This is a genomic window from Pseudomonas sp. NBRC 111143, assembly GCF_001320965.1.
Lineage (GTDB): Bacteria > Pseudomonadota > Gammaproteobacteria > Pseudomonadales > Pseudomonadaceae > Aquipseudomonas > Aquipseudomonas machongensis.
The window spans coordinates 1-57671 of the sequence record NZ_BCBT01000028.1 but is presented as its reverse complement, the minus strand read 5'-3'; the positions used below and the strand labels follow the sequence as shown (position 1 = coordinate 57671).

Annotated in this window: 45 protein-coding genes and 1 other RNA gene (1 of these 46 running past the window's edge); 26 read left to right on the top strand and 20 right to left on the bottom strand. The window is 64.5% G+C overall.

The window, feature by feature from the left end; all coding sequences use genetic code 11:
* Positions 1 to 314: the 3' portion of an outer membrane protein OmpK gene (locus APH44_RS16460; RefSeq protein ID WP_054893653.1), read on the top strand. 469 nt of this gene lie to the left of the window's left edge; the window shows 314 of its 783 coding nt (coding positions 470-783); its start codon lies off the left edge, out of view; the stop codon is at positions 312 to 314.
* Positions 315 to 368: 54 nt separating this feature from the next.
* On the opposite strand, the gene APH44_RS16455 is transcribed toward APH44_RS16460, so the two are convergent.
* On the bottom strand, positions 369 to 1283 hold the full coding sequence (locus APH44_RS16455; RefSeq protein WP_054893652.1) for a DUF808 domain-containing protein: 915 nt from the start codon (positions 1281 to 1283) through the stop codon (positions 369 to 371).
* Positions 1284 to 1556: 273 nt separating this feature from the next.
* Here APH44_RS16455 and APH44_RS16450 point away from each other — a divergent pair, with 273 nt between their 5' ends.
* Positions 1557 to 2168, top strand: a complete 612-nt coding sequence (locus APH44_RS16450) for a TetR/AcrR family transcriptional regulator (RefSeq protein WP_054893651.1) — start codon at positions 1557 to 1559, stop codon at positions 2166 to 2168.
* 66 nt (positions 2169 to 2234) lie between these two features.
* On the opposite strand, the gene APH44_RS16445 is transcribed toward APH44_RS16450, so the two are convergent.
* Positions 2235 to 2675 (bottom strand): heme-binding protein, encoded by a 441-nt coding sequence (locus APH44_RS16445; protein WP_054893650.1) that lies wholly within the window; start codon positions 2673 to 2675, stop codon positions 2235 to 2237.
* Between the two features lie 257 nt (positions 2676 to 2932).
* Here APH44_RS16445 and gcl point away from each other — a divergent pair, with 257 nt between their 5' ends.
* From gcl to APH44_RS16405, 8 genes are all read left to right on the top strand, one after another.
* Entirely contained in the window at positions 2933 to 4708 is a 1776-nt protein-coding gene (gene gcl / locus APH44_RS16440; protein ID WP_054893649.1) for a glyoxylate carboligase, read from the top strand.
* Between the two features lie 54 nt (positions 4709 to 4762).
* Positions 4763 to 5545: a hydroxypyruvate isomerase gene (hyi, locus tag APH44_RS16435; RefSeq protein WP_054893648.1), complete on the top strand. Its 783-nt coding sequence runs from the start codon at positions 4763 to 4765 to the stop codon at positions 5543 to 5545.
* Positions 5546 to 5699: 154 nt separating this feature from the next.
* A complete protein-coding gene (locus APH44_RS16430) occupies positions 5700 to 6593 on the top strand; it encodes a 2-hydroxy-3-oxopropionate reductase (RefSeq protein WP_054893647.1) in 894 nt (297 codons plus the stop codon).
* Between the two features lie 241 nt (positions 6594 to 6834).
* Positions 6835 to 8109, top strand: a complete 1275-nt coding sequence (locus APH44_RS16425; RefSeq protein ID WP_054893646.1) for a glycerate kinase — start codon at positions 6835 to 6837, stop codon at positions 8107 to 8109.
* Positions 8106 to 9521 (top strand): pyruvate kinase, encoded by a 1416-nt coding sequence (pyk, locus tag APH44_RS16420; protein WP_054893645.1) that lies wholly within the window; start codon positions 8106 to 8108, stop codon positions 9519 to 9521. Before APH44_RS16425 ends, pyk begins: the two co-directional genes overlap by 4 nt.
* Positions 9522 to 9752: 231 nt before the next feature.
* The gene (locus APH44_RS16415; protein ID WP_054893644.1) at positions 9753 to 10628 is read left to right on the top strand and encodes an urea transporter; all 876 of its coding nucleotides are present in this window, start codon (positions 9753 to 9755) and stop codon (positions 10626 to 10628) included.
* 47 nt (positions 10629 to 10675) lie between these two features.
* Positions 10676 to 11512 (top strand): ion transporter, encoded by an 837-nt coding sequence (locus tag APH44_RS16410; RefSeq protein WP_054893643.1) that lies wholly within the window; start codon positions 10676 to 10678, stop codon positions 11510 to 11512.
* A 93-nt stretch (positions 11513 to 11605) separates the two neighbouring features.
* Entirely contained in the window at positions 11606 to 12604 is a 999-nt protein-coding gene (locus APH44_RS16405) for a sulfate ABC transporter substrate-binding protein (RefSeq protein WP_054893642.1), read from the top strand.
* 29 nt (positions 12605 to 12633) lie between these two features.
* Here the strand turns inward: APH44_RS16405 and recR are convergent, their stop codons facing one another.
* From recR to dnaX, 3 genes are all read right to left on the bottom strand, one after another.
* Positions 12634 to 13236 (bottom strand): recombination mediator RecR, encoded by a 603-nt coding sequence (recR, locus tag APH44_RS16400; RefSeq protein WP_054893641.1) that lies wholly within the window; start codon positions 13234 to 13236, stop codon positions 12634 to 12636.
* An 83-nt stretch (positions 13237 to 13319) separates the two neighbouring features.
* Positions 13320 to 13655, bottom strand: a complete 336-nt coding sequence (locus APH44_RS16395; RefSeq protein WP_054893640.1) for a YbaB/EbfC family nucleoid-associated protein — start codon at positions 13653 to 13655, stop codon at positions 13320 to 13322.
* A gap of 62 nt (positions 13656 to 13717) precedes the next feature.
* A complete protein-coding gene (gene dnaX, locus APH44_RS16390) occupies positions 13718 to 15772 on the bottom strand; it encodes a DNA polymerase III subunit gamma/tau (protein WP_054893639.1) in 2055 nt (684 codons plus the stop codon).
* Positions 15773 to 15904: 132 nt separating this feature from the next.
* Here dnaX and APH44_RS16385 point away from each other — a divergent pair, with 132 nt between their 5' ends.
* Positions 15905 to 16663 carry an ABC transporter substrate-binding protein gene (locus APH44_RS16385; RefSeq protein WP_054893638.1) on the top strand — a complete coding sequence of 253 codons (759 nt, stop codon included), beginning with the start codon at positions 15905 to 15907 and terminating at the stop codon, positions 16661 to 16663.
* On the opposite strand, the gene APH44_RS16380 is transcribed toward APH44_RS16385, so the two are convergent.
* The 4 genes from APH44_RS16380 to APH44_RS16365 form a co-directional block, all read right to left on the bottom strand.
* Complete coding sequence (locus APH44_RS16380) at positions 16657 to 18597, bottom strand: hypothetical protein (protein ID WP_054893637.1); 1941 nt, start codon at positions 18595 to 18597, stop codon at positions 16657 to 16659. The two genes, APH44_RS16385 and APH44_RS16380, sit on opposite strands and share 7 nt — an antisense overlap.
* A gap of 9 nt (positions 18598 to 18606) precedes the next feature.
* Positions 18607 to 19017, bottom strand: coding sequence for a hypothetical protein (locus tag APH44_RS16375; RefSeq protein WP_054893636.1), 411 nt, complete (start codon positions 19015 to 19017; stop codon positions 18607 to 18609).
* A 106-nt stretch (positions 19018 to 19123) separates the two neighbouring features.
* Positions 19124 to 19744 (bottom strand): hypothetical protein, encoded by a 621-nt coding sequence (locus tag APH44_RS16370; RefSeq protein ID WP_256216723.1) that lies wholly within the window; start codon positions 19742 to 19744, stop codon positions 19124 to 19126.
* A 1-nt stretch (position 19745) separates the two neighbouring features.
* Positions 19746 to 20792: an N-acetylmuramidase family protein gene (locus tag APH44_RS16365; RefSeq protein ID WP_054893635.1), complete on the bottom strand. Its 1047-nt coding sequence runs from the start codon at positions 20790 to 20792 to the stop codon at positions 19746 to 19748.
* A 240-nt stretch (positions 20793 to 21032) separates the two neighbouring features.
* On the opposite strand from APH44_RS16365, the gene APH44_RS16360 reads away from it, so the two are divergent.
* The gene (locus APH44_RS16360; RefSeq protein WP_054893634.1) at positions 21033 to 21977 is read left to right on the top strand and encodes a helix-turn-helix domain-containing GNAT family N-acetyltransferase; all 945 of its coding nucleotides are present in this window, start codon (positions 21033 to 21035) and stop codon (positions 21975 to 21977) included.
* 129 nt (positions 21978 to 22106) lie between these two features.
* On the opposite strand, the gene ffs is transcribed toward APH44_RS16360, so the two are convergent.
* The 5 genes from ffs to APH44_RS16340 all read right to left on the bottom strand — a co-directional run bounded on the left by ffs (position 22107) and on the right by APH44_RS16340 (position 30258).
* Positions 22107 to 22203: signal recognition particle sRNA small type (gene ffs, locus APH44_RS29185), an RNA gene on the bottom strand.
* Positions 22204 to 22440: 237 nt separating this feature from the next.
* Positions 22441 to 24771, bottom strand: a complete 2331-nt coding sequence (gene ligA / locus APH44_RS16355; protein ID WP_054893633.1) for an NAD-dependent DNA ligase LigA — start codon at positions 24769 to 24771, stop codon at positions 22441 to 22443.
* Positions 24772 to 25017: 246 nt separating this feature from the next.
* Complete coding sequence (zipA, locus tag APH44_RS16350) at positions 25018 to 25902, bottom strand: cell division protein ZipA (RefSeq protein WP_054893632.1); 885 nt, start codon at positions 25900 to 25902, stop codon at positions 25018 to 25020.
* Positions 25903 to 26106: 204 nt separating this feature from the next.
* The gene (gene smc / locus APH44_RS16345) at positions 26107 to 29595 is read right to left on the bottom strand and encodes a chromosome segregation protein SMC (protein WP_054893631.1); all 3489 of its coding nucleotides are present in this window, start codon (positions 29593 to 29595) and stop codon (positions 26107 to 26109) included.
* Between the two features lie 3 nt (positions 29596 to 29598).
* The gene (locus APH44_RS16340) at positions 29599 to 30258 is read right to left on the bottom strand and encodes a GntR family transcriptional regulator (protein ID WP_054893630.1); all 660 of its coding nucleotides are present in this window, start codon (positions 30256 to 30258) and stop codon (positions 29599 to 29601) included.
* 269 nt (positions 30259 to 30527) lie between these two features.
* Between APH44_RS16340 and xdhA the strand changes: the two genes are divergently transcribed.
* From xdhA to guaD, 4 genes are all read left to right on the top strand, one after another.
* Positions 30528 to 31982 carry a xanthine dehydrogenase small subunit gene (gene xdhA / locus APH44_RS16335; RefSeq protein ID WP_054893629.1) on the top strand — a complete coding sequence of 485 codons (1455 nt, stop codon included), beginning with the start codon at positions 30528 to 30530 and terminating at the stop codon, positions 31980 to 31982.
* Positions 31975 to 34374 carry a xanthine dehydrogenase molybdopterin binding subunit gene (gene xdhB, locus APH44_RS16330; protein ID WP_054893628.1) on the top strand — a complete coding sequence of 800 codons (2400 nt, stop codon included), beginning with the start codon at positions 31975 to 31977 and terminating at the stop codon, positions 34372 to 34374. Before xdhA ends, xdhB begins: the two co-directional genes overlap by 8 nt.
* Before the next feature lie 117 nt (positions 34375 to 34491).
* Positions 34492 to 35337 carry a xanthine dehydrogenase accessory protein XdhC gene (xdhC, locus tag APH44_RS16325; RefSeq protein ID WP_054893627.1) on the top strand — a complete coding sequence of 282 codons (846 nt, stop codon included), beginning with the start codon at positions 34492 to 34494 and terminating at the stop codon, positions 35335 to 35337.
* 10 nt (positions 35338 to 35347) lie between these two features.
* The gene (gene guaD / locus APH44_RS16320; RefSeq protein WP_054893626.1) at positions 35348 to 36652 is read left to right on the top strand and encodes a guanine deaminase; all 1305 of its coding nucleotides are present in this window, start codon (positions 35348 to 35350) and stop codon (positions 36650 to 36652) included.
* A gap of 200 nt (positions 36653 to 36852) precedes the next feature.
* Here guaD and APH44_RS16315 read toward each other — a convergent pair whose 3' ends face one another.
* Positions 36853 to 37608 (bottom strand): GntR family transcriptional regulator, encoded by a 756-nt coding sequence (locus APH44_RS16315; RefSeq protein ID WP_054893625.1) that lies wholly within the window; start codon positions 37606 to 37608, stop codon positions 36853 to 36855.
* A gap of 467 nt (positions 37609 to 38075) precedes the next feature.
* On the opposite strand from APH44_RS16315, the gene APH44_RS16310 reads away from it, so the two are divergent.
* The 10 genes from APH44_RS16310 (at position 38076) to APH44_RS16265 (ending at position 52239) form a co-directional block, all read left to right on the top strand.
* The gene (locus APH44_RS16310) at positions 38076 to 39311 is read left to right on the top strand and encodes an NCS2 family permease (RefSeq protein WP_371105597.1); all 1236 of its coding nucleotides are present in this window, start codon (positions 38076 to 38078) and stop codon (positions 39309 to 39311) included.
* 159 nt (positions 39312 to 39470) lie between these two features.
* Complete coding sequence (locus APH44_RS16305; protein WP_054893623.1) at positions 39471 to 40430, top strand: MoxR family ATPase; 960 nt, start codon at positions 39471 to 39473, stop codon at positions 40428 to 40430.
* A gap of 4 nt (positions 40431 to 40434) precedes the next feature.
* On the top strand, positions 40435 to 41376 hold the full coding sequence (locus APH44_RS16300; protein WP_054893622.1) for a DUF58 domain-containing protein: 942 nt from the start codon (positions 40435 to 40437) through the stop codon (positions 41374 to 41376).
* Positions 41373 to 41867: a DUF4381 domain-containing protein gene (locus APH44_RS16295; protein ID WP_054893621.1), complete on the top strand. Its 495-nt coding sequence runs from the start codon at positions 41373 to 41375 to the stop codon at positions 41865 to 41867. Before APH44_RS16300 ends, APH44_RS16295 begins: the two co-directional genes overlap by 4 nt.
* Complete coding sequence (locus tag APH44_RS16290) at positions 41860 to 42936, top strand: VWA domain-containing protein (RefSeq protein ID WP_054893620.1); 1077 nt, start codon at positions 41860 to 41862, stop codon at positions 42934 to 42936. The genes APH44_RS16295 and APH44_RS16290 overlap by 8 nt, the downstream gene beginning before the upstream one ends.
* Positions 42933 to 44657 (top strand): tetratricopeptide repeat protein, encoded by a 1725-nt coding sequence (locus APH44_RS16285; protein ID WP_054893619.1) that lies wholly within the window; start codon positions 42933 to 42935, stop codon positions 44655 to 44657. Before APH44_RS16290 ends, APH44_RS16285 begins: the two co-directional genes overlap by 4 nt.
* The gene (locus tag APH44_RS16280; protein WP_054893618.1) at positions 44654 to 46279 is read left to right on the top strand and encodes a BatD family protein; all 1626 of its coding nucleotides are present in this window, start codon (positions 44654 to 44656) and stop codon (positions 46277 to 46279) included. The genes APH44_RS16285 and APH44_RS16280 overlap by 4 nt, the downstream gene beginning before the upstream one ends.
* 493 nt (positions 46280 to 46772) lie before the next feature.
* Complete coding sequence (locus APH44_RS16275; protein ID WP_054893617.1) at positions 46773 to 48008, top strand: exonuclease SbcCD subunit D C-terminal domain-containing protein; 1236 nt, start codon at positions 46773 to 46775, stop codon at positions 48006 to 48008.
* Positions 48005 to 51649 carry an AAA family ATPase gene (locus APH44_RS16270; protein WP_054893616.1) on the top strand — a complete coding sequence of 1215 codons (3645 nt, stop codon included), beginning with the start codon at positions 48005 to 48007 and terminating at the stop codon, positions 51647 to 51649. Before APH44_RS16275 ends, APH44_RS16270 begins: the two co-directional genes overlap by 4 nt.
* Entirely contained in the window at positions 51646 to 52239 is a 594-nt protein-coding gene (locus APH44_RS16265) for a glutathione S-transferase (protein ID WP_054893615.1), read from the top strand. Before APH44_RS16270 ends, APH44_RS16265 begins: the two co-directional genes overlap by 4 nt.
* Before the next feature lie 126 nt (positions 52240 to 52365).
* Here the strand turns inward: APH44_RS16265 and APH44_RS16260 are convergent, their stop codons facing one another.
* The 5 genes from APH44_RS16260 to APH44_RS16240 form a co-directional block, all read right to left on the bottom strand.
* Complete coding sequence (locus tag APH44_RS16260) at positions 52366 to 52545, bottom strand: hypothetical protein (protein ID WP_054893614.1); 180 nt, start codon at positions 52543 to 52545, stop codon at positions 52366 to 52368.
* Positions 52546 to 52666: 121 nt separating this feature from the next.
* Complete coding sequence (locus tag APH44_RS16255; protein WP_054893613.1) at positions 52667 to 53797, bottom strand: lactonase family protein; 1131 nt, start codon at positions 53795 to 53797, stop codon at positions 52667 to 52669.
* Positions 53763 to 54053, bottom strand: a complete 291-nt coding sequence (locus APH44_RS16250; RefSeq protein ID WP_054893612.1) for a DUF5629 family protein — start codon at positions 54051 to 54053, stop codon at positions 53763 to 53765. The genes APH44_RS16255 and APH44_RS16250 overlap by 35 nt, the downstream gene beginning before the upstream one ends.
* A gap of 113 nt (positions 54054 to 54166) precedes the next feature.
* Positions 54167 to 56539, bottom strand: a complete 2373-nt coding sequence (locus tag APH44_RS16245; RefSeq protein ID WP_370671066.1) for an RND family transporter — start codon at positions 56537 to 56539, stop codon at positions 54167 to 54169.
* 20 nt (positions 56540 to 56559) lie between these two features.
* Positions 56560 to 57582 carry a YCF48-related protein gene (locus APH44_RS16240; protein WP_054893610.1) on the bottom strand — a complete coding sequence of 341 codons (1023 nt, stop codon included), beginning with the start codon at positions 57580 to 57582 and terminating at the stop codon, positions 56560 to 56562.
* Between the last annotated feature and the right edge of the window lie 89 nt (positions 57583 to 57671).

Genomic DNA, 57671 nt, shown 5'->3' with positions numbered 1-57671 from the left:
CGGGTGATCATGTCTGGCAGATCACTCCAGTGTGGTCCTACACCATTCCCGTGGGCTCATCGGATGTGCTGATCGACGGCTTCATGGACTGGGTGGTGGACAACGACGAGAACAGCCGTGGCAGCTATCACGCCAACCTGCACTTCAACCCGCAGGTCAAATATGACCTGGGCAAGGCATTGCACCTGGGTGAGAAGCAGTTGTACGTCGGTATCGAGTACGACTACTGGAGCGACAAGTACGGGATCAAGGACAGCGATGCCTTCACCACTGACCAGAACACCATGAGTTTCCTGGTCAAGGTGCACTTCTGATCTGAGCGGTGGGTCTGCTTCGCGGGTAAAACCGCGAAGCAGACCCACCGATGATCACGCTGCTGGCCGCAGCATCCGCCACAACTTGCCAGCCACACTTACCACCGCCAGCACCACCGCCCCGGCTACCACTCCCAGCACGCCGTTGATCAACGCCCCGGTCAGCGCTCCGCCACGTCCGTCGGCAAAGGCCTCGATGGCATGATGCAGCGGCGCGATGCCGTGCACGAGAATGCCGCCACCGACCAGGAACATGGCCGCGGTGCCGATCACCGACAGACTCTTCATCATGTAGGGGGCCGCACGCAGGATGCCATTACCGACCGCTTGTGCCAGGCTCGAGCCCTTGCGGGTCAGCCACAGCCCCAGGTCATCGAGCTTGACGATTCCGGCCACCAGCCCGTACACACCCAATGTCATGACCACGGCAATGCCTGACAGCACGACGATCTGCTGGCTCAGCGGCGCATCGGCCACCGTACCGAGGGTGATGGCGATGATTTCGGCGGAGAGGATGAAGTCCGTGCGCACTGCGCCCTTGATCTTGTTCTTCTCGAAGGCGACCAAGTCGACATTCGCATCGGCCACGGCCTCCTTGCGCGCCGTGTGCTGCGCCTGATCCTCCTCCTTGCTGTGCAGGAACTTGTGCGCCAGCTTCTCGAAGCCCTCGAAGCACAGGTAGGCGCCCCCAAGCATCAGCAACGGCGTGACCGCCCAGGGGATGAATGCACTGATTAACAGGGCAGCCGGCACCAGGATCGCCTTGTTCAGCAGCGAGCCCTTGGCCACCGCCCAGACCACCGGGATCTCCCGCTCGGCCCGTACCCCGGTCACCTGCTGGGCGTTGAGCGCCAGGTCATCGCCCAGCACGCCTGCGGTCTTCTTCGCCGCGACCTTGGTCATCAGCGAAACATCGTCCAGCACCGTGGCGATGTCGTCGATCAACACCAGTAAGCTGCTTCCTGCCATGTCGTTGTGTTTCCAATGATTGCAAAGGTCCGATTCTAGCCCAATGCCGTCGCCTTGAGCCGCTCTCTGGGCCGGTGCTACCATGCCCGACGCTCTCAGGGTCTGTATGAAAAGCCTTGAGACGAAGGTCAGGCAAGGCGAAAACAGCCGAGGAAGCGGAGTTTACGGATTGTAAATGAGCATTCCGAGGCTGTTTTCAACGCAGCATCACCGAGTATCAAGGCTTTTCGTACAGAGCCTAGAGGCGGCCAGTCACAGGAAGATTCATAGACCATGAGCACGATTCGCGAGCGCAACAAGGAACTGATCCTGCGCGCGGCCAGCGAGGAATTCGCCGACAAAGGCTTCGCCGCCACCAAGACCAGCGATATCGCTGCCAAGGCCGGGCTGCCCAAGCCGAACGTCTACTACTACTTCAAGTCGAAAGAGAACCTCTACCGCGAGGTGCTCGAGAGCATCATCGCGCCGATCATGCAGGCGTCCACGCCGTTCAACGCCGATGGCGATCCCAAAGAAGTGCTCAGCGGCTACATCCGCTCGAAGATCCGCATCTCCCGCGACCTGCCGCATGCCTCCAAGGTGTTCGCCAGCGAGATCATGCACGGCGCCCCGCACCTCTCGCCTGGGCAGGTCGAGCAGCTCAACGAACAGGCGCGACACAACATCGAGTGCATCCAGCGCTGGATCGAACGCGGCCAGATCGCCCCGGTCGATCCACATCACCTGATGTTCAGCATCTGGGCGGCGACGCAAACCTACGCCGACTTCGATTGGCAGATTGCCGTGGTGACCGGCAAGGCCAAGCTCGCCGACAGCGATTACGACGCCGCCGCCGAAACCATCATCCGCCTGGTGCTCAAGGGGTGTGAGCCCGAGGCGGCCTGACGGTCGGCGTACACCGCTCCCATCCTTGGCCGACGGGCCCTGGCGGGAGCGCAGGCCAACGCGGTATCAGACAGCTACCCCAGCATCAGCCGTAAGCCCGAGCGCCTCGATGGCAGTGATTGCGCACTGCTCGTCGATGTCCGACGTGTCCCCGCTGATCCCCACCGCACCCAGCACTTTCCCCGCCTGATCACGGATCAGCACCCCACCTGGCGCGGGGACCACCGACCGCTCGCCCAAGCCGTTCAACGCCGCGAAAAACGCCGGTCGCTGCTGTGCATCCAGCGCCAGCAGGCGTGACCCCTTGCCCAGGGCCACAGCCCCCCAGGCCTTGCCCATCGCCACCTGCGGACGTAACAGACTGGCACCGTCCTCGCGTTGCAAGGCCAGCAGATGGCCGCCGGCATCCAGCACCGCCACCGTCAGCGGTGCGGCGTCGATCTTGCGCCCGGCGGCAAGGGCGGCGGCGACCAAGGTGTTGGCGACGTTGAGCGTCATTGCGTTCATGGAAAGGTCCTCTTCTTGTTGTGAGAAGCCCTGAGGGGCAGTTGAAAACCGATAAGCAAATAGAACACAACAGAAAGATTTTTTGTATACAATATTTTTGAACGATCGTACTCCATCAGATAGAACGCCTTTTCTGTGGGGTTTCCAGCGAAAGCCAATCGACCCGATGAAAATGCATTGACCTGAAGCTCAGAGCGTGAATACACTTTGGCGCAAAGCAAGTTGTATACAATTACAAAATCGATGAGGCACAAATCATGAGCAAAATGAGAGCAATCGATGCAGCCGTTCTGGTCATGCGCCGTGAAGGCGTAGAGACGGCATTCGGCATTCCCGGGGCTGCCATCAACCCGCTGTACTCGGCCCTGAAGAAAGTCGGCGGCATCGATCACGTCCTCGCTCGCCACGTCGAAGGTGCCTCGCACATGGCCGAGGGCTACACCCGCGCCAACCCAGGCAACATCGGTGTGTGCATCGGCACCTCCGGCCCAGCCGGCACCGACATGGTCACCGGCCTGTACAGCGCCTCGGCCGACTCCATCCCGATCCTGTGCATCACCGGCCAGGCCCCCCGCGCCCGCCTGCACAAGGAAGACTTCCAGGCCGTCGACATCACCAACATCGTCAAGCCGGTGACCAAGTGGGCCACCACCGTGCTGGAGCCGGGCCAGGTGCCCTACGCCTTCCAGAAAGCCTTCTACGAGATGCGTACCGGCCGCCCAGGCCCGGTGCTGATCGACCTGCCGTTCGACGTGCAGATGGCCGAAATCGAATTCGACATCGACGCCTACGCGCCGCTGCCGGTACACAAGCCTTCGGCCACGCGAATCCAGGCCGAGAAAGCCCTGGCCCTGCTCAATGACGCCGAACGCCCGCTGCTGGTCGCAGGTGGCGGCATCATCAATGCCGACGCCAGCGACAAGCTGGTCGAGTTCGCCGAACTGACCGGCGTGCCAGTGATCCCGACCCTGATGGGCTGGGGCACCATCCCTGACGACCACGAACTGATGGTCGGCATGGTCGGCCTGCAGACCTCGCACCGCTATGGCAACGCTACCCTGCTCAAGTCCGACCTGGTGTTCGGCATCGGCAACCGCTGGGCCAACCGCCACACCGGCTCCGTCGATGTCTACACCGAAGGCCGCAAGTTCGTGCATGTCGACATCGAACCGACCCAGATCGGCCGTGTGTTCACCCCTGACCTGGGCATCGTCTCCGACGCCGGCGCTGCGCTGGACGCCTTCCTGGAAGTGGCCCGCGAGTGGAAAGCGGCCGGCAAGCTCAAGTGCCGCAAGGCCTGGCTGGAAGATTGCCAGCAGCGCAAGTCGAGCCTGCAGCGCAAGACTCACTTCGACAACGTGCCGGTCAAGCCGCAGCGCGTGTACGAAGAAATGAACCAGGTATTCGGCAAGGACACCTGCTACGTCAGCACCATCGGCCTGTCGCAGATTGCCGGCGCGCAGTTCCTCCACGTGTACAAGCCGCGCCACTGGATCAACTGCGGCCAGGCCGGCCCGCTGGGCTGGACCATCCCCGCGGCCCTCGGCGTGGTCAAGGCCGACCCGAAACGCAAGGTGGTGGCGCTGTCGGGTGACTACGACTTCCAGTTCATGATCGAGGAGTTGGCGGTCGGTGCGCAGTTCAACCTGCCCTACGTCCATGTGCTGGTGAACAACGCCTACCTCGGCCTGATCCGCCAGGCCCAGCGTGGCTTCGACATGGATTACTGTGTACAACTGGCGTTCGAGAACATCAACTCCAGCGAAGCCGGCAGCTACGGCGTGGATCACGTCGCCGTGGTCGAGGGCCTGGGCTGCAAGGCGCTGCGCGTGTTCGAGCCGGGCGAGATCGCCCCTGCCCTGCTCAAGGCGCAGAAAATGGCCGAAGAGTTCCGCGTGCCGGTGGTGGTCGAGGTGATTCTCGAGCGCGTCACCAACATTTCCATGGGTACCGAGATCAACGCGGTCAACGAGTTCGAAGACCTCGCGCTGGTCGGCAACGACGCGCCGACTGCCATCTCGCTGCTCGACTGATTGCCGACGCCCCCGCGCAGGCTGCCGGGGGCTTTCATCTGCAAGGAGACAACCATGCCTCGCTTCGCTGCCAACCTGTCCATGCTGTTCACCGAACAGGACTTCCTCGCCCGCTTCAAAGCCGCTGCCGACGCGGGCTTCAGCGGTGTCGAATACCTCTTCCCGTACGACTTCAGCGCCAGCGAGATCAAGCAGCAGCTCGACGCCCACGGCCTGACCCAGGTGCTGTTCAATCTGCCTGCAGGCGACTGGGCCAAAGGTGAACGCGGCATCACCTGCCACCCTGATCGCATCGAAGAGTTCCGCGCCGGCGTCGACAAGGCCATCGAATACGCCAAGGTGCTGGGCAACAAGCAGGTCAACGCCCTGGCCGGTATCCGCCCACAAGGCCTGCAGTGCGCCGAGGTGCGCAAGCCCTTCGTCGACAACCTCAAGTACGCCGCCGACAAGCTCGAAGCCGCCGGGATCCGCCTGGTCATGGAGATGATCAACACCCGCGACATCCCAGGCTTCTACCTGAACACCACCGCCCAGGCCCTGGAGATCCAGGCCGAGGTGGGCAGCGCCAACCTGTTCCTGCAGTACGACATCTACCACATGCAGATCATGGAGGGTGACCTGGCGCGGACCCTGGAAACCCACCTCAAGCAGATCAACCACATCCAGCTCGCCGACAACCCCGGCCGTCACGAGCCGGGCACTGGCGAGATCAACTACCGCTTCCTGTTCGAGCACCTGGACCGCATCGGTTACCAGGGCTGGGTGGGTGCGGAGTACAAGCCCAAGACCACCACCGAGGCCGGGCTCGCCTGGCTGAAAACCCATAACGCGATCTAACGAACACAGTCGCTCCCTGTAGGAGCGGGCTTGTCCCGCGATGGCGCCCGCAAGGACACCTTCGTCGCCTGACCTGCCGCATTCGCGGGCAAGCCCGCTCCCACAAGGCGCTCAGTTCGCTTGAGATATCACAAATACAACGAGGCACATTCTCATGGCTAAAATCGGTTTCATCGGCACCGGCATCATGGGCAAGCCCATGGCCCAGAACCTGCAGAAAGCAGGTCACAGCCTGTTCGTCTCCACCCACCACGACGCCGCTCCTGCCGACCTGGTCGCCGCAGGTGCCCTGGCCCTGGCCAACCCTAAAGAGGTGGCGCAGGAAGCCGAATTCATCATCGTGATGGTGCCCGACACCCCGCAGGTCGAGAGCGTGCTGTTCGGTGAGAATGGCGTCGGTGAAGGCGTCGGCCCGAACAAGGTGGTGATCGACATGAGCTCGATCTCCCCCACCGCGACCAAGGCCTTCGCCGAGAAAATCAAGGCAACTGGCGCCACCTACCTGGACGCCCCGGTATCCGGCGGTGAAGTCGGCGCCAAGGCCGCAACCCTGAGCATCATGGTCGGCGGCTGCCCGAAAGCCTTCGAGCGCGCCCTGCCGCTGTTCGAAGCCATGGGCAAGAACATCACGCGCGTCGGTGGCAATGGCGATGGCCAGACCGCCAAGGTGGCCAACCAGATCATCGTCGCCCTGAACATCCAGGCCGTCAGCGAAGCGCTGCTGTTCGCCGCCAAGAACGGCGCCGACCCGGCCAAGGTGCGCGAAGCGCTGATGGGCGGTTTCGCCTCCTCGAAGATCCTCGAAGTCCATGCCGAGCGCATGATCAAGGGCACCTTCGACCCGGGCTTCCGTATCAGCCTGCACCAGAAAGACCTCAACCTGGCCCTGCAGGGTGCCAAGGAGCTGGGCATCAACCTGCCCAACACTTCCAATGCCCAGCAGGTGTTCAACACCTGCGCAGCACTGGGTGGCAGCAACTGGGACCACTCGGCACTGATCAAGGGGCTGGAACACATGGCCAACTTCTCGATTCGTGACGACCAGTAATTTGTAAGCCTTACCGGCCGCTTCGCGGGCAAGCCCACTCCTACGAGGGATCCACAGTCCCCGAGGACTGCGTTGACCCTGTAGGAGCGGGCTTGCCCGCGAAGCAGCCAACACCGCTGAACCTGCGACCACAGGCTCAGGGGTGACACCGAGCAACACCCGCCCCTGGTTCGGCCTGCACGGAGGCAGTTCCAGGGGCGTTTTCGATTCTGCAGAACAACAAGAACTTTGGGAGCCTGCCATGTCGGTCGATCCACAGAAACTCCTGCGCGAGCTGTTCGACACAGCCATCGCCGCCGCCCATCCCCGTCAGGTCCTCGAACCTCACCTGCCTGCCGACCGCAGCGGCCGGGTCATCGTCATCGGCGCTGGCAAGGCTGCCGCCGCCATGGCCGAAGTGGTCGAGAAGAGCTGGCAGGGCGAAGTCTCGGGCCTGGTCGTGACCCGCTATGGCCATGGCGCCAATTGCCAGAAGATCGAGGTGGTCGAAGCCGCCCACCCGGTCCCCGACGCCGCCGGCCTTGCGGTCGCCAAGCGCGTGCTGCAACTGGTCAGCAACCTCGATGAAGACGACCGCGTCATCTTCCTGCTCTCCGGCGGCGGCTCGGCCCTGCTGGCACTACCCGCCGACGGCCTCACGCTGGCCGACAAGCAGCAGATCAACAAGGCGCTGCTCAAGTCCGGCGCCACCATCGGCGAGATGAACTGCGTGCGCAAGCACCTCTCGGCGATCAAGGGAGGGCGCCTGGCCAAGGCCTGCTGGCCCGCCACCGTCTATACCTATGCCATTTCCGATGTGCCGGGCGATCTGGCCACCGTCATCGCCTCCGGCCCCACCGTGGCCGACCCGAGCACCTCGGCCGATGCCCTGGCGATCCTCAAGCGCTACGACATCGAGGCGCCCAAAGCGGTCATCGACTGGCTGAACAACCCGGCATCGGAAACCGTCAAGGCCGATGACCCGGCCCTGGCGCGCAGCCACTTCACACTGATCGCCAAACCCCAGCAATCGCTCGAAGCTGCCGCGGTAAAAGCCCGTCAGGCCGGTTTCAGCCCACTGATCCTGGGAGATCTGGAAGGTGAATCGCGCGAAGTGGCCAAGGTGCATGCCGGCATCACCCGGCAGATCGTCCTGCATGGCCAGCCGCTGAAGGCCCCCTGCGTGATCCTGTCCGGCGGCGAGACCACCGTCACCGTGCGCGGCAATGGCCGTGGCGGGCGCAACGCCGAGTTCCTGCTCAGCCTCACCGAAAGCCTCAAGGGCCTGCCTGGCGTGTACGCACTGGCCGGCGACACCGACGGCATCGACGGCTCCGAAGAAAACGCCGGTGCCCTGATGACCCCGGACAGCTTCAGCCGCGCACAGGCCCTGGGCCTGTCGGCCAGTGACGAGCTGGACAACAACAACGGCTATGGCTACTTCGCCGCGCTCGACGCCTTGATCGTCACCGAGCCGACCCGCACCAACGTCAACGACTTCCGCGCCATCCTGATCCTCGAGACCTCGCAATCATGACGCCCGATAAAAAAGTGAAAATCCTCGCCACCCTGGGGCCGGCGATCAACGGCATCGATGACATCCGCCAACTGGTCGAAGCCGGAGTGAATATCTTCCGTCTCAACTTCAGCCACGGCGAACACGCCGATCACGCCCTGCGCTACCAGTGGATCCGTGAGGTCGAGCAGCAACTGAACTACCCACTGGGCATCCTCATGGACCTGCAGGGGCCGAAACTGCGTGTCGGCCGTTTCGCTGAAGGCAAGGTGCAGTTGCAGCGTGGCCAGGCCCTGCGCCTGGACCTGGACAAGGCCCCCGGCGACAGCCGCCGGGTCAACCTGCCGCACCCGGAAATCATCGCCGCGCTGGAGCCCGGCATGGACCTGCTGCTCGATGATGGCAAGCTGCGCCTGCGGGTCACCGCCAAGCATGCCGACGCCATCGACACCGAAGTGCTGGCCGGCGGCGAGCTGTCCGACCGCAAGGGCGTCAACGTACCCCAGGCGGTGCTGGACCTCTCCCCGCTCACCGAGAAAGACCGCCGCGACTTGGCCTTCGGCCTGGAACTGGGCGTGGACTGGGTGGCGCTGTCGTTCGTCCAGCGCCCCGAGGATATCGTCGAGGCGCGCCAGTTGATCGGCGAACGTGCCTACCTGATGGCCAAGATCGAGAAGCCCTCGGCGGTCGAGCAACTGCAGGCCATCGCCGAGCTGTCCGATGCGATCATGGTCGCCCGTGGCGACCTGGGCGTGGAAGTGCCGGCTGAAAGCGTGCCGCAGATCCAGAAGCGCATCATCAGTACCTGCCGCCAACTGGGCAAGCCGGTGGTGGTGGCGACGCAGATGCTCGAATCGATGCGCTTCTCGCCCGCTCCGACCCGCGCCGAGGTCACCGACGTGGCCAATGCCGTGGCCGAAGGCGCCGACGCGGTGATGCTGTCGGCCGAGACCGCCTCCGGCGACTACCCACTGGAGGCGGTGCAGATGATGAGCAAGATCATCCGCCAGGTGGAAAACGGCCCGGACTACCAGGCCCAGCTCGACGTTGGCCGCCCCAAGGCCGAAGCCACGGTTTCGGATGCCATCAGCTGCGCGATTCGGCGCATCAGCGGCATCCTGCCGGTGGCGGTGCTGGTCAACTACAGCGAGTCAGGGGCCTCGACCTTGCGCGCCGCCCGCGAGCGGCCACGGGCCCCCATCCTCAACCTGACGCCGAACCTCAAGACCGCGCGCCGACTCAGCGTCACCTGGGGTGTGCATTCGGTGGTCAACGACCGCCTGCGCCAGGTCGATGAGATCTGCTCGACTGCGCTGGAGATCGCCCAGGCACAAGGCATGGCCAGCCGTGGCGACACCCTGCTGATCACCGCGGGGGTGCCGTTCGGCCAGCCAGGGAGCACCAATACCTTGCGGATCGAGACCTTGATCTGAAGACCGGCCCTGCAATTTTGTAGAAGCAACTGTCTTGTTCGAAATCTAAAGGCCAGCCCAATCCCTGTGGGAGCGGGCTTGTCCCGCGAACACGGGCGTAGCCCGTGCCAGGCAGCGCGGTGTCTTTTTCGCGGGCAAGCCCGCTCCTACAGAGCGCGCAGAGCCAATCCAATGGCGCACAACCGAGGCCCGAAGAGGCCCAGCGCCTTTCACTCACCTTGCCGACTGCCCATGTACACCAAGAATTTCATCAACCCGTGCCCCGACTGGGCCACGGCGCTGCTCAACGGCTTCAGCCAGGTGCTGCTGCTGCGCGATCCCCTGTGCGGCCTGTGCTGCCTGCTGGCCATCCTCCTCACCGCCCCGGACCTGGTCGGCGGCGCGCTGCTAGGCGCCCTCGCCGGCCTGCTCACGGCGCAGCGCCGCGGCTATGCCCGCGCTGATCGCCAGGCCGGCCTTTACAGCTACAACGGTGTGCTGATCGGCCTGCTGATCAGTGCGCTGGTGCCTTGGTCGGCGATCGTGCCTGCGCTGATCCTTGCTGCCGGCGGCCTGTCGAGCATCATCACCCACCAGTGGCGCAAGCGCGGCGGCCCTCTGCTGTTGGCCTACACTGCGCCTTTCGTGCTACTGGGCTGGATCATGCTGCTGATCATCGAGCCCGGCGTCAGCGGCCAGGTCGAAGCCAGCCACGTGCACGGGGTGCTGCGTGGGGTCGGCCAGGTGTTTCTGCTCGATGCACCGCTGGCGGGCCTGCTGATCGTCGCCGGCATGTTCTTCGCCCATCCTCGTGCTGCGTGCTGGGCCCTGATCGGCTCAGCCATCGGTGGCGGTGCGGCCTTGCTCGCTGACCAGGCAGCTGCGGCCTGGATGGGCTTGTATGGTTTCAACACCACACTGGCCGCACTGGCCTTCAGCCGCCAGGGCGAACGCCCCTGGGTCCCGCTGCTGGCCATCGCCCTGGCCCTGCTGCTGCAGGCGCTGTCCAGTCTGTGGCCGCTGCCGGCGCTCACCGCGCCCTTCGTCCTCGCTTGCTGGTTGATGCATCTGGGCGGCCACCTCGTCCAGCAAGCCCGACAGCGCAGCGCGCAGCGCTTGCACGGCTGAGAGCCAGCCCCTAGGCTCTCACCGGCAACGTATAACGGAACGAGCCCATGGACACCCCTTCGAGCCTGCGCGAGCGGCTCTATGTGATCGTCTTCCAGACCGACACCGTCGCTGGAAGACGCTTTGACAAGATCCTTCTGCTGATCATCCTGGCCAGCCTGGTCACCGTCATCCTCGACAGCATCGACGATGTGCACCGCAATTATTCCGGCTTGCTGGCCGGCATCGAGTGGGCCTTCACGGCGATCTTCCTCGCCGAGTACCTCACCCGGCTGTACTGCTCGCCAAAGCCGCTGCGCTACGCGTTCAGCTTCTACGGCCTGGTCGACCTGCTGGCCATCGTGCCGGGGATCATCGCCCTGTACTACAGCGACGCCCAGTACCTGCTGATCATTCGGGTGATCCGTATGCTGCGGATCTTCCGCGTGCTCAAGCTCAGCCCCTACCTCAAGCAGGCGCACTATCTGCTCGAGGCGTTGCGCGGCAGCAAACAGAAGATCATCGTGTTCCTGGTCAGCGTTTCGACCCTGGTCACCGTGTTCGGTACGCTGATGTACGTGATCGAAGGGCCCGAGCACGGCTTTACCAGCATTCCCAAGGGCATCTACTGGGCCATCGTCACCCTGACCACGGTCGGCTTCGGCGACATCGTGCCCAAGACGCCGTTGGGCCAGGTACTGTCATCGCTGGTGATGATCATCGGCTACTCGATCATCGCCGTGCCCACCGGGATCTTCACTGCCGAGCTGGCCAACGCCATGCGCGGCGAACAGTTGCGCCACGATTGCCCGACCTGCGCCAAGAAAACCCATGAGCCGACGGCAGCATTCTGTTCGCGCTGTGGCAATGCGCTGTTTCCCAAGGGAGCGACCAAGCAGGCATAAGCAAAGTCTGTTTTGATCTTTAATGGCTCAAGAACCAAAGGTTATAGTTACTGGCACATTGCCAAACTTTCACTCACAACAAGGAACGCCCCTGTGAAAAAACTCTTCAGCGCCTCGCTGCTCGCCGCAGGCCTGGCCCTCGGCAACCTGGCCCAGGCCGCGCCGACCCTGCTGAACGTCTCGTATGACGTGATGCGCGACTTCTACAAGGACTACAACCCGGCGTTCCAGAAGCATTGGGAAGAAGAGCACAAGGAAAAGGTCAATGTGCAGATGTCCTTCGGCGGCTCAAGCAAGCAGGCGCGTGCCGTGATCGATGGCCTGCCGGCCGATGTCATCACCATGAACATGGCCACCGACATCAATGCCCTGGTCGACAACGGCAAGCTGGTGCCGGACAACTGGGTTACCCGCCTGCCGAACAACAGCGCGCCGTTCACCTCGGCCACCGTGTTCATCGTTCGCAAGGGCAACCCGAAGGCGCTGAAAGACTGGCCGGATCTGCTCAAGGATGGCGTGCAGGTGATCGTGCCCAACCCCAAGACCTCGGGTAATGGCCGCTACACCTACCTCTCGGCCTGGGGCTATGTACTCAAGCAAGGCGGCGACGAAGCCAAGGCCCGTGATTTCGTCGGCAAGCTGTTCAAGCAGGCACCGGTGCTCGACACTGGCGGTCGCGCTGCCACCACGACCTTCATGACCAACCAGATCGGCGACGTGCTGGTCACCTTCGAGAACGAAGCCGAGATGATCGCCCGCGAGTTCGGTCGTGATCAGTTCGAGGTGGTCTATCCGAGCGTGTCGGCAGAAGCCGAGCCACCGGTGAGCGTGGTCGACAAGGTGGTCGAGAAGAAGCAGACCCGCGCCGTGGCCGAGGAATACCTCAAGTACCTGTGGTCGCCGGCGGCCCAGGAAATCGCTGCGCAGAACTACCTGCGCCCGCGTGATGCCACCGTCCTGGCCAAGTACACCGACCGTTTCCCGAAAGTCGACTTCCTCTCGGTGGAGAAGACCTTCGGTGACTGGCGCACCGTGCAGAAGACCCACTTCAACGACGGCGGCGTGTTCGACCAGATCTACACCAACAAGTAACTGGCTTGGGGCGCGCTGCGCCCCAACGCTTACAGCGAGATAGGACGGCGCCCGGCAAAGGCATGCGCAAGCGTGCCACCGTCCACCAGCTCCAACTCCCCACCCAGCGGCACGCCATGGGCGATACGCGAGGCAGTCAGGCCCTTCTCGGCCAGCAACTGGGCGATGTAATGCGCCGTCGCCTCACCTTCCACCGTGGGGTTGGTCGCCAGGATCACCTCGCTGAAGGTGCCCTGCTCCTCGATCCGCGCCATCAGTTGTGGAATACCGATCGCCTCGGGGCCCAGGCCGTCGAGCGGCGACAGGTGCCCCTTGAGCACGAAGTAACGGCCACGGTAGCCGGTCTGCTCTACCGCATACACATCCATCGGCCCTTCCACCACGCACAGTTGCGTGTCGTCGCGGCGTGGATCGGCACACTGCGGGCACAGCTCCTGCTCGGTCAGGGTGCGGCACTGGCGGCAATGGCCAACACCTTCCATGGCCTGGCTCAGGGCCTGGGCCAGGCGCGTGCCTCCGCTGCGGTCGCGCTCGAGCAACTGCAGGGCCATGCGCTGGGCGGTTTTCTGGCCGACACCCGGGAGCACACGCAGGGCATCGATCAGTTGGCGGATCAGGGGGCTGAAGCTCATGTAGGCAGGCCTGTCAGTGGTACAGAATGAAGAAGGGAGCAGCGATCAGTCGATCGTGCTCCCCATGTGCTGCAAACCGTCGATCAGAACGGCATCTTGAAACCAGGCGGCAGCTGCATGCCGGCAGTCATGCTGCCCATCTTGTCCTGGCTGTTCTGCTCGACCTTGCGCACGGCGTCGTTGAGTGCCGCGGCGATCAAGTCCTCGAGCACTTCCTTGTCGTCCGGATCGGTCGACATCAGGCTGGCGTCGATGTTGACGCGCTTGACGTCATGACGACCGGTCATCACCACGCTGACCAGACCTGCACCGGACTGGCCGGTGACTTCTGCATTGGCCAGCTCTTCCTGCATCTTGGCCATTTTTTCCTGCATCTGCTGAGCCTGCTTCATCAGGCCGGCCATGCCACCTTTCATCATGGGAGAATCCTCGATTGGGTCATGTATGCGGCCGGCACGAGGCCGGGCGCAAGGGGTTCGCTTCACTGCCCCGGGGTTGCCAGGGCCGCGTCTACAGGTTCGATTGTATCGTGCCGCACCCGGGCGCCGAACTGCTTGATCATCTGCTGGATGAGCGGGTCCTGCTCGATCGACAGCTCCGCGTCGTGCTGGCGCTCGGCGCGCTTGCGCGCGGCGGCCTGCGCAGGGGTTTCCTGCTCGGGGCGGATCAGCTCGATCTGCAGGCGTAGCGTACGCCCCAGATGCTGGTTGAGCGCCTCGTTGAGTCGACGTTGCTGGGTGCTGTTGAACAACGCACCCTGGCCTGGGTCCAGGTGCAGCAGCCAGTCATCGCCATCGGCGCTGATCAGCGTACAGTTCGCGGCGATGTTGCCTGTCATACCGGAGACAGGCAACTGTGGGAATAATTCCAGCCATTGCAGGGCCAGGCCCGTGGCCGGCTGCGCCGCAGGCAGAGGCTCGGGCGCCGCCGCAGGCGCGTCCTCCTGGATATGCTCGGCGAGCTCGTCCAGGTAGCTGAAACCTATCGGATCGGCTTGCGGCACGTAGTAATCGTCATCCGCACCGTCGTCGTCGCGCTCCATGCCGACCGACGCATACGCCGACGGATCGAAGGGCGGTTCGTCGTAGTCCGGCTGATCGTCAGGCGGCTGCGCGACGACGGCCGGGATGACCGGCGCCGAGGGCGCGACCGTTGGGGAAGGCTCTTCCCACGGCAGATCGACGACTGTCTCTGGCCCCGCAACGGCGTGCACGGGCTCGGGCTCGATCGCAGGCACCGCTTCCGGAGCCACGGCGGACGCAGCAGCAGCGACCGGCTCGGCGGCGGGTGCTTGATCGACCACAGGTGCGGGCGGCGCAACAGGCTCAGGCGCAGCGGCAACCACGGAGGGCTCGGCAACCACGGTCGCAGTTGCCACCGGTCTGGCTGGATCAGCTGTGGCCTGGCTGATCCCCACCGACTTTAGCGCAGGTTTCGGCGCGTCATCCGTGTCGGCCGGGCGGAAGGCGAGCATGCGCAGCAGGACCATCTCGAAGCCGCCCCGCGGATCCGGCGCCAGCGGCAGGTCGCGCCGACCGATCAGGCCCATCTGGTAGTAGAACTGCACATCCTCGGCCGGCAACGCAGCCGCCAGCGCGAGCACCTTGTCGCGATCGCCCTGGCCGTTGTCCACCGCCTCCGGCAAGGCCTGGGCGATGGCGACCCGGTGCAGCACATTGAGCATTTCGGACAATACGCCATTCCAGTCAGGCCCCTGTTCGGCCAGGGCGCGCACCGCCTCGAGCAGCGCCCGGGCGTCACCTTCGAGCAAGGCCTGCAGCACACCGTACACCTGGCCATGATCGAGCGTGCCAAGCATCGCCCGCACATCGGCGGCCAGTACCTTGCCCTCGCCGAAGGCGATGGCCTGGTCGGTCAGGCTCATGGCATCGCGCATCGAGCCGTCGGCGGCGCGGCCCAGCAGCCACAGGGCATCTTCCTCGAATGGCACGTTTTCGGCGCCGAGCACGTGGGTAAGGTGCTCGACCACCCGCTCCGGGCTCATGTTCTTCAGCGAGAACTGCAGGCAGCGCGAGAGAATGGTTGCTGGCAACTTCTGCGGATCGGTGGTGGCGAGGATGAATTTGACGTAGGGTGGCGGCTCTTCCAGCGTCTTGAGCAAGGCGTTGAAGGAGTGGGTGGACAGCATGTGCACTTCGTCGATCAGGTAGACCTTGAAGCGTCCGCGGCTGGGCGCGTACTGCACGTTGTCGAGCAGTTCGCGGGTGTCTTCGACCTTGGTGCGGCTGGCGGCGTCGATCTCGATCAGGTCGACGAAGCGGCCTTCATCGATTTCCCGGCATACCGAACAGGTGCCGCAAGGTGTGGAGGTGATACCGGTTTCGCAGTTCAGGCACTTGGCGATGATCCGCGCGATGGTGGTCTTGCCGACCCCTCGGGTGCCGGTGAACAGGTAGGCGTGATGCAGCCGCTGGTTGTCCAGGGCGTTGATCAATGCCTTGAGCACATGGGTCTGGCCTACCATCTCGCGGAACGAGCGCGGGCGCCATTTACGTGCAAGAACCTGATAACTCATCAAAAAACCATCGCAGCCTGATCGAGCGGAAGATCGCTAATGCTAGCGGAGCGGGGGCAAAATTGCACCCTGCCCGGCTCGTCTAGACTATGGGCGCTGCCGGTGAACATGGAAAGTCCAAGGAGGATAGACGTGCGGCGACTTCTCGCCATCCTGTTGCTATGGAGCTCAAGCGGCCTTGCCGAGCAGCCGGTGCTGCGCTTTTCCGTCGCGGAGAGCTGGAGCATGCCGTTGATGCGCACCGAGGGCGACGTGCCGGTCGACGGCATTCTCTTCGACCTGATCCAGGCCCTGGCCCGCGAAGCCGGGGTACGCCCGCAGTACCACGTGATGGCGCGCCTGCGCCTGGAGCAGGCCATGACCGCTGGCGACATCGACGTGCGCTGCTACGTGGCCAGCAACTGGCTCAACGAACGGCCCGGTGAATTCATCTGGAGCGTGCCGCTGATCCACCAACGCGACCTGCTGGTCGGGCGTGCTGGCGATGGACTGCCCGGCGGCCTGGCGCAGCTGCCCGCACAACCCATCGGTACAGTACTGGGCTACACCTACCCGACCCTGGACCCGATGTTCGCGCAGCGTCTGCTGACGCGGGAAGACAGCCGCAACCAGGACCTGGCCCTGCAGAAACTGCAAGCCAGCCGTTATCGTTATGCGGTGAGCAACCAATTGTCGCTGCAATGGTTCAACCGCCAGCAACCCCGGGAGCAGCGCCTGCGCCCGCTGGCCCTGCTGGAAGAGCAGGACCTGGGCTGCATGGTGCGCAACGACCCGGCCATTCCCGCTCAGCAGGTGCTGCGGGCCTTGGTGCGCCTGAAGCAGTCCGGCGAGATCGATCGGATCATCGAGCGCTACACCCAGGTGCAAGGGACGCTGTCGGCCGATCAGTAGCCGTGTGACTCGCGGAATTTCTGGCCCTTGTGGTACGCCACCCACTCGTCCACATCGTAGGGCAGATACAGATGGCGCCGGGCACGTGACAGCGCGATATAGACCGCGCAGACCCGGTTGTCGAAGGCGTAGGCATCCTTGAACGGATTCAGCGCCATCAGCTCCTGGGTCAACAGCACGTGATCGAACTCCTGCCCCCCGGCCTCCTGCGCCGGCATCAGCAACAGGCTGTCCGGCTCATTGGAGAAGCGTGCCGGCAAGGCGTTGAGCTCGGCAATCCGAAAACCGTCCTGCAGCCGCGCCTCGACCCACAGGAATGACTCGTCGAAGCGATTGTCCTCATGCACTTGTCGCCAGTTCAGCGCATGGGCGAAATAGGCATGCGTGTCCTGGCCATCGCTGCCCGCGCCATAGAGGTCGGCACGGAACAACTGCACGGCGCTGGACATGAAACGCTGCATCCCGACGTTATCGGAGAAGCCCACCCGGCACTGGTTGTCGGCCAGTTGCATGGCCCACTTCATCGAATCCCAGGGCGACGCGGTGAGCACCACACAGCCTTGCGGTGGCACGAAATCGAGGGGGTAGTGCTCGATGCCGACATCCACGCTGCCGGCACCTTCGAAGGCGAGCTTGGACTTTTGCGAATGCACACCGATCAGCGGGTTGATCAGCCGCTCCACTTTCGGCCCGCAGCGCACCGAGAAGGCGATGTCGCGCTGGCGCACCTGACGCGCGCGGCGCAATCCGGGCCCGTCGGCTCGTTGGTATTCGTCGCCCAGCGTGATCAACACCTGGCGGCCACGCTCGATGATCTGCAACAACGGGCCAGGCATGTCCTGGCTCTCGTCGACGATCACATGGCTGTAGCGGCTCGGCACACTGTGGCCAGCGAGGCTGGCGCGCTTGAGCAGCAGCAACGTGGGGAAGCCGGTCTGGCGATCCCAGGCAGGGTTGTCCTGCAGATAGGTCCACAGGCGGCTGGCGTATTCGAGCAGCACCTGGCTATCCAGCCGCGACAGCGCCTGGGCGAAGTGCGGAAGGTGGCGCACAGTGAGGCTGTGATCGCGGGACTCACAGTAGTTTTTCAGCAGCTCCAGGCAGATATCCAGAGTCTTTTCGCCGTCGTATTGGCGAAAGCCCAGGATGTTCAGGGTTTCGGCCACCGCGCGCTTGCCCGGCAGGCGTGCCGATGCGCGTGCGGCAGGCCGCCCAGGCACGCTCAGCAGGGCCTGGGCAAACTCGGCGAACGTCTTGCCAGCCTTGGAGCCTTTTCCGATACGCCGCCGCAGGGCGTCGAGCTTGCCGGGCGTACGCGCCAGTGCCAACACCCGCCCCCTGGGCAGGCAATCGATCAGCGCTCCCAGCAGGTAGCTCTTGCCGATGCCTGCATAGCCCTGCACATGCAGGTCTTCGTCAGGATTGGCGCGCAGCACCCGCAGCAACTTGTCTTGCTCGCGGGTCAGCCAGCGCTCTTTATTGAAGCCGGTGATGGCCTGCTGGCTGAACGGATTGTGGCGCGGGTGGCGAAGCGACCTGAAGCGCATGTCCCAGGTCCCGTCATCCAACAAGTACTCGCGCTGCGCCACCTCCTCGGCCCCCAGCAGTTGCAAGCGCGAGCCCTTGATGACTTCCAGGCCGAAATACAGCTTGCGCGCATCGAACAGCCGCCGCGCCTCGGAGCCCAGCCCTACGCCCGGCGCATGCGGCCCCCGCACCGACCACTGCAGCAACCTGGTCAGCACCTTTTCCGCCGCCGCAGGGTCGAGCACCTGCTCGCGCGCCTGGGACAGGTTCTGGATCACCAGCACCGCCGCCAGCTCCGGATCGCTCAACCCTTCGAGCCCGGAGGCATCCTCGAGCAGGCCTTGGCAGACTTCCAGAGTAACGGGAAGAAACACGGTGTCGGCGAAATCGTAATGTTCAGGTTGCATGCGCGCAGGTCATTCGCTGGTGTCGGGATTGGCTTCAAGTTCATAGGCGTAGGCGCCCAGCGAGCCGGACATGCCGCCCGGGTAGACGCGCCGCGCGTCATCCTCGCAGCGGGCTTCGGCAGCCAGCGCGCTATCGAGCTCGTGCAGCGCCATCTCCAGCAGCTTGCGCAGGTCCTGGGCATTGCGCGCCGAGACGCTCAGGCGAAAATCCAGCCCCGGTGCCTGATCGACTGCTGCTGTGGCGTCGGCTGCGGGCGTGGCTTCGCCAAGGATGCGTTCGTGTTCCTCTTCCATCTGGTCGAGTACTTTCGAAAGCTCAAGGGTGCGCTCGGGGTGCGAGGCCATCTGGTCCTTGATCTCCAGGCGGCGCGCTTGCCAGTCGCGGATGCGCTGGCGGGTCAGATCGTCAACCTGATCCATGCTGATGGCCTCTCTCAGAAATGGGTGGGCTGCGAGAGGCGCATCATAAGCCTGTTTGCCGATAAATGCAGGTGCGGCGGGCTCGGCTCGTCACCCGAGCTCAGCTTCAGCCCTTGGGCGCAACGAGTCGGCGGTACTGATCCTGGCTGATCCAACCCGTGAACGAGCGGTCGTCCTGGTTGATGAACTCGACCTTGGCCCAGCCGTCCTTGAACGCCAGCACGCCCACTACATCGCCCTTGACGATATAGGGTCGCTTGCTCGCGCCGCTACCCGCCTGCTTGCGCAGATAGGCCTTGTCGGCAGTGACCGTCAGCAGCGCGATCCAGGGCTTTTCCGCAGAGCGGCTGAGCTCCAGCCCCGTGGCGATCTCCGGCATCAGCACACTGACGCAGCCGGGGTGCTCGCGGCCTCGTGCAACGGTGAGGGTAACGCCACCGCCCGTGGCCGCCAGGCTGCCGGGGAAGGTCTGGTCTTCCCAGGTGGCCAGCGCAACCGCCCCATCGCCGCTGATCTGCCCCTTGAGGTAGAAGGTGCAATGCCGGGTCACACCTTCGCCAAGGGTCTCGGAATAATAGCCCTCCACCTGGCGATCCGGCGTGACCGCCAGCATCAGCGCGTCGTATTGCCCAGGCTTCAGTACGGCGGCGCCTGCATGAACAGACCCGGACAATCCCAGCAGTGCGGTGGCCAGAACAATCAGTCGGCGCGAGAAACTCTTTGCCATGTCACTTCTTCCCTTCAAGTGCTTCGTAGGCCTTCTTGATACGCACGTCATAGTCACCATAATCCTTGCCGTTGTAACTGGCGGCCATGCCGGCGTAGTCCTTGTTCTTCGCAGCCTTGATAAACGACGGGTTCTTGCTGCAGAAACCGAGGAAGGCCTTGAGTTGCTGCCCGGCATTGAGTTTCATGGCCGCGACGAATTCAAACACATTGGCATGCCCGCAATCGGCGAAGTTGAAGCCCATGATCTGGAACATGCCCCAGGAAGCAGATTTCAATGCCGCCTCCTGATCCAGCCCGAATGCCGTGGCCATGGTTTCCCAGGCCTTGGCCTGGTCCTTGTTGTTGGCTTGCCACTGCGGGCCGGCTTTCTTCTTGTACTTGTACGAGAGCAGCGGATGAGTCTGGTCGTACTTGTGCTTGGTATAGCGCTGGAAGTGATGCCCCTCGAAGGCGATCACCGGCAACTTGGCCGGCCCGAAACCCGAACGACCACCCGACTCCACCGTGGCGAATGCTTTGATCAGGTTGGCTGAAATGCCGTTGCCCAATTGAGTGGCGGCGTTCTGGAAGTCGCTGTCGCTGAGCGTCATGCCGCCATCGCAGGTGACCTGCAGCACCATCTGCCGATTGCGCCGCTCGGCTTCGATCACCGCGCGCATCCGGTCCAGATAATGATTGACGGTGGCCTGCACCTGGGCGTCGACATTATTGGCGAAGACATTGATGAAGGTGGGCAGGCGCAGTGCAGGAATCAACTTGACCGGCACTCGAACAGCCTCCTCGACCAGGCTGTTGAAGGTGCGCCCATTCGGATCGACGACCCCATCGGGATGCGCGTACTTCAGATGACGAAACTGGTACTGACTGATGCGCTGCACCAGCTGCCCGTCGCAACGGCCATTCTCGGGCAATGGAAAACCGAGCCGCGGGATGAGTAGGTTGAACAGGTACTGGATGCACTGAACATCGGCGGGCAAGTTTCGGGCTTTACCGGGCGTGCCGACCGAAGCGCTGATAAGACTGGGCAAACCTTGCAGGCTTTTCATTCAATGCGTCCTTGCTCGTCATAAATTGATATCAAATCAATATCACTTAAGTGCCACTGTCATATTTTGAAATATATGGCGGACGCAAACTAACAAGGGTGTTTTCAGTTGTCCAGAACCGGACTTCAAGGCTGTGAAGCAGTCTTCACCCGCAGCGAACCGCCCAGGGGCCGGCGAATGGTTGCACAATACAACCAAACATGGTTGTATTGCGCAACCATTCCTGATGAGACCTTGAAAATGATCGACCCTTCGGTCGTGGAGCAAATCCGCTCCGCCTCACGCACGATGGTCCGTGAACTGGGCTTCATGCGAACGACGCTGGCAGGCACGGAGTACTCCCCCTCTGCCGTTCACACGCTGCTTGAGCTAGGCGAGCATGGGGAGCGGACTGCCGCTCAACTGGTGCAGGCGCTAGGGCTTGAGAAGTCCAGCGTCAGCCGCATGGTTGCCAAGCTCGTTCAACTGGGTGAACTGCAAGAGCATGAAAGTGAGCAGGATGGCCGCACGAAGCAACTGCGCCTGACCGAGCAAGGGAAACGCACCCTTGAAGAGATTCATGCCTACGGGCAAATGCAGGTCAGCTCAACGCTGGCCCCACTGCCCCCGCAAGAACAGCAGGTCATCGCCCAAGGCCTGAATGCCTATGCCCAGGCGTTGAAGGCTTCTCGCCAACAGCCCACCGAAACAGCGGCCTCCAGGATTCAAATCACCCTCGGATACCGTCCCGGCCTGATCGGACGCATGACGCAGATGCATGCAAGCTACTACTCGCGCCATGCCGGTTTCGGCCAGTTCTTCGAGAGCAGGGTTGCAACCAACATTGCCGAGTTTGCAGGACGGCTGGGGAATCCGCGCAACGCGGTCTGGGTCGCTGAAGACGCTGGCCGAATCGTAGGGTCGGTGGCTATCGACGGCGAGGACCTCGGGAACGATGAAGCTCACCTGCGCTGGTTCCTGCTGGATGATGGCTGCCGTGGTGGCGGTGTAGGTCGCCGGCTACTCACTGAAGCAGTCGCTTTCTGTGACCGGCAGAACTTCTCGGCAATCCAGTTGCATACCTTCAAAGGACTGGAAGCCGCCCGGCACCTCTACCAATCGCTGGGCTTCGAACTGACCCATGAAGAGCAAGGCAGCCAATGGGGCTCGACGGTTACGGAACAGCAGTTCACGCGTAAACGCTGACAATGGGACCGAGTGGCGGGGTAAGCAAAGGCAGGGAGGGCTAGGCGTACGGTGCGTCACGCTTTGGATCACCAGGCGGTGAAGAGCGAACGCCGTTCGAGAGCAGGACTTCGAGAGAAATGGAGGCAGCCCCACCAGCCACACCCCGGCACTCGATGTTCCCGCTGTGGCTGCTCCCTTCCGGGCCTGACCAGGTTAACGGGTAATCAATGCGGGGGGACCGGTGGGGCCACCATAACGCAGCTCATCAGGTGACGAGCCGCGCCATTGTACCGTTACGGGGGGAAGTTACAACCTTTGATGGCAAAAAAACCATCATTTCTCAAGGACTTGTCCGCCAGGCATGAGGTTCTCGGGGATTTGTGCCAGCCTCATCGCGGGACGAGCCCGCTCCCACAGGATAAATGCCAAGGCGCACCTGTGGGAGCGGGCTCGTCCCGCGATGAGGCCAGGGCAGGCAACATCAGACCGTGATGCCCTGCCCCGCCAGGAAGGCGACGAAGGCCTCTTCGTCCAGCACCTTGACCCCCAGCTCACTGGCCTTGGCCAGCTTCGACCCCGCTCCCGGACCTGCCACCACGCAGTGGGTCTTGCCGGACACCGAGCCCGCCACCTTGGCGCCGAGGCTTTCCAGCTTGTCCTTGGCGATGTCGCGGCTCATGCGTTCCAGGGTGCCGGTCAGCACCCAGGTCTGACCGGCCAGGGGCAGGCCCTCGGTGGTTTTCTTCTCGCTGTGCCAGTGCATGCCGAACGCTTGGAGCTGGGCTTCGATGGCGCGGGCGAGTTGCTGGTTGGCCTCGACCTTGAAGAACTCGCGCACGGCATCGGCCTGCTTGGTATTCAGGGCCTGGCGCAGGTCGATACCGTCGGCGGCGATGATCTTGTCGAGGGTGCCGAGCTTGTCCACCAGCTTCTCGGCGCCGGTCGGGCCGACCGAGGGGATGTCGAGTTTGGCGATCATGCCGGCAAGGGTGGTGCTGGCGGCGAACTCCGCCGCCAGCTCGCCCTGGTCCTGCAACTGCATGCCGCTGTCGAGCAACTGCTGGATGACTTCGCGGTTGTGCGCATCCTCGAAGAAGTTGTGGATCTCGTAGGCGACTTCAAGGCCGATGTCCGGCAGGTAGGTCAGCACCTGCGGCAGCGCCACCTGCACCCGTTCCAGGCTGCCCAGGGAGCGGGCCAGGACCTTGGCGGTCTCCTCGCCCACATCGGGGATGCCCAGGGCGAAGATGAAGCGCGCGAGCGGCGGGCGCTTGCTCGCCTCGATGGCTTCGAGCAGCTTGCGGCTGGAGACTTCGGCGAAGCCCTCCAGGTCGACGATCTGCTCGAACTGCAGCTTGTACAGGTCTGCCGGGGAACCGATCAGGCCTTCGTCGACCAATTGCTCGACGCTCTTCTCGCCAAGGCCGTCGATGTCCATCGCCCGTCGCGATACATAGTGAATGATCGCCTGCTTGAGCTGGGCGCCACAGGCCAGGCGGCCGACGCAGCGATACACCGCCCCTTCGCTGGTGGTCTCCTTGCCCTTGCTGCGCTTGACCAACTGCGTGCGCTCGACCTGCGAGCCGCACACAGGGCAGGCGCTCGGCACCTCGACCGGGCGGGCGTCATCGGGGCGACGCTCGAGCACCACCTGCATCACCTGCGGGATCACGTCACCGGCACGGCGGATGATCACCGTATCGCCGATGCGCAGGCCCAGGCGGGCGATCTCGTCCATGTTGTGCAGGGTGGCGTTGGACACGGTCACCCCGGCCACCTTGACCGGCTTGAGACGGGCGACCGGAGTCACCGCGCCGGTACGGCCGACCTGGAACTCGACGTCCAGCACCTCGGTGAGTTCTTCCATGGCCGGGAACTTGTGGGCGATGGCCCAGCGCGGCTCACGCGCACGGAAACCCAGCTCGCGCTGCGCCGCCAGGCTGTTGACCTTGAACACCACGCCGTCGATTTCGTAGGGCAGCGCGTTGCGGCGGGCGCCGATGTCCTGGTAATAGGCCAGGCATTGTTCGATACCGGCGGCGTGCTTGAGCTCAGGGCTGATCGGCATGCCCCAGACCTTGAGCTGCTCGAGGATGCCGATATGGCTGTCGCCGACACTCGCTGAAGTCTGGCCGATGCCATAGCAGCAGAATTCCAGCGGGCGGCTGGCGGTGATCTTCGAGTCCAGTTGACGCAGGCTGCCAGCGGCAGCGTTGCGGGGGTTGGCGAAGGTCTTGCCGCCGATTTCGGCCTGAGCGGCATTGAGCCGCTCGAAGCCCGCCTTGCTCATGTACACCTCGCCACGCACTTCGAGCACTTCAGGCCAGCCGCTGCCATGCAGCTTCAACGGGACGTTGCGGATGGTGCGCACGTTGGTGCTGATGTCTTCGCCGGTCGTGCCGTCGCCACGGGTGGCGCCCTGCACCAGCTGGCCGTCGCGATACAACAGGCTCACCGCCAGGCCATCGAGCTTGGGCTCGCAGCTGTAGTCGACCGCCTCGGCCTGGTCGAGCCCTTCGACCACGCGCCGCCCGAACTCACGCAGGTCGGCCTCTTCGAAGGCGTTGCCCAGGCTGAGCATGGGGATCTCATGGCGCACCTGGGTGAAGGCCGCCAAGGCTGCACCGCCGACGCGCTGGGTGGGCGAGTCGGGGGTGACCAGGTGTGGGTTCTCGGCTTCCAGGGCCTTGAGTTCGTTGAACAGCCGGTCGTATTCGGCGTCGGGCACACTGGGCTCGTCCAGCACGTAGTAGCGATAGTTGTGCTGGTCGAGTTCGGCGCGCAGTTCGTGGATTCGGTTTTCGGCGTTCATCTTTCAGGTCTCTTGCAAAGCAAAAGAGCAGCCTGGGTGATGCCGGCGCGGATCGGGATGCTGTTCAGCATGTACTGACCTCATCACCGGACAAGCCGGACGCCGCACCGCCGCTCCCACAGACAATCGTGTATCTGTGGGAGCGGCGGTGCTGCGTCCGGCTTGTCCGGCAATGGGGCCGGCACAGGCAATGACATCTGCCGAACCGACCAGCAATCCCATGGGCTGCTCTTGAGTCTGGATCTATCAGCGCTTCTGGGTCAGCGCACGGCGCTCGAACTCGACGATACGCTGGCGGTAGTGCTCGATGGTCTGCGCGGTCAGCACGCTGCGCTGGTCATCCTTGAGCTCACCGTCGAGCTCGTGGGCCAGCTTGCGCGCGGCGGCAACCATCACGTCGAAGGCCTGCTTCGGATGACGCGGGCCAGGCAGGCCGAGGAAGAAGCTGACCGCACGGGTGCTGAAATGGTCGATGTCATCCAGGTCGAATATACCTGGCTTGACTGCGTTGGCCATGGAGAACAGCACCTCGCCGTGACCGGCCATGCTTTCGTGGCGATGGAAGATGTCCATCTCGCCGAAACGCAGGCCGCTTTCCAGGATGTTCTGCAGCAACGCTGGGCCCTTGAAGCCACCTTCGTCACGGGAGATGACGCTGATCACCAGCACCTCTTCGACCGGAGGCAACTCCTTGGCGGCGTTGTTGCTCGTGGCGAAACCGCTGTTGCGGTTGTTGTCGGCACTGAAGTCGTCATCGCTGTCGGCGAACAGGTCCGGCTCGCGCGGTTCAGCGACCAGATTCAGGTCGCCCTGCTGCGACTCGGCAGCAGCACGCTTGCCACGCTTGGGCGCCTTGGCCGGCTTTGGCTCGCGCTCGCGTTCACGGGCCGGGGCGCTCATCGACGGCAGGTCGGTTTCGTCCAGCTCCGGCTCTTTATGCGTGTCCAGGACGCGCGCAGGGCCGAGCACCTCGGCACTGCCCTCGTCGTCCGGGAGGTTGGAATAGCTACGATCCAGACGGAACTTCAACTTGCCCTTGCCGCCGCGCATGCGGCGCCAGCCGTCGAAAAGAATACCGGCGATGACAATGATGCCGATGACGATCAGCCACTCGCGCAGACCGATTTCCATGTAATCCCGTGCCTCTATAAAAATATGCTTGAAAACAAAGGCTTCAAAGCCCTTTAACACGTGGCGCCAACTCTATGTTCTGACAGGCGTTTTACCCACGCAAAAAACGAGTGACATTAAGCTAGCACGACCAAAGACAACTTTACACCGTCTGTCGCACATGCAAGGCGCATTTGCCTACAGATATCGCCCAATCTTCACGCGTCAGGCGTCAACCATGGCCATGGCCTCCTCCACATCAACTGCAACAAGACGTGAACAACCGGGCTCATGCATGGTGACCCCCATCAATTGATCGGCCATTTCCATGGCAATCTTGTTATGCGTAATGTAGATGAACTGCACGGTCTCGCTCATTTCCTTCACCAACCGGGCGTAACGCCCGACGTTGGCATCGTCCAGCGGCGCATCGACTTCATCGAGCATGCAGAACGGTGCCGGATTCAGCTTGAAGATGGCGAACACCAACGCCAATGCGGTCAGTGCCTTCTCGCCGCCGGACAGCAAATGGATCGTGCTGTTCTTCTTGCCCGGCGGGCGCGCCATGATCGTCACCCCTGTATCGAGTAGATCTTCGCCCGTCAGTTCCAGATAAGCGCTGCCGCCACCGAAAACTTTTGGGAAAAGTGCCTGTAATCCGGCATTTATCTGATCAAAGGTATCCTTGAAACGGTTTCGGGTTTCCTTGTCGATCTTGCGGATGACGTTCTCGAGCGTCTCCAGCGCCTCGACCAGGTCAGCGTTCTGGGCATCGAGATAGCGCTTGCGCTCGGACTGCTGCTCGTACTCCTCGATTGCCGCCAGGTTGATCGCACCCAGGCGCTGGATCCGCGCTTCGGTCTGCTCCAACTCCTGCTCGGTACCCTGCTCGCTGGCCTCGGGCTCGAGCGTGGCGAGCACACCCTGCAGGTCGTAACCGTCGGCGAGCAGTTGCTCTTGCAAGGTCTTGCGCCGCACATCCAGGCCCTGGGACTCAAGGCGTGACTGCTCCAGTTGCCCGCGCAACAACTGGGCCTGCTGTTCAGCCTGGGCACGGCGTTTTTCGACGTCGCGCAGTTCGCGATCGGCCTCGTCCATGTGCAGGCGCGCCTGGCGCATTTCCTCATCGACACTCATGCGCCGTTCGAGCAGCTCTTCGAGCTTCAGGCGCAACTCTTCCAGCGGCGCCTCGCCCTCTTCAAGGTTGAGGCTCAACTGCTCCTGGCGCTCGCTCAAGCGTGCAGCCTGCTGCTCAAGACGTTCCAGGGCCTGGCGCGTGGAGTCGTGCTGGGCACGCAGGGAACCCAGGCGCACCGCCAACTGGTGGGCATGGTCCTTGTGCTGACGAGCCTCCTGGCGGACGCGGTCGAGGGTTTCGCGCAGGGTGTCGCGACGGGCCATCAGTTGTTCACGCTGCTCGGTGTCCTGGGCCATGAGGTCCAGGGCTTCCTGCAGCACCAGGCGTGCTTCGCCCAGTTGCTCATGCTCCAGGGCGCGTTGCTCCTGGAGTTCGGCCAGTTCTTCCTGCAAGCGGCGGCGGCGCAGCTCCAACTGTTCGGCACGAGCACGCCCGGCAGACAGGCTCGCCTTCAGCTCGCCAAGCTGCCGGTTTTCGTCCTGGCTGCGGCGGCGCAGTTGCTCGCGCTGTTCTTCATGGGCGAGCTGTTGCTCGCGAAGGTCTTGCAGCTGCTGCGTGAGCTGTTCGAGCAACGCCTCGTGCTCCAGTTGCTCATGGCCGAGGCGCTCGATCTCCTGCCCTCGCGCCAACACGCCACCCTGGGACTCGCCACCGCGGCTGACCCGCAGGAAATGCCGGCCCACCCAGTAGCCATCGAGGCTGACCAGGCTGTGGCCCTCTTCAAGCGTGGCGCGCAGGGCCAGGGCCTGCTCCAGGGACTCGACCGGCTTGACCTGGCCGAGCCAGGGTGCCAGATCGATGCGTCCGTCGACCTTGTCCAGCAGGCTGCCGGGCAGGCGCGCACCCTCGCCGCTCGCCTGCAGCAGGCGCAGGTCGCCCTGCTCCAGGGCGGCAAAATCAAGTGCAGCAAAATCGTCCACCAGCACCGCCTGCAAGTCGGCACCCAGTACGGTCTCCACCGCCAGTTCCCAGCCGGGCTCCACACGCAGCCCTTCAGCCAGGCGCGGGCGGCTGCCCAAGCCCTGCCCCTGTAGCCATTCAGCCGCGCCACTGCCGGGTTCGAGGGCCGCTTGCTGCAGGGCCTCCAGTGACGCCAGACGCCCACCCAGGCGCTGCAATTCACCCTGCTGTTGCTGCTGGGCCTGGGTCGCCTGCTGCAGTTGCTCGCGCACAGCCTCAAGCCGCTCGACTACCTGCTGCTCCTGCAACTGCAACGCTTCGAGCTGCAACTCGCTGCCAGCCACCTGCTCCGACAGTTCGAGCATGGCGGCGTCCTGGGGATCGGCGCCCAGTTGCTGGTTCTCTTCGCTCAGCTTGCGCTGGCGCTCGGCCAGACGTTCCAGGCTGCTCTCCAGCTGCTGCAGGCGTGCCTGCTGGACCTCGGCCTGACGCCGTGGCTCGGCGGAGCGGGTATTGAAATCGTCCCACTGAGCCTGCCAGCCGTGCATGCCCAGCTCGGCCTCCTCGAGCGTCGCAGCGGACTCTTCGGCGGCGGCGAGGGTCATTTCCTGCTCGGGCTCGAGCATCGCGAGATCTTCGGCCAGGGTCGCCAGCAGGGTGCGGTCGTGGCCCAGGTGCGACTCGGTTTCCAGGCGCGTGCGCTCGGCTTCCTTGAGATCATCCTGCAACTGGCGCAGGCGCTGCTGGCCGTGCTGGATGCTCTGCTCGACCCGGGCGATATCGCCCGCTACGGAATAGAAGCGCCCCTGCACCTGGTTGAACCGCTCGGACAGCTCATGGTGCCCGTCGCGCAGGCGTTCGATGCTGGCATCGGCATTGCGCTGCTCGGCCACCAGTGCCTCGAAGGCCACTTCCTGGTCACCGATGATGCTTTCGCGCTGGCGCACGCGCTCATCCAGTGCACGCCAGCGCAGTGCCGACAAGCGCGCCTTGAGTTGGCGCTCCTGGGCCTTGTATTCGCGGTATTTCTCGGCGGCCTGGGCCTGGCGATGCAGGCGTTCGAGCTGGCGCTCCAGCTCTTCGCGCAGGTCGGTCAGGCGCGCCAGGTTCTCCTGGGTGCGGCGGATGCGGTTCTCGGTCTCGCGGCGACGCTCCTTGTACTTGGAGATGCCCGCCGCTTCCTCGATGAAGTTGCGCAGCTCCTCGGGCTTGGCCTCGATCAGCTTGGAGATCATGCCCTGCTCGATGATCGAGTAGCTGCGCGGGCCCAGGCCGGTGCCAAGGAAGATGTCAGTGATGTCGCGGCGGCGGCACTTGGTGCCGTTCAGGTAATAGGTGTTCTGCGCGTCGCGGGTGACCTTGCGGCGAATGGAGATCTCGGCATAGGCGGCGTATTCACCGACCAGCGTGCTGTCGCTGTTGTCGAACACCAGCTCGATGCTCGCCTGGCTCACTGGCTTGCGCCCGGAGGAGCCGTTGAAGATGACGTCGGTCATCGACTCGCCACGCAGGTTCTTCGCCGAGCTTTCGCCCATCACCCAGCGTACGGCGTCGATGATGTTGGATTTGCCACAGCCGTTGGGCCCGACCACCGCCGCCATGTTGCTGGGGAAATTGACCGTGGTGGGGTCGACGAACGACTTGAACCCGGCCAGGCGAATGCACTTGAGGCGCATCGGTCAGGCCTGCGCCAGCGCAGCCAACACCAGCTCGCAGCTGCGTTGGCAATAGGCGATCAGCACCTCGCGGATACGCGGCAGGTCGCGCAGCAATACTGCCTCCAGCAGACGGGCGAACAGGTCGACGTAGTCGTCCATGCTGGCCTGGCGTTGATCCAGCGCCAGGTAGTAGGCGCGGCTCATGGCCGGCTGCAGGTTCTCCACGGTCTCTTGCAGGTAAGGGTTGCGTGCGAAGGGGAAGGCAGCGCGCATGACGGCGAAACTTTCGGCGACGAACGCCTTGATGTCCAGGTTGCTGCGGGCCTGGTGCAGGCGCTGCTGGATCTCCAGGAACGGCAGCAGGTCGGTCTCGCTGCGCCACTGCTGGGCGACGGCGTTGCCCAGCAGGATGTACAGCTCGCCCATGAGGCTGCACAGGCTGCGCACGCTGTGCTCGTCGAGCTCGGTGACGTGGGCTCCGCGGCGCGGCAGGATCGCCACCAGATGACGACGTTCAAGAATCAGCAGCGCTTCGCGTACCGAGCCGCGGCTGACATTCAGGGCCTGGGTGACCTTCTGCTCCTGGATGCGCTCGCCGGGTGCAAGCTCGCCGCGAATGATCCGCTCGGCCAGATAGTGGGCAATTTGCTCGGAGAGGCTGTCCGGCGCCTTGAACGTCATGATTTTCCTTCGGAATCGAAAACGGGGCACGAAAGGCGCGATTGTAGCGCACTCGCCGGGCTTGCGCGCAGCGGCGCGCGAGGCTTTGTGCGACCTGTCGGTCAGTTGCCATGTCCGGCGCGATCTATGCTTGTAAAGAGACAGGGTTGGGCGGCCAGAACCCGGCACGGGCAAAATCTTGACCTTTGGGTCAGAAAAATATTGACCTCAAGGTCAGCCCTTGCTTAGAGTCCGCCCAACAACAATAAAACCATTACGAGGCCTTCCCCGTGATCCAGTTTCTCGTCAACCAGGAGCTGCGCAACGAGCACGCCCTGGACCCGAACATGACGGTGCTGCAGTACCTGCGCGAGCACCTGGGCAAACCCGGCACCAAGGAAGGCTGCGCCAGCGGCGACTGCGGCGCCTGCACCGTGGTCGTGGGCGAACTGACCCCGGATGACCTGGGCCAGCCAACGCTGCGTTATCGCAGCCTCAACTCCTGCCTGACGTTCGTTTCCTCCTTGCACGGCAAGCAACTGATCAGTGTCGAGGGCCTCAAGCACCAGGGCGAGCTGCACAGCGTGCAGAAGGCCATGGCCGACTGCCACGGCTCGCAGTGCGGCTTCTGCACTCCAGGCTTCGTCATGTCGCTGTTCGCCCTGCAGAAGAACAGCAGCGGCCACGACCTGCACCAGGCCCAGGAAGCCCTGGCCGGCAACCTGTGCCGCTGCACCGGCTACCGGCCGATCCTCGACGCCGCCGAGCAGAGTTGCGCCCGCCCCTGTCAGGACCAGTTCGACGCCCAGCAGGCGCAGACCATCGCCCGTCTCCAGGCCATCGCCCCGCAGCAGACTGGCGAGCTCAACAGTGGTGACAAGCGCTGCCTGGTCCCGCTGACCGTCGCCGACCTGGCCGACCTGTACAGCTCGCACCCCGAGGCACGCCTGCTCGCCGGCGGCACCGACCTGGCACTGGAAGTCACCCAGTTCCACAAGACCCTGCCGGTGATGATCTATGTCGGCCATGTCGCCGAGCTCAAGCGCATCGACAAGACCAGCAGCCACCTGGAAATCGGCGCCGCCACCCCGCTCACCGACTGCTATGGCGCGCTGAACGAGGAATACCCCGATTTCGGCGCCCTGCTGCACCGCTTCGCTTCGCTGCAGATCCGCAACCAGGGCACCCTGGGCGGTAACATCGGCAACGCCTCGCCGATCGGCGACTCGCCACCCCTGCTGATCGCCCTCAACGCACAGATCGTCCTGCGCCAGGGCGATCGCCAGCGCACGATGGCGCTGGAAGACTATTTCATCGACTACCGCATCACGGCCCGCCAGGACAGCGAGTTCATCGAGAAGATCCTGGTGCCACGCGCCAGCAGCGAGTGGACGTTCCGCGCCTACAAGGTGTCCAAGCGTCTGGACGATGACATATCTGCGGTATGCGCAGCGTTCAACCTGAACATCGAGAACGGCGTGGTCGGTGGCGTGCGCATCGCCTTCGGTGGCATGGCAGCGATTCCCAAGCGTGCCCGTGCCTGCGAGGCGGCGCTGCTTGGCAAGCCCTGGAACCAGGCGAGCATCGAGCGCGCCTGCCAGGCACTGGCCGAAGACTTCAGCCCGCTGACGGATTTTCGCGCCAGCAAGGAATACCGCCTGCTGACCGCGCAGAACCTGCTGCGCAAATACTTCATCGAACAGCAATCGCCGTACATCGAGACCCGGGTGACCGCTTATGTCTAACCATCACGCCGTCAAGAGCCAGGCCGAGATGGCCGAACTGTTCAGCCAGGACCTGACCAGCGGGGTCGGTCGCAGCGTCAAGCACGACAGCGCCGACAAGCACGTGTCAGGTGAAGCGGTGTACATCGACGACCGCCTGGAATTCCCCAACCAGTTGCACGTCTATGCGCGCACCGCCGACCGTGCTCACGCGCGCATCCTGCGCATCGACACGTCCCCCTGCTATCAGTTCGAAGGCGTGCGCATCGCCATCACTCACGAGGACATTCCAGGGCTCAAGGATATCGGCCCAGTGGTCGCGGGCGATCCGCTGCTGGCCATCGACCAGGTCGAGTTCTTCGGCCAGCCGGTGCTCGCCGTCGCCGCCCGAGACCTGGACACCGCTCGCCGCGCCGCCTTGGCGGCCATCGTCGAGTACGAGGACCTGGAACCGGTGCTCGATGTGGTCGAGGCCTTGCGCAAGAAACATTTCGTGCTCGACAGCCACACCCACCAGCGCGGCGACTCGGCCAAGGCCCTGGCCAGTGCCCCGCATCGCCTGCAAGGCACCCTGCACATCGGCGGCCAGGAGCACTTCTACCTGGAAACCCAGATTTCTTCGGTGATGCCCACCGAAGACGGCGGCATGATCGTCTACTGCTCGACGCAGAACCCCACCGAGGTGCAGAAGCTGGTCGCCGAAGTGCTCGACGTGCCGATGAACAAGGTGGTGCTGGACATGCGCCGCATGGGCGGCGGTTTTGGTGGCAAGGAAACCCAGGCCGCCAGCCCCGCTTGCCTGTGCGCGGTGATCGCGCGCCTCACCGGGCAGCCGACCAAGATGCGCCTGCCGCGGGTCGAGGACATGACCATGACCGGCAAGCGTCACCCGTTCTACGTCGAATATGACGTCGGCTTCGATGATAAAGGCCGCCTGCACGGCATCGAATTCGACCTGGCCGGCAACTGCGGTTATTCGCCGGACCTGTCCGGCTCGATCGTCGACCGCGCCATGTTCCACTCCGACAACGCCTACTACCTGGGCGATGCCACGGTGAACGGCCACCGCTGCAAGACCAATACCGCGTCGAACACCGCCTACCGCGGCTTCGGCGGCCCGCAGGGGATGGTCGCCATCGAGCAGGTGATGGACCACATCGCCCGCCATCTGGCGCTCGACCCGCTGGCGGTGCGCAAGGCCAACTACTACGGCAAGACCGAGCGCAACGTCACCCACTACTACCAGACCGTCGAGCACAACCTGCTCGAGGAAATGACCGCCGACCTGGAAGCCAGCAGCGACTATGCCGAGCGGCGCAAGTCGATCCGCCAGTTCAACGAACATAGCCCGGTGCTGAAGAAGGGCCTGGCTCTGACCCCGGTGAAGTTCGGCATCTCGTTCACGGCCACCTTCCTCAACCAGGCGGGCGCCTTGATCCACATCTATACCGACGGCAGCATCCACCTCAACCACGGCGGCACCGAGATGGGCCAGGGCTTGAATACCAAGGTCGCCCAGGTGGTGGCGCAGGTGTTCCAGGTCGATTTCAACCGCATCCAGATCACTGCCACCAACACCGACAAGGTGCCCAACACCTCGCCAACGGCGGCGTCCAGCGGCGCCGACCTGAACGGCAAGGCGGCGCAGAACGCGGCCGAAATCCTCAAGAAACGCCTGACCGAGTTCGCCGCCCGGCACTACCAGGTCACCGAGGAAGATGTCGAGTTCCGCAACGGCCATGTCCGCGTGCGCGACCAGTTGCTGAGCTTCGAGCAACTGGTGCAACAGGCCTACTTCGCGCAGGTGTCGCTGTCGAGCACGGGCTTCTACCGCACGCCGAAGATCTTCTACGACCGCAGCCAGGCGCGCGGCCGACCGTTCTACTACTTCGCCTTTGGCGCCGCCTGCGTCGAAGTGATCGTCGACACCCTGACCGGCGAGTACAAGATGCTGCGCGCCGACATCCTGCACGACGTCGGCGACTCGCTGAACCCGGCGATCGACATCGGTCAGGTCGAGGGTGGCTTCATCCAGGGCATGGGCTGGCTGACCACCGAGGAGCTGGTGTGGAATGCCAAGGGCAAGCTGATGACCAACGGCCCGGCGAGCTACAAGATCCCGGCGGTGGCCGACATGCCTCTGGACCTGCGCGTGAAGCTGGTGGAAAACCGCAAGAACCCCGAGGACACGGTGTTCCATTCCAAGGCCGTGGGCGAGCCGCCGTTCATGCTCGGTATCGCGGCCTGGTGCGCGATCAAGGATGCGGTGGCGAGCCTCGCCGACTATCGCGTGCAGCCGCACATCGACGCCCCGGCGACACCCGAGCGGGTGCTGTGGGGGTGCGAGCAGATGCGCAAGACAGTGGCGCAACAGCAGCCGACCGAACAAGAACTGGAAACCGTCACCCACTGACAGCGAGGGATTCCCTGGGAGCGGGCTTGCCCGCGAATGTGAGGATGGCCTTACCGTCCTCTTCGCGGGCAAGCCCGCTCCTACAGGGTCCTCAGCATGGTTTAGAGAGGCTACATCATGCACCAATGGATCAATGCCCTCGCCGACCACCAGTCCCGCGGCGAACCCTGCATCCTGGTGACCATCATCGAGGAGCGCGGCTCGACGCCACGCAACGCCGGCTCGAAGATGGTGGTCAGCGCCAGCAGCCTGTTCGACACCATCGGTGGCGGGCACCTGGAATTCAAGGCCCTGCACATCGCCCGGCAGATGCTTGCCGAGCAGCGCAGCACACCGCATCTGGAGCGCTTCAGCCTGGGCGCGAGCCTGGGCCAGTGCTGTGGCGGCGTCACGGTGCTGTTGTTCGAACCCATGGCGCCGGTGCAGGCGCAGATCGCGGTGTTCGGCGCGGGCCATGTCGGCCGGGCTCTGGTACCCTTGCTCGCCGCATTGCCCTGCCGGGTGCGCTGGATCGATTCGCGCGAGCAGGAGTTCCCGCCGCTTATCCCCCACGGGGTGACCAAGGTGGTCAGCGAGGAGCCGGTCGACGAAGTGGCCGAACTGCCGCCGGGCAGCTACTGCATCGTCATGACCCACAATCACCAGCTCGACCTGGAACTGACCGCCGCCATCCTCAAGCGCAACGACTTCACCTGGTTCGGCCTGATCGGCTCGAAGACCAAACGGGTCAAGTTCGAACACCGCCTGCGCGAGCGCGGCTACGACGATGCCGTGCTGGCACGCATGCGCTGCCCCATGGGCCTGCCGGAGGTCAAGGGCAAGCTGCCCATCGAGATCGCGGTGTCCATCGCCGGCGAAATCATCGCCACCTACAACGCCTGCTTCGGCCAGCATGACGCTGGCGCCAACGCAGGCCCCATTGCCCAGTTGCTGCCGCCCTCCCGGCGCAGCCAAGCCATTTGACGAGCGCTTTATGACTGCAACCCGCAAAGCCTACCGAGCCGCCATCCTGCACAGCATCGCCGACCCTGCCGAGGTCGGCCTGGAGGCCTCCCACGAATACTACGAAGACGGCCTGCTGGTGGTCGACGAAGGCCGCATCAGCGCCCTGGGGCACGCCACCGACCTGCTGCCGACCCTCGACGCCGATATCGAAGTGGTGCACTACCAGGATGCCCTGATCACCCCGGGCTTCATCGACACCCATATCCATTTCCCGCAGACCGGCATGATCGGCTCCTACGGCGAGCAACTGCTGGACTGGCTGAACACCTACACCTTCCCTTGCGAAAAGCAGTTCGCCGACAAGGCCCATGCCGACAAGGTGGCGAAGATCTTCCTGCAGGAACTGCTGCGCAACGGCACCACCACCGCGCTGGTGTTCGGCAGCGTGCACCCGGAGTCGGTCAACGCCCTGTTCGAGGAGGCCGAGCGCCTGGACCTGCGCCTGATCGCCGGCAAGGTGATGATGGACCGCAATGCCCCTGACTACCTGACCGACACCGCCGAGTCGAGCTACAGCGAGAGCAAGGCGCTGATCCAGCGCTGGCATGGCAAGGCTCGCCTGCACTATGCGGTGACGCCGCGCTTCGCGCCCACCAGCACGCCTGAACAACTGGCCATGGCCGGACAACTGCTCAAGGAGCATCCGGGCGTGTACCTGCACACCCACCTGTCGGAGAACCTCAAGGAGATCGACTGGGTCAAGGAACTGTTCCCCGAGCGCAAGGGCTACCTGGACGTCTACGACCACTTCGAACTGCTGGGCGAGCGCTCGGTGTTCGCCCACGGCGTGCACCTGTGCGACGAGGAATGCCAGCGCCTGGCCGAAACCGGCTCGGCCGTGGCCTTCTGTCCGACGTCCAACCTGTTCCTGGGCAGTGGTCTGTTCAACCTGCCTCAGGCCGAGCGTTTCAAGGTCAATGTCGGGCTGGGCACCGACGTGGGCGCCGGAACCAGCTTCTCGCTGCTCAACACGCTGAACGAGGCGTACAAGGTGATGCAACTGCAGGGTGCGCGCCTGCACCCTTACAAGTCGCTGTACCTGGCGACCCTCGGCGGCGCCCGCGCCCTGCGCCTGGACGACCGCATCGGCAGCCTGCGCGCCGGCAACGATGCCGATTTCGTGGTGCTCGACTACAAGGCCACGCCGCTGCTGGACTACCGCATCCAGCAATCCAACAGCATCGAGGAGACCTTGTTCGTGCTGACCACCCTGGGCGATGACCGTACCGTGCGCGAGACCTTCGCCGCGGGGCGCTCGGTGCATCGGCGCTGATGCACAAAGGGCCGCTGCGCGGTCCATCGCTGGACGAGCCCGCTCCCACAGAGAAAGCACCAGGCCCAAGGGGTGTGCTGTACCTGAACTGCCGCAAAGGTTGGATTCATGTCCAACTTGGCAGCAGTCCAACCTGTGGGAGCGGGCTGGTCCGGCGATGGGCTGCGCAGCAGCCCTCGGTCATTCATTCAGGCAAACGATCAACCCTTGGCGGCAGCCTTGGGTTTTTTCAGCAGGTGCGAGAACACCGCATGCAGGTCGTCGGACGCGCTGTCTTCGTCAAGGTTGAGCTTGCTGTCGATATGATCCATGTGATGCATCATCAGGCTCACCGCCTGCTCGGCATCGCGCGCCTCGATGGCGTCGATCAGCTGCATGTGCTCGTCGTACGAGCAATGCGAGCGGTTGCCGCTTTCGTACTGGGCGATGATCAACGACGTTTGCGACACCAGGCTGCGCTGGAAGCTGACCAGCGGTGCATTGCCGGCCGCCTCGGCCAGCTTGAGGTGGAACTCGCCGGAAAGACGGATGCCGGCGCCACGATCGCCACGCGAGAAGCTGTCGCGCTCCTCGCGGACCATCTGGCGCAGTTCGTTGAGTTGCTCGCCGGTGGCGTGCTGCACCGCAAGCTCGGTGATGGCGCGCTCGACCATGCGCCGGGAGAAGAACACCTGGCGCGCCTCCTCCACCGTGGGGCTGGCCACGACCGCACCACGGTTGGGTCGCAACAACACCACGCTTTCATGGGCCAGACGCGACAAGGCGCGGCGAATGATGGTGCGGCTGACGCCGAAGATCTCGCCCAGCGCTTCCTCGCTCAACTTGGTGCCCGGCGCCAGGCGCTGTTCGAGAATGGCCTCGAAAATGTGCGCATAGACGATGTCGTCCTGGGTACCGCTGCGGCCGGCCTTGGCTGTGCGCGCAGGTTTCTTCAGAGGTTGCAGCTGTTCGTTCATGGGCACTCGAGCACAAGGGATCGGCCAGTGGAACCTCGACTGTAATACCTGTCAGAGGGTGGCTGGCAAGTCCTGGGGTGAAAAAAGGGATCAAGGTATCTGCGCATTGTACACAGGCTGAGCCGTTTCTGCAGGTGGCCAATTCCCATATAGCTGCGCTGACGCAGATTGTGCGCACAAAAGATAAAACATTATTTGCATTCTTTGTACACAAAAGCATAATCCATCGAGCAACTTCCTGACCCAAAAGTCAACAAAGCCGTCAGGCGTCTGCCACCCCCTCGCGGAGCCGCCAAGTGCATGCGCAGGACCAAGGCTCCAGAACAACAAGAAAGACTTGAGGAGTACTCGCTGTGGAAAGCCGCAAATCCGAAGCCCCAACGCTGGATCTCGCTGCGTCGCCCCGACCGGGATGGCTGGAGCGGATCTTCAAACTCCGGCACCACGGCACGACCGTCAGGACCGAAATGATCGCCGGGATGACCACCTTCATCACCATGGCCTACATCATCTTCGTCAACCCCAACATCATGGCCGACGCCGGTATCGATCACGGTGCCGCCTTCGTCGCCACCTGCATCGCCGCCGCCCTGGGCTGCCTGCTGATGGGCCTGTACGCCAACTGGCCGGTGGGCCTGGCACCGGGCATGGGGCTCAACGCCTTCTTCACCTACACCGTGGTCGGCACCATGGGCTACACCTGGGAGGCCGCGCTGGGCGCCGTGTTCGTCTCGGGCGTGCTGTTCATGCTGCTGACCCTGTCGCGGGTGCGCGAGTGGCTGCTCAACAGCATTCCGGTGAGCCTGCGCCATGCCATGGGTGCCGGGGTCGGGCTGTTCCTCGGGCTGATCGGCCTGAAGACCGCCGGCATCATCGTCGACAGTCCGGCGACGCTGATCAAGCTCGGTTCGCTGCATGAACCCGGACCGCTGCTGGCGGCCGTGTGTTTCCTGATGATCGCGGTGCTGAGCTACCACCGGGTGTTCGGCGCCATTCTCATCAGCATCATCGCCGTGACCCTGGCCGGCTGGGGCCTGGGCCTGGTGCAGTACGGCGGGGTGTTCTCGCTGCCACCGAGCCTGGCACCGACCTGGATGGCCATGGACGTGGCCGGGGTATTCAACGTCAGCATGATCAGCGTGGTGCTGGCCTTCCTGTTCGTGCACATGTTCGACACCGCCGGCACCTTGATGGGCGTGGCGCAGCGGGCGAACCTGGTGGCCCCGGACGGTCGCATCGAGAACCTGTCGCGTGCCCTTAAAGCCGACAGTGCCTCCAGCGTGTTCGGCGCCGCAGTAGGTGTACCGCCGGTGACCAGCTACGTGGAAAGTGCCGCCGGGGTCGCCGCGGGCGGGCGCACCGGCTTGACGGCGGTGGTGGTCGGGCTGCTGTTCGTCGCGGCGATGTTCTTCGCCCCGCTGGCCGGGATGATCCCCGCCTATGCCACGGCCGGCGCGCTGATCTACGTGGCGATGCTGATGATGGGCAGCATGGCGCACATCAACTGGGACGAGGCGACCGACAGCATCCCGGCGATCGTCACCGCGATCATGATGCCGTTGACCTTTTCGGTAGCCGACGGCATCGCCCTGGGCTTCATCAGCTACGTCGTGCTCAAGGCCGGGACCGGCAAGTACAAGGAAATTTCCGCAAGCCTGTGGGTGCTGTGCGTGATCTTCATCGCCAAGTTCGTGTTCCTCTGAAACGTCGCCGGGCCCGCAACGGGCCCGGCCCACTCCAGCCGTCAGGAATTTTTCGGAAACCCAATTGGTCGCCGCACCCCTGGATGGATTAAAGTATCACCCCCTGCCCGGCAACCGCCCTCCCCCAAGCGCCCGGCCCATTTCCAGGAACCGCCGACGATGGAACACCGTGAAGCGCTGATCGCGCTGCGCACCTTTCTCTCCTCCCAGATCCTTGGCCAGGAGAAGCTGGTCGAGCGCCTGCTGATCGTCCTGCTCGCCGACGGGCACATGCTGGTCGAGGGTGCACCGGGCCTGGCCAAGACCAAGGCCATCAAGGAGTTGGCCGAGGGTATCGAGGCGCAGTTCCACCGTATCCAGTTCACCCCCGACCTGCTGCCAGCCGATATTACCGGCACCGAGATCTATCGTCCGGAAACCGGCAGCTTCGTGTTCCAGCAAGGGCCGATCTTCCACAACCTGGTCCTGGCAGACGAGATCAACCGCGCCCCGGCCAAGGTGCAATCGGCACTGCTCGAGGCCATGGCCGAGCGCCAGGTCAGCGTGGGCCGCAGCACCTACGAGCTGTCGCCGCTGTTCCTGGTCATGGCCACGCAGAACCCGATCGAGCAGGAAGGCACCTACCCGCTGCCCGAAGCGCAACTCGACCGTTTCCTCATGCACGTCAAAATCGGCTTCCCCGACGCGGCCGTCGAACGTCGTATCCTCCAGCAGGCCCGTGGCGAGGCGCTGGGCGGCGAGGTCAAGCCGGAGCGCCAGGTCAGCCAGCAGGCGATCTTCGCCGCACGCAAGGAAATCCTCGGCCTGTACATGGCCGATGCCGTGGAGGAATACCTGGTGCAACTGGTCATGGCCACGCGCACCCCGGCCAAGTTCGACAGCGAACTGGCCGACTGGATCGCCTACGGCGCCAGCCCCCGTGGCTCGATCGCCCTGGACCGCTGCGCACGTGCCCATGCCTGGCTGGCCGGGCGCGACTTCGTCAGCCCGGAAGACATCCAGGCCGTGCTGTTCGACGTGCTGCGCCACCGCGTCATCCTGTCGTTCGAAGCCGAAGCTGCGGGCATCGACCAGGACCGAGTGGTACAGCGTATCCTCGACGTCGTCGCCGTCGCCTGACCCCATGCCCGCCACGCACCTCGCCGAACCCGGCATCCGCATCGGCCTGGCCGAGCTGATCGACATGCGCCACCGCGTGCGCGAGATCCAGCTGTTCTCCCGGCCCGGCCAGCGCAGCCCGCTGGTGGGCCTGCACCATTCCAAGCTGCGCGGACGCGGGGTCGACTTCGACCAGGTGCGCGTGTACCAGGCCGGCGACGACGTGCGCAACATCGACTGGCGTGTCACCGCTCGCACGCAGGAACCCCACACCAAGCTGTTCCATGAAGAGCGCGAGCGGCCGATCTTCATCATGGTCGAGCAGAGCCAGCGCCTGTTCTTCGGCTCGGGCCTGATGTTCAAGTCGGTGCTCGCGGCCCAGGCGGCGGCGTTGTTCGGCTGGGCGGCGCTGGGCCATAACGACCGCATCGGCGGCCTGGTGTTCGGCGACAACGAACACCACGAGATCAAGCCCCGCCGCAGCAAGCAGAGCCTGCTGCAACTGCTCAACCGCCTGGCCAAGGTCAACCAGTCGCTGCACACCGAAGCGTTGCCCCAACCCGACAGCCTGGGCCTGGCACTGCGCCGCGCGCGCGAAGTGCTGCGCCCCGGCAGCCTGGCCATCGTCATCTGCGACGAACGCGCGCTCACCCAGGCCGTCGAACAGCACCTGGCAATGCTCTCACGCCACTGCGACGTGCTGCTGATGCCGGTCTCCGACCCTCTCGACCACGCCCTGCCCGCCGCTGGCCTGCTACGCTTCGCTCAACGCGGCGCGCACCTGGAGCTCGACACCCTGGACGCCAACCTGCGCCAGCTCTATCGCCAACAGGCCGAAGCACGTATCGAGCGCTGGGAACTGCTGGCGCAGAAAATGCGCGTGGTGCTGATGCCGTTGAGCACCCAGAGCGAAATGATCGAGCAGTTGCGCGAGTACCTCAACCAGCGTCCGGGAAGCGGCCAATGAACCCGCTCGACCAGCTGCAACCCCTGATCGCCCCGCCGGCCATCGGCCTGTGGCCACCGGCGCCGGGCTGGTGGCTGCTGCTGGTCCTGTTGCCGCTGCTCGGCTGGGGGCTATGGCGCCTGCGTCGCTGGCGGCCAGGCCGACGCCAGGCGCCGCCCGCCGAACAGCCACTGGACCCGATCCGCGTCGAAGCCCTGGCCGAACTCGCCCGCTTGCCGCGCCCCTACGACGGTGCACCGGCGGGTGCCTGGCTGCAGCAGATCAATGCCCTGCTCAAACGCCTGTGCCGCAATCACTACCCCGGCGCCAACAGCCACACCCTCAACGGCCGCCAGTGGCTGGCGTTTCTCGACAACCGCTGTCCGGCCGCCGGCCTGACCCGCTGGATGGTACTGGTCGAAGGCGCCTACAAGCCCGAGTGCAAGCTCGACGACAAGGCCATCGCCGGGCTCGCCCAGGCGGTCGAGACCTGGATTCGCAAACATGTTTGACCTGGCCTGGCCGTGGATCTTCGCCCTGCTGCCGCTGCCCTGGCTAATGCGCCTGCTGTTGCCTGCCGCCGACAGTGGCGAGCCGGTGCTCAAGGTGGGCTTTCTCGATGAGCTTGAAGGCCTTGCCGGGCGCCGCGCCCGCCTCAACCTGCCAACCTGGCGCCAGCAGGCGCCGTTCGTGGTGATCTGGCTGCTTCTGCTGCTGGCGGCCGCCCGGCCACAGTGGCTGGGCGACCCGGTACCGATCGCGGCCAGCGGCCGCGACCTGCTGGTAGCGGTGGACGTGTCGGGCTCGATGGACTTCCCCGACATGCAATGGAAAGGCGACGAAATCAGTCGCCTCGACCTGGTCAAGGCGCTGCTCGGTGACTTTCTCCAGGACCGTGAAGGCGACCGGGTTGGGCTGATCCTGTTCGGCAGCGAGGCCTACCTGCAAGCCCCGCTGACCTTCGACCGACGCACCGTGCGTACCTTCCTCGACGAAGCGCAGATCGGCATCGCCGGCAAGAACACCGCCATCGGTGATGCCATCGGCCTTGCGGTCAAGCGCCTGCGTCAGCGCCCGGCACAGAGCCGGGTGCTGGTGCTAGTGACCGATGGCGCCAACAACGGCGGGCTGATACATCCCCTGACGGCCGCGCGCCTGGCGGCCCAGGAAGGCGTACGCATCTACACCATCGGCATCGGCGCCAACCCCGACGCCAGTGGTACTCCAGGCCTGCTCGGCCTGAATCCGAGCCTGGACCTGGACGAAGCCTCACTCAAGGAAATCGCCGAGCTCACCCATGGCGCCTATTTCCGCGCCCATGACGGTGCCGAGCTGAACAGCATCGGTGACACCCTCGATCAGCTCGAACCAGTAGCCCAGCAACCCACCCAGGCGCGCACCGCCAGGGAGCTTTATGCCTGGCCGCTGGCCCTGGCGCTGCTGCTCAGCGTCCTGTTGGTGATCGCCGTGCAGTGGCCTGACAATCTGCTGCAACGCGCGCTGCGTCGACCACGCTTTCTGCAGCCCCACCCCGAATGGCGCCAGCGCCTCAAGCGCCTGCGCCTGAGGAGGCGGCGATGATCGAACTCTGGCCACAATGGCTGCGCCCACTCTGGCTGCTGGTGGTGCCCCTGCTCGGCTGGCTGCTGTTCAAGCTCTGGCATCGGCGCAAACGTGCCGGACGCTGGCAGATGATCCTGCCGCCGCAGTTCCATGCAGTGTTGCTCGGGGGCGGCAATGGCAGCACCAGCAAGCTGCCGTGGATCGCCCTGGGCCTGGCCTGGCTGCTGGTGCTCCTGGCCCTGCTCGGGCCCAGCTGGCAGCGCCTGGAAGAAACCCGCCAACGCCCGGCCGACCCGCTGGTGATCCTGCTCGAACTGACCCCGCAGATGCTCGCCGAAGACAGCCCGCCCAACCGTCTGGAACAGGCCCGACGCAAGGTGCTCGACCTGCTCGAACACCGTCGCGACAGCCAGACCGCGTTGATCGTCTATGCCGGCAGCGCGCACACCCTGGTGCCACTGTCGGATGACCTGGGCACCACACGCAACCTGCTCGAGGCCGTCGACCCCTCGATCATGCCGCAGCCCGGCCACCGCGCCGACCTGGCAGTGCAAAAGGGCCTGGCGCTGCTCGCTCAGAGCGGCCTGGGGCAAGGCCGCGTGCTGCTGATCGGGAGCTCGCTCAGCCAGCAGGAGCGCCAGGGTATCGTCCAGGCCCTGGGTCGCCAGGGCCCCTCTTTGTTGATGCTCGGCGTCGGCACCGCCGAGGGCGCGCCCGTGCGCCAGGCCAGTGGCGAGTACCTCAAGGATGACCAGGGCGCCATCCTCGTCCCACGCCTGGACAGCGCCGAGCTCAAGCGCTTCATCGCCGGCACGGGCGGACGCTACCGGCATGCCCGTATCGACGATCTCGACCTGCGCGGTCTGGGCCTGTTCGACTCCCCCCGCGCCCTGCGCAACGACGGCCAGACCCTGCAACTGGACAGCTGGGCCGACCAGGGCTACTGGCTATTGCTGCCCCTGTTGCTGCTGGCCGCCTGCGCCGGACGTCGCGGCTGGCTGTTCTGCCTGCCACTGCTGCTGGCCCTGCCCCAACCGAGCCAGGCGTTCGAATTCCAGGACCTCTGGCGTCGCCCCGACCAACAGGGCCAGCACCTGCTGCAACACCAGCGCCCGGCCGAAGCCGCCCAGCGCTTCGAGGATCCGCAGTGGCGCGGCATGGCGCTGTACCAGGCAGGCGACTACACTGGCGCCGCCCAGGCCTTCGCCCAGGGCAACAGCGCCGCGGCCCACTACAATCGAGGCAACGCCCTGGCCCGCGCTGGCGAACTGGATGCCGCTCTGGATGCCTACGAGCAGGCACTGGAGCGCCAGCCCGACCTGCAACCGGCGCTGGACAACCAGGCACTGGTGCAACAACTGCTGCAACAACGCGAGGCCCGCGCCGAGCAAAAACCGGACACCAGCGACGCACAACCAACGCCGAGCCGCGACACCGACGGCAACAGCAGCTCGGCCGCCAGCAGTGCCCAGGGCACGCCCGGCAACGACGAACAGAGCCCCGCGCAGGACGGTGGCGACAGCACCAGCAACAGCAACAACCAGGCGTCGTCCGGCAACCAGGGCGGCGATGATGACAGCCTCACCCAGCCGCCGCAGCGGCCCACCTCTACCAGCCTCGACGCCGAACAGCGCCAGGCCCTGGAGCAGTGGTTGCGGGAGATCCCCGACAACCCGGCGCAGTTGCTGCGACGCAAATTCTGGTACGAACAGCAATTGCATCAGGAACCCCAACGATGAGTCGCCTCGGCGTCTTCTTGCTCAGCCTGCTCTGGCTCACCCTGGCCCAGGCCCAACCGGCGCTGCAGGCGAGTGTCGATCGCACCCGCGTGGAGGCCGGTGAAACCCTGGAGCTCACGCTGGAAAGCCAGGATGTCACCCAGTTCGGCAAACCTGACCTGCGCGCCCTGGAGGGCGACTTCGAAGTGCGCGGCACCCGCCAGCTCAACAGCCTGCACACCCTCGATGGCGAAACCCGTGCCAGCACCCGCTGGATCGTCACCCTGCTGCCACGGCGCAGCGGCAGCCTGCAGATCCCGGAGTTGCAACTGGGGCAGTCGCGCAGCCAGGCCATCGAATTGCAAGTGGTACAACCCGACCCCAATCGCCCGGACAGCGCCTCGCAGGTGTTCATCGAGGCGACCCTCGACAACCCCGAGGTCTACGTCCAGGCCCAGGCCGTACTGACCCTGCGCATCTACCATTCGGTGTCGCTTTACGACGACAGCAACCTCAGCCCGCTGCGCCTTGAGAACGCCAAGGTCGAGCCGCTGGGCGAGTCGCGCACCTACGAAAAAGAAATCAACGGCGTGCGCCATGGCGTGATCGAAACCCGCTACGCGCTTTATCCGCAACAGAGCGGCGCACTGCAAGTGCCTCCCCTGACCTTCACCGCCACCGCTGCCGACAGCGCTGAACCGCCTGCCGGCGGAGCACGCAGCGGGCGCCAGGTGCAGGTCAGCTCGTTGCCGCTTGACCTGCAGGTCAAGGCCATCCCCGCGACCTGGCCTGCCGGTGTGACCTGGCTCCCGGCCCGCAGCCTCAGCCTGGAAGAACGTTGGAACCCCGACCCGAACCAGCAGCCGACGCAGATTGGTGATTCCCTGACGCGCAGCATCACCCTGCGCGCCGAGGGGCTGTCCAGCACGCAGTTGCCACCGCTGCCGGCTACCGAGGTCACTGGCCTGCGCCGTTACCCGGACCAACCCCTGCTGCGCAACGAGATCAATGAACGCGGCATGACCGCCAATCGTGAGGAGCGCGAAGCGCTGGTGCCGATCCACAGTGGCAACCTGATGCTGCCTGCGCTGGAGGTCACCTGGTGGAACACCCTCGAAGACCATCTGGAGCACAGTAGCCTGCCGGCGCGAAGCATCAAGGTCGACGATAACCCGGCGTTGAGCGCCGACACGCCGGTGGGGGATGTCAGCAGCGGATCTGCGCTGCTCTGGCCGTGGCAACTGGCAACGATGATATTGGCGCTGACCACACTGCTGGGCTTTGCCCTCTGGTGGCGGGCGCGTTCGCAACCGGCGGTACTGCGCGCATCGCAGAGTGGGCCCAGCCCGCGTACGCTGCTCGACGATCTCAAGCGCGCGACCCTCGCCAACGATCCGCAGGCGACGCGCCAGGCGCTGGACGCCTGGGCGCGGCAGCAACCCGAGACCCTGGCGGAGATGGCGGCGCGCTTCGTGCCCTTGTCCAATGCCCTGGATGGGCTCAATGGCGCGCTCTACAGCGAGGCGGGGCAGCATTGGCAGGGGGATGAGTTGTGGCGGGCGATCGGGGATATTCCTTCGGCTCAGCAGGGGTTGCCTGTGGGTGGGGATGGTGGGGGTTTGCCGCCGCTTTATCCCAAGTGAGTTTTCACAGTGTTCGCATGTGATTGCGTGAGGGCTGACAGGTGCTCGCCGATAGATTTTTAGCGCCTGTGAGATCGAGCGCCGCCCGCGCGGCGCTTCGCGGGCAAGCCCGCTCCTACAGTTTGTTTCGGGCCAATGAATCCTGTGGCATTTTCGCGCGACCCCTTTGGCGCACGGCGCGGTACCGAGTCGTACACACCAGGCGTCGCGCGCCTGTGGCACAGGCATACCTGGCCCGAAACAAACTGTAGGGGCGGCGGTTCGGCGCTCCGACTTGCCCGCGAAGCGCCGCGCGGGCGGCGCTCGATCTCATAGGCGCCAAAAATCTTTCGGCGAACACCTATCAGCCTCTAAGCAAACACTCGCCTGGCGACCTCGCAGCAACAGCAAAAGCGAACCTGCGCAGCCACTTGGGTTACCATACCCGCCCTCCGAGACCCCATCCCAAGCGCAGCCCCGGCCGCTCGCTTGATTCGACACCAACAGGTCCTCCATGCGTCTGTTTCACACCTCCGACTGGCACCTGGGCCAGAGCCTCCACGGCCAGGAACGCGACTTCGAACACGCCTGCTTCCTCGACTGGCTGCTCGGCCAGCTGCGCCTGCGCCAACCCGACGCGCTGTTGATCGCCGGGGATATCTTCGACACGGTCAACCCACCGGTCAAAGCCCAGGAGCGCCTCTACGACTTCATCGTCCAGGCCCACGAACAGCAGCCCAAGCTGGACATCGTGATGATCGCCGGCAACCACGACTCCGGCTCGCGCATCGAATTGCCCGCCGCCCTGATGCGCCGCCTGCGCACTCACGCCCTGGGCCGAGTGCACTGGCTCGACGAAGGCCAGCTCGACGCCGAACGCCTGCTGATCCCGCTGACCAACGCCCGCGGCAAGGTCTGTGCATGGTGCCTGGCCCTACCCTTCCTGCGCCCGGCAGAAGTCACCGGCCCGCAACTGGGCGATGACTACCTGCAAGGCATCACCCAGGTGCATCAGCAACTGATCGCCGCCGCCCTTGGCAAGCGCAAGAAGGACCAGGCGCTGATCGCCATCAGCCACGCCCACATGGCCGGCGGCTCGATTTCCGAAGACTCCGAGCGCAGCCTGATCATCGGCAACGCCGAAGCCCTGCCGGCGCGGTTGTTCGACAAGGCCATCAGTTATGTCGCCCTGGGCCACCTGCACAAGCCACAGAAGGTCAACCGGGAGAACCGCATCCGCTACAGCGGCGCGCCTATCCCGCTGTCGTTCGCCGAGATCAACTACCCGCACCAGGTACTGGAGATCGAGCTGGACGGCACCGAGCTGCTCAGCGTCGAACCGCGCCTGGTACCGCGGGCCGTGGCCTTGCAGCGCATGGGCCCGGCACCGCTCGGCGAACTGCTCGAGCAGCTTGCCGACCTGCCGGTGATCGACCTCCTCGAAGACCCCAACCGCCAGCCGTGGCTGGAAGTGCGAGTACGCCTGGACGAACCGCAGCCCGACCTGCGGCAACAGATCGAAAGCGCACTGCTGGGCAAGGCAGTGCGCCTGGTGCGCATCAGCGCCGAATATGCTGGGCGCAACGTTCAGGACGAGGACGCACAGGCCTTCGTCGAGCTGTCGCAGATGACCCCGCAGGACCTGTTCGGCCGCGCCTGGGAGCAGGCCTACGGCAGCCCCGTCGATGAACAGACCCTGAGCGACTTCGCCCTGCTGCTGCAGGACGTGCAACTGGAGGAGCAGCCATGAAGATCCTGGCCATCCGCCTGAAGAACCTTGCCTCCCTGGCCGGCCCCATCGACATCGACTTCACTGCCGAGCCCTTGGCCAGCGCCGGGTTGTTCGCCATCACCGGCCCGACCGGCGCAGGCAAGAGCACCCTGCTCGATGCCCTGTGCCTGGCGCTGTTCGGTACGGTGCCACGTCTGAACGAGATCGGCCGCGAAGCCAAGGTGCCGGACGCCGACGGCGAAATCCCCACCTCCGATCCGCGCAACCTGTTGCGCCGCGGCACCGGCAGCGGCTTTGCCGAGGTCGATTTCGTCGGCATCGATGGCAAGCGCTACCGCGCCCGCTGGGAAGCCAACCGAGCGCGTGACAAGGCCAACGGCAAATTGCAGCACAGCCGCCAGAGCTTCTACGACCTGGACGGCGAACAACTGCTGGCCAGCGGCAAGAACGAATACAAGCAACTGGCCGAAGCACGCCTGGGGCTGAATTTCGAGCAGTTCACCCGTGCGGTGATGCTGGCCCAGAGTGAGTTCGGAGCCTTCCTCAAGGCCGACGATCGCGAGCGCAGCGAACTGCTGGAAAAGCTCACCAACACGGCCATCTATACCCGCCTGGGGCAGCGCGCCTTCACCCGCTCGCGCGAGGCCGCCGAAGCGCTCAAGGATCTTGAGGATCGCGCCAGCCACCTGCTGCCGCTGGCTGCCGAGGCCCGCGCCGAACTTGACCAGCGCCTGGAGCAGGCGCAACAGCACTTCAAGGGCGAACAGGCGCGCGAGCGGCAGCTTGAACAACAGTGCGCCTGGCTCAGCGAACAACAGCGCCTGCTGGCCCAACACGCCGAGGCCAGTGAAGCGCTCAAGGCCGCCGAGCACGCCAGCGCACAGCTCAGCGAGCAGCGCATCGACCTGCAACGCCTGGAGCGCCTGGCCCCGCAGCGCCATCAGTTCCACCGTCAACTGGCCCTGGCCGCCCAGCTCACGCCGCTGGCCGCCGAAATCGCCGAGCAGATACGCCAGCAGACCGAACTGCACACCCGTACCGGCGAACTGGAGCAGGCGCAGCTCGCGGCACGCGACGCGCTCACGCAATGCCAGGCGCAGCACAGCGAGAACGCTCCCCGCCTGCGCCAGGCCTTTGCCGCCCAGGACGGCCTCGCCCGCCTCGACCAGGACCTGGCAAAACAGCACTCGGCCTGCCAGCAGGCTGAGCAGGACCTTGCCGAAGGCCAGCAGCATCTGCAGCAGCTGGAACAGAACCAGCAGCGCAGCCTGGAACAACTGGCCCTGATCGACACCGCGCTGGCCGACAGCCAACACCTGGCGGGCCTGGCCAATGCCTGGCAGGCCTACCTGCCGCAGCTCAAGCAGGTGATGCTGATCGGTGGCCGTCTGGCCAAGGGTCGCGAAGAACTGCCAGGCTTGCAGGCGCAGGCCAGCCAGGCCAATACCCAGCTGCAAACCCAGCGCGACAGTTTCGAACTGCTGTTCCGCGAAGCCAAGGCCGAACCCCAGGCCCTGGCCGAACAGATCGACTTGCTCGGCGGCATGCTGCAGGACAACCGCAAGCAGCAGCGTGCTGTCGAGGAACTGTCGCGCCTGCACGGTCGCGAGATGGAACTGCGCCAGCAGCTCGACGCCCTGCGTGAGCGCCAGCAACAGGCCATGCAGCAGCGCCAGCAACTGATCAGCGACGGCACATCGGCCAAGGCCCGGCTGGAAACGGCAGAACAGGCGCTCGCCCTCACTCGCCAGTTGCTCGATCGCCAACGCCTGGCGCGCAACACCAGCGTCGAAGAATTGCGCGGCCAACTGCGCGACGGCGAACCCTGCCCGGTTTGCGGCAGCGCCGAGCATCCGTTCCACCAGCCCGAAGCGCTGTTGCAGAGCCTCGGCCGCCATGACCAGGCCGAAGAAGAGGCCGCGCAGCAACAGGTCGAGGCCCTCAACGGTCAGCTGGTGGAGCTGCGCACCCAGTTGGGCGTGGTCAACGCCCAGCTCAAGGATTTCCAACAGCAGCAACAGCAACTCGGCGAACAGCTGCAGCCCTTGGTCGCACAGGTGCAGGCCCACAGTCTGTGGCCAGCCCTGGCACCGCAGGACGACAAGGCTCGCAGCGCCTGGCTCGACAGCCAGCTGCGGCGCCTGGACGAGGAAATCGGCAAGGACGAGAAGCGCCAGAGCGCCCTGCTCGCCCTGCAAAAGGACGCCGCCCGCCTCACCCAGCAGTTGCAGGCGGCGCAAGAGGCCCAGCAACAGGCCCAGCGCCATCTGGAGCAACAGCACCAGGCCTTGGCCAACGACGAGCAACAACTGCAACAAGGGCTGAAGGACCTCGCCAGCGTACTGCCGGACGACGTACTCAAGGCCCTGAGCGACGACCCGACCCACGCTTTCGTCGCCCTCGACCAGCAGATCACCCAGCGCCTGCAGCAGCTCGAACAGCGCAAGGACGAACAGGAAGAACAGCAGGCGCGCCAGCTACAGCTGGACAAGCTGCGCGACCAGCATCAAGCACGGCTGGACACCCAGGAACAACTGCGTCAGCAACTCGCCGCCCTCGAGGCCCAGCGACAGCAGGCCCAGGCCGCACTGGCCGAGTTGCTCGGCGAACAGCCCAGCGCCGAAGCCTGGCAACAGCATATGGACGCGCAACTGGAGCAGGCACGGGCGCTCGACGCGGATACCGCACAACACCTGCAGACGCTGCGCACCCAAGGCGTGCAGTTGGCCAGTGAGCTCAAGGCCAACGGCAATCGCCAGCAGGCACTGGAACAGGAACACCAGCAACTGCACGGCGACATCGCCCAATGGCGCGCCGAGCACCCTGAGTTGGACGACGTTGGTCTGGAGCGCCTGCTGGCCATCGACGACGCCGCCGTCAGCGCGCTGCGCCAGCACTTGCAGGACGCCGACAAGGCCGTCGAGCAGGCGCGGGTGCTGCTGCACGAGCGCGAACAGCGCCTGCAACAGCACAGCGCCGATTCGAACGTCCAGGTGTCGGCCGAAGACCTGCAACAGAGCCTTGGCGAACTGCGCGAGCAATTGGCCATCCACGAACAGCACTGCGCCGAACTGCGCGCCCAACAGGCCGACGACCAGCGTCGCCAGCAGGCGCACCAGGCACTCGCCGACGACATCGACAAGGCCCGTGGCGAGCGCCAGCGCTGGGGCCGGCTCAATGACCTGATCGGCTCGGCCTCAGGCGATGTGTTCCGCAAGATCGCCCAGGGCTACAACCTCGACCTGCTGCTGCACCACGCCAACAATCAGTTGCGCCAGTTGGCCCGGCGCTATCGCCTCAAGCGCGGTGGCAGCGCCCTCGGCCTGCTGGTGCTGGACACCGAGATGGGCGACGAACTGCGCTCGGTGCACTCGCTGTCGGGCGGTGAGACCTTCCTGGTCTCGCTGGCACTGGCACTGGGGCTGGCGTCGATGGCCTCGAGCACCCTGCGCATCGAGTCGCTGTTCATCGACGAAGGCTTCGGCAGCCTGGACCCCGAGTCGTTGCAGCTGGCCATGGATGCGCTCGACGGCCTGCAGGCCCAGGGGCGCAAGGTCGCGGTGATTTCCCACGTGCAGGAGATGCATGAGCGCATTCCGGTACAGATCCAGGTACGCCGCCAGGGCAATGGCCTGAGCGATGTCGAGGTCTGCGGGTGATCCTCTATTCATTCCGCCGTTGCCCCTGGGCCATGCGTGCGCGCCTGGCCCTGCGTTATGCAGGCTGTGACGTGGAAGTTCGCGAGGTGGCGCTCAAGGACAAGCCAGCCGAACTGCTGGCCCTGTCGCCCAAGGGCACGGTGCCGGTGCTCGATACCGGGGAGCGGGTGCTGGAGGAGAGTCTGGACATCATGCGCTGGGCGCTGGCGCAAGACGACCCGCAAGACTGGCGGCTGCTGGCCGATCCACTGGCGGCTGAACGGGGCGAAGCGCTGATCGCGCGCAATGACCGGGACTTCAAGGCGCAGGTCAACCTGTACAAATACGCCGAGCGCTACCCGGAGCATTCACGCGAGCATTACCGCCAGCAGGCCGAAGCCTGGCTGGCGGAGCTCGAAGGCCTGCTCGAGAGCAGGCCTTTCCTGCTGGCGGACCACCCAAGCCTGACTGATGCCGCGTTGCTGCCATTGCTGCGCCAGTTCGCCGGGGTCGAACCTCAGTGGTTCGCCGAGGCGGCTTATCCGCGGGTGCGGAGCTGGTTGCAGGGATGGCTGGCATCGGACCTGTTCAAGGCGATCATGGCCCGCTGAAAAACCCATTGACCAGGTTTCTGTGGGAGTAGGCTTGCTCGCAAACACCGGCGGAGTCGGTGCCATGGCACCGTGGTGACTGCTTCGCAAGCAAGCCCGCTCCCACAAAAACCTGTCAGGGGTCGATCAGCTGCTGTGCTTGGCACTCAGGGCTGCGTGGAAATGGGCACTCTGGCGCAGGTACTGCTCGGTGTAGCTGTGGGTTTCGACAGTTTTGCTGCGGCTTTCCGACTGGGCATGGACCGGCAGCACGACGGAAGCGGAAATGGCAGAAGCGGCAATGACCGGGAAGAGATTGAAGTTCATCGGTGTGTCCTCGTCTTCGCTGTTTGACAGTGGCCCTCTTGGGCCTTGGGTCAAACTTACGCCGACGAGGCGCTTGGCTGAAATTCATTGCAGCAGTAGCGATTATCAAGCCGATTGATAGTCAATCGAGAAACTTCAGGTCCGAAGGCGCGTCCTGGGGCAGTGTCTGCACCGTTTCGCCAAGCTTGCCGCTGCGCGGATCACGGCGCATGACCACGATCTGGTTGCTCTTCTGGTTGGCCACCAGCAGGAAGTTGCCGCTTGGATCCAGGGTGAATTCCCGGGGGTGATCGCCTTCCACCGAGCGACGCTGCAGCAAGGTCAACTGGCCGTCGTCCTTACCCACGGCGTAGACCACGATCTGGTTGGCGCTGCCGCGGTTGCTGACGTACAGGAAACGTCCATCGGCGGACAAGTGCAGGCCGCCCGCGGCCTTGGCGGCAGGTTCGGTGCTGTCGGCCAACGGCAGGCGCTGACGCTCGAGCAACGCACCGTCCAGAACGTCGAAGGCCACCACCTCGGCACTCATTTCCAGCGTGAGGTAGGCATGCCGCCCCTTGGCATCGAACAGCAGGTGCCGTGGCCCGCTGCCTGGCGGCAAGGTGACGAACGCGGGTATCGCCGGGCTCAGCGGCCGGTCGGTACTGGCGCCGTCGTAGCGGTAGATGAACACCTTGTCGGCGCCCAGGTCACTGGCATACAGGTGGCGGCCATCGGGCGACTGGACCACCGAGTGCACATGGGCACCGGCCTGGCGCTCGGGATTGACCTTGCTCGGGGCATGGCGCAGCTGCTGTAGCACCGCCTTGAGCTTGCCGTCGCGCGCCACCGGGACCACCACCAGGCTACCGCCAGGATCGGGCGCCACCGCGTAGTTGGCGACGAACAGGTAGCGCTGGTCGTGACTGAGGCTGGCGTGGGTCGGTTCATCGCCCAGGCTGGCGACCTGGTTCAGCGGGGTTATCTCGCCTTTGCCGCTCACACCAAAGCTGCTGATGTGCCCCGCGGGCGTCTCGTTCACCGCGAACAGTTGACGCTGGTCGGCAGACAGCACCAGCCAGGACGGGCTGACAGCCTTGACCACCTGCTGGGCTGGCGTGGCGATCTGGCCGCTGCGCGGGTCGAATTGATAACGGTAGATGCCTTGGCTGGCACCTTCGGTGTAACTGCCGACCAGCAAGGTGGCAGCCTGGGTGTGGATCGACAGGCTCATCAGACTAGCGGTCAGCAGGCTCTTGGAGGTCAGCTTCATCTTCGTCATCTTCCGGGGCGCGAAACGCACTCATCAAGACTAGACGGTGTTCTGCTTGGGCATCGTCGAGCAGCCAATCGTTCCCCTCTGCCCGCGCAGCGGCGATCTGTTCGGGGGTGAAGCTCCAGCGGCGCAACTGGCGCCCGTCCATGCATTCGATGGTGAGGCCGGAAGTGTCGCAGGTGAATTCGAAGGCGTGCAGGCCGTCGATCAGGAGCATGTCGCAGGTTTGCAGGGCGGTTGCGAGAGGGGGCATGGGTGCACCTTGGGGTAGGAAGGTGGCCATTATATCTTCGGATCACTGCAAGAGGCCTTGAAACTGTGCAGGAGCGGCCTTGCGCCGCTCCTGCACGAATAGCGTCAGTTTCCTCAGTGGGCGAAGATCGAGCCCCCCTCCTTGCCCACCATCTTCTCGGGCTTGATCAGGAACCGTGCCAGCGCCGGCAGCAGCCACAACGCGCCGAACATGTTCCAGAGCAGCATGAAGGTCAGCATCAGGCCCATGTCGGCCTGGAACTTGATCGCCGAGAAAATCCAGGTGCACACGCCGATTGCCAGGCACAGACCGGTGAACAGCACCGCCTTGCCGGTGGAGCGCAGGGTCTCGTAATAGGCCTCCTGCAGCGGCAGGCCCGCGCGCAGGAAGCTTTCCAGGCGGCTGTAGATATAGATGCCGTAGTCCACACCGATCCCCACGCCCAAGGCGACCACCGGCAGCGTCGCGACCTTCACGCCAATGCCCATGAACGCCATCAGCGCGTTGCCCAGTACCGAGGTCAGGACCAGCGGCAGGACGATGCACAGGGTGGCGGCGAAGGAGCGGAAGGTGATCATGCACATCACCGCCACGCAGATGTACACCAGGATCAGGATGGTCAGCTCGGCCGACTTGATCACCTCGTTGGTGGCCGCCTCGATGCCGGCGTTACCGGCCGCCATGAGGAACTGCAGGCCTTCCTTGTTGTGCGCATCGGCAAAGGCCTTGGCCGCCGTGGTGACGCGCTCGAGGGTCTCGGCCTTGTGGTCGTTGAGGAACACCAGCACCGGTGCCAACGAGCAGTCGGCGTTGTACAGGCCGTCTGCGCGGGCGATGGAGTTGTTGAGGATGTCCGGGTTGCGCGAGAGGGTCTCCCACTTCAGGCTGCCCTCGTTCATGCCCTTGATGACCTGCTTGGACACGGTCACCAGGGAGATGGTCGACTGCACGCCCGGCGTGTTGTCCATGGTCCACATCAGCTCGTCGATCGGCGCCATGGTCGAGTGGATCGAGCAGCTCTCTGCCGGGGTCTTGACCATGATCACCAGCACATCCGAACTGGTCGAGTAGTTGTTGATGATGAAGCTGTTGTCCTGGTTGTAGCGCGAATCCGGACGCAGCTCCGGCGCGCCCTGGTCGAGATCGCCGATCTTCAGGTTCTGGCTGTACCAGAGACCGCCGGCAAAGGCGACCAGCGCGAGTGCGATCGACACCGGCGCCACCTTGGGGCTGGCGAAGTTCGACAGCAGGCGCCAGAACGGGTGCTCGCAGACCGCGTCCTTCTTGCTGCGGGCGATGGCCTTCTGGCTGATGCCGACGTAGCTGATCGCGACCGGCAGCAGGATCAGGTTGGTGAAGACGATGACCGCCACACCGATCGAGGCCCCGATGGCCAGTTCGCGGATCACGCCAATGTCGATGATCAGCAAGGTGATGAAGCCCACGGCGTCGGCGAGGATGGCGATCATCCCCGGCAGGAACAACTGGCGGAAGGTGCGCCGCGCTGCGGTCAGGGCGTTGTCGGCATCGCTGGACTGCAAGGCGATGCCGTTGATCTTCTGCACCCCGTGCGAGATACCGATGGCGAAGATCAGGAACGGCACCAGCATCGAGTAAGGATCGAGGCCGAAGCCGACCGCATGCATCAGCCCTAGCTGCCACACCACCGCCACCAGCGTGGTGATGAGCACGGCGATGGTGCTGCGAATGCACCAGGTGAACCAGTACAGCAACGCCCAGGTGATGACCAGCGCAACCCCGAAGAACATCGCCACCATCACCAGGCCGTCGATCAGGTCACCGACCTTCTTGGCGAAGCCGACGATGTGGATCTTCACGTTCGGGTTCTGCGCCTGGAACTTGTCGCGGATCTTCTCTTCCAGTTGGTGGGAGAATTTCTGGTAGTCCAGCTTGGTCAGCTTGCCCGGGTCTTGTGGGTCGGGGAAGTTTTCCAGCAGCGGGATGTCGACGATGCTCGACTTGAAGTTGTTGGCCACCAGGCGCCCGACCTGGCCAGACTTGAGCACGTTGTCACGCAAGGTGTCGAGGCTGTCCTGCGAGCCGTTGTAGGTGTTGGGGATCACCTCGCCGCCGGAGAAACCTTCCTCGGTCACCTCGCTCCAGCGCACGCTCGGGCTCCACAACGACTTCAGCCCGGCACGGTCGACGCCAGGGATGTAGAACACCTCGTCGTGGATCTGGCGCAGGGTCTCCATGTAGTCCTTGTCGAAGATGTCGCCGTTGACCGCCTCGACCGAAATGCGCACGGTGTTGCCGAGGTTGGCCAGGTCATTGCGGTGCTCCATCATCTGTTCGATGAACGGGTGCTGCAGCGGGATCATCTTCTCGAAGCTGGTGGAGGGGCGAATCTGCGTGGCCTGCCAGAACAGGAAGATGCTCACCAGCACGCACAGGGCGATGACCACGGGGCGGTTGTTGAAGATCAGCCGCTCGAGCAGGGTGGCCTTGTCCTTGTGGTGGGGCATGTTGAAATTCTCCGGACGGGTCATGGCCGAGCCTCCTCGGCGCCTTCGGCGGTGGCCAGGTGTACGCCACCCTGCCCCACCAGCAGCAGGCCGCCATCGGCCAGACCGCTGACACCGGACAGCGCGATGCGATCGGCGCGGTTGTAGACCGTGAACGTCTGTCCGTCGTCGCGGCTGCGCAGCACGCTGCCACCGTTACCGACCACGACGAGGCTGCCATCATCGAGAAGCGTAGCGTTTGCCAGGCCGAATTCGAGCGCCCCCCGTCCCGCCTCCAGCGGGATGGCTTGCCAGGTGTCGCCAAAGTCGGTGGAACGGAACAGGTTGCCGCGCAGTCCGTAAGCCAGCAGCGTGTGCGCCTGCCCAGTGCCGGTCACGCCGAACAGCGAGCCCTCGTAGGGGCTTTCGACGTGCGACCAGGTCTGGCCGTCGTCGCTGGAGCGGAACATGCTGCCCTGCTCGCCCACGATGAACAGGCCGGCATCCTTCACCTGGGTGATGCCATTGAGGTGCAACTGGTCGGGGTTGTCGAGACGCTCGGCGACGTCCTGCCAGTTCTGCCCACCGTCGGTGGTTTCCAGCAGCGCACCATAGGCGCCGACGGCGAAGCCGTGCTGGGCATCGACGAAACGCACATCGAGCAGCGGGGCTTCACGGGAGAGATCTTCGAACTGCTTGCTCCACGTCGCACCGCCGTCGCTGCTGGCGAGAATCTGCGCGTCATGGCCGACTGCCCAACCACGCTTGTCGTCGAGGAAGAACACGGCGGTGAGCAGTTGACGGGTTGGCACCCGAGCCTGAGTCCAGGTCTTGCCCTGGTCGTCGGAGAACAGGATATGGCCGCGATCGCCGACCACCACCAGGCGCTTGCCGGCGTGCACGCCGTCGATCAGCAGGCTCTGGCTGGCCTTGGCCGATTCCACCGAATATTCGGCCACGGCCGCGGCCTGTGCGGTACCTGTCCATGTGCCCAGCGCCAGCAACGCGCTGGCCGTCAACGCCAAGGCTCCGCGCCTGGCATCCGCCTTCAGCCATTCCCTCATGACCGCCCCCTGTTGTGTTCTTGTAGTGGGTCAATGCCTTGCAGGTACTGCGAAAACCCTTGATCCAGAGCCCTGCAATAGCTTTGGGC

Coding starts and splice junctions, on each gene's coding strand:
- APH44_RS16455 (WP_054893652.1), bottom strand. CDS start 1,283: ATGGCAGGAAGCAGCTTACTGGTGTTGATCGACGACATCGCCACGGTG.
- APH44_RS16450 (WP_054893651.1), top strand. CDS start 1,557: ATGAGCACGATTCGCGAGCGCAACAAGGAACTGATCCTGCGCGCGGCC.
- APH44_RS16445 (WP_054893650.1), bottom strand. CDS start 2,675: ATGAACGCAATGACGCTCAACGTCGCCAACACCTTGGTCGCCGCCGCC.
- gcl (WP_054893649.1), top strand. CDS start 2,933: ATGAGCAAAATGAGAGCAATCGATGCAGCCGTTCTGGTCATGCGCCGT.
- hyi (WP_054893648.1), top strand. CDS start 4,763: ATGCCTCGCTTCGCTGCCAACCTGTCCATGCTGTTCACCGAACAGGAC.
- APH44_RS16430 (WP_054893647.1), top strand. CDS start 5,700: ATGGCTAAAATCGGTTTCATCGGCACCGGCATCATGGGCAAGCCCATG.
- APH44_RS16425 (WP_054893646.1), top strand. CDS start 6,835: ATGTCGGTCGATCCACAGAAACTCCTGCGCGAGCTGTTCGACACAGCC.
- pyk (WP_054893645.1), top strand. CDS start 8,106: ATGACGCCCGATAAAAAAGTGAAAATCCTCGCCACCCTGGGGCCGGCG.
- APH44_RS16415 (WP_054893644.1), top strand. CDS start 9,753: ATGTACACCAAGAATTTCATCAACCCGTGCCCCGACTGGGCCACGGCG.
- APH44_RS16410 (WP_054893643.1), top strand. CDS start 10,676: ATGGACACCCCTTCGAGCCTGCGCGAGCGGCTCTATGTGATCGTCTTC.
- recR (WP_054893641.1), bottom strand. CDS start 13,236: ATGAGCTTCAGCCCCCTGATCCGCCAACTGATCGATGCCCTGCGTGTG.
- APH44_RS16395 (WP_054893640.1), bottom strand. CDS start 13,655: ATGATGAAAGGTGGCATGGCCGGCCTGATGAAGCAGGCTCAGCAGATG.
- dnaX (WP_054893639.1), bottom strand. CDS start 15,772: ATGAGTTATCAGGTTCTTGCACGTAAATGGCGCCCGCGCTCGTTCCGC.
- APH44_RS16380 (WP_054893637.1), bottom strand. CDS start 18,597: ATGCAACCTGAACATTACGATTTCGCCGACACCGTGTTTCTTCCCGTT.
- APH44_RS16375 (WP_054893636.1), bottom strand. CDS start 19,017: ATGGATCAGGTTGACGATCTGACCCGCCAGCGCATCCGCGACTGGCAA.
- APH44_RS16370 (WP_256216723.1), bottom strand. CDS start 19,744: ATGGCAAAGAGTTTCTCGCGCCGACTGATTGTTCTGGCCACCGCACTG.
- APH44_RS16365 (WP_054893635.1), bottom strand. CDS start 20,792: ATGAAAAGCCTGCAAGGTTTGCCCAGTCTTATCAGCGCTTCGGTCGGC.
- APH44_RS16360 (WP_054893634.1), top strand. CDS start 21,033: ATGATCGACCCTTCGGTCGTGGAGCAAATCCGCTCCGCCTCACGCACG.
- ligA (WP_054893633.1), bottom strand. CDS start 24,771: ATGAACGCCGAAAACCGAATCCACGAACTGCGCGCCGAACTCGACCAG.
- zipA (WP_054893632.1), bottom strand. CDS start 25,902: ATGGAAATCGGTCTGCGCGAGTGGCTGATCGTCATCGGCATCATTGTC.
- smc (WP_054893631.1), bottom strand. CDS start 29,595: ATGCGCCTCAAGTGCATTCGCCTGGCCGGGTTCAAGTCGTTCGTCGAC.
- APH44_RS16340 (WP_054893630.1), bottom strand. CDS start 30,258: ATGACGTTCAAGGCGCCGGACAGCCTCTCCGAGCAAATTGCCCACTAT.
- xdhB (WP_054893628.1), top strand. CDS start 31,975: ATGTCTAACCATCACGCCGTCAAGAGCCAGGCCGAGATGGCCGAACTG.
- xdhC (WP_054893627.1), top strand. CDS start 34,492: ATGCACCAATGGATCAATGCCCTCGCCGACCACCAGTCCCGCGGCGAA.
- guaD (WP_054893626.1), top strand. CDS start 35,348: ATGACTGCAACCCGCAAAGCCTACCGAGCCGCCATCCTGCACAGCATC.
- APH44_RS16315 (WP_054893625.1), bottom strand. CDS start 37,608: ATGAACGAACAGCTGCAACCTCTGAAGAAACCTGCGCGCACAGCCAAG.
- APH44_RS16310 (WP_371105597.1), top strand. CDS start 38,076: ATGATCGCCGGGATGACCACCTTCATCACCATGGCCTACATCATCTTC.
- APH44_RS16305 (WP_054893623.1), top strand. CDS start 39,471: ATGGAACACCGTGAAGCGCTGATCGCGCTGCGCACCTTTCTCTCCTCC.
- APH44_RS16300 (WP_054893622.1), top strand. CDS start 40,435: ATGCCCGCCACGCACCTCGCCGAACCCGGCATCCGCATCGGCCTGGCC.
- APH44_RS16295 (WP_054893621.1), top strand. CDS start 41,373: ATGAACCCGCTCGACCAGCTGCAACCCCTGATCGCCCCGCCGGCCATC.
- APH44_RS16290 (WP_054893620.1), top strand. CDS start 41,860: ATGTTTGACCTGGCCTGGCCGTGGATCTTCGCCCTGCTGCCGCTGCCC.
- APH44_RS16285 (WP_054893619.1), top strand. CDS start 42,933: ATGATCGAACTCTGGCCACAATGGCTGCGCCCACTCTGGCTGCTGGTG.
- APH44_RS16280 (WP_054893618.1), top strand. CDS start 44,654: ATGAGTCGCCTCGGCGTCTTCTTGCTCAGCCTGCTCTGGCTCACCCTG.
- APH44_RS16275 (WP_054893617.1), top strand. CDS start 46,773: ATGCGTCTGTTTCACACCTCCGACTGGCACCTGGGCCAGAGCCTCCAC.
- APH44_RS16270 (WP_054893616.1), top strand. CDS start 48,005: ATGAAGATCCTGGCCATCCGCCTGAAGAACCTTGCCTCCCTGGCCGGC.
- APH44_RS16260 (WP_054893614.1), bottom strand. CDS start 52,545: ATGAACTTCAATCTCTTCCCGGTCATTGCCGCTTCTGCCATTTCCGCT.
- APH44_RS16255 (WP_054893613.1), bottom strand. CDS start 53,797: ATGAAGCTGACCTCCAAGAGCCTGCTGACCGCTAGTCTGATGAGCCTG.
- APH44_RS16250 (WP_054893612.1), bottom strand. CDS start 54,053: ATGCCCCCTCTCGCAACCGCCCTGCAAACCTGCGACATGCTCCTGATC.
- APH44_RS16245 (WP_370671066.1), bottom strand. CDS start 56,539: ATGCCCCACCACAAGGACAAGGCCACCCTGCTCGAGCGGCTGATCTTC.
- APH44_RS16240 (WP_054893610.1), bottom strand. CDS start 57,582: ATGAGGGAATGGCTGAAGGCGGATGCCAGGCGCGGAGCCTTGGCGTTG.